Annotated in this window: 35 protein-coding genes and 2 pseudogenes; 20 read left to right on the top strand and 17 right to left on the bottom strand. The window is 53.3% G+C overall.

What is annotated here, in order from left to right; all coding sequences use genetic code 11:
- On the top strand, nucleotides 1-280 hold a 280-nt coding region (locus AC2FJE_RS22660; protein ID WP_496761502.1), incomplete at its 5' end, for a DDE-type integrase/transposase/recombinase.
- A gap of 98 nt (nucleotides 281-378) precedes the next feature.
- On the opposite strand, the gene AC2FJE_RS22655 is transcribed toward AC2FJE_RS22660, so the two are convergent.
- Genes AC2FJE_RS22655 through AC2FJE_RS22645 form a run of 3 tightly spaced genes read right to left on the bottom strand, consistent with a single transcriptional unit; the run spans nucleotide 379 to nucleotide 2,421 of the window.
- On the bottom strand, nucleotides 379-1,437 hold the full coding sequence (locus AC2FJE_RS22655; RefSeq protein ID WP_496754868.1) for an adenylate/guanylate cyclase domain-containing protein: 1,059 nt from the start codon (nucleotides 1,435-1,437) through the stop codon (nucleotides 379-381).
- Complete coding sequence (locus tag AC2FJE_RS22650) at nucleotides 1,434-1,823, bottom strand: DUF1987 domain-containing protein (RefSeq protein ID WP_282151851.1); 390 nt, start codon at nucleotides 1,821-1,823, stop codon at nucleotides 1,434-1,436. Before AC2FJE_RS22650 ends, AC2FJE_RS22655 begins: the two co-directional genes overlap by 4 nt.
- Before the next feature lie 10 nt (nucleotides 1,824-1,833).
- A complete protein-coding gene (locus AC2FJE_RS22645; protein WP_496761501.1) occupies nucleotides 1,834-2,421 on the bottom strand; it encodes a SiaB family protein kinase in 588 nt (195 codons plus the stop codon).
- An 87-nt stretch (nucleotides 2,422-2,508) separates the two neighbouring features.
- On the opposite strand from AC2FJE_RS22645, the gene AC2FJE_RS22640 reads away from it, so the two are divergent.
- The 3 genes from AC2FJE_RS22640 to AC2FJE_RS22630 all read left to right on the top strand — a co-directional run bounded on the left by AC2FJE_RS22640 (nucleotide 2,509) and on the right by AC2FJE_RS22630 (nucleotide 5,205).
- Nucleotides 2,509-2,886, top strand: a complete 378-nt coding sequence (locus tag AC2FJE_RS22640; protein WP_496699989.1) for a hypothetical protein — start codon at nucleotides 2,509-2,511, stop codon at nucleotides 2,884-2,886.
- Between the two features lie 25 nt (nucleotides 2,887-2,911).
- A complete protein-coding gene (locus AC2FJE_RS22635; protein WP_496754864.1) occupies nucleotides 2,912-4,366 on the top strand; it encodes a SpoIIE family protein phosphatase in 1,455 nt (484 codons plus the stop codon).
- 131 nt (nucleotides 4,367-4,497) lie between these two features.
- Complete coding sequence (locus AC2FJE_RS22630; protein ID WP_496754862.1) at nucleotides 4,498-5,205, top strand: IS6 family transposase; 708 nt, start codon at nucleotides 4,498-4,500, stop codon at nucleotides 5,203-5,205.
- Nucleotides 5,206-5,796: 591 nt separating this feature from the next.
- Here AC2FJE_RS22630 and AC2FJE_RS22625 read toward each other — a convergent pair.
- The gene (locus tag AC2FJE_RS22625; protein WP_496754859.1) at nucleotides 5,797-7,743 is read right to left on the bottom strand and encodes a DUF3604 domain-containing protein; all 1,947 of its coding nucleotides are present in this window, start codon (nucleotides 7,741-7,743) and stop codon (nucleotides 5,797-5,799) included.
- Between the two features lie 198 nt (nucleotides 7,744-7,941).
- On the opposite strand from AC2FJE_RS22625, the gene AC2FJE_RS22620 reads away from it, so the two are divergent.
- Nucleotides 7,942-9,432: an arylsulfatase gene (locus tag AC2FJE_RS22620; protein WP_496754857.1), complete on the top strand. Its 1,491-nt coding sequence runs from the start codon at nucleotides 7,942-7,944 to the stop codon at nucleotides 9,430-9,432.
- Nucleotides 9,433-9,790: 358 nt separating this feature from the next.
- On the opposite strand, the gene AC2FJE_RS22615 is transcribed toward AC2FJE_RS22620, so the two are convergent.
- Both AC2FJE_RS22615 and AC2FJE_RS22610 read right to left on the bottom strand, forming a co-directional pair.
- Nucleotides 9,791-10,198: a universal stress protein gene (locus tag AC2FJE_RS22615; protein ID WP_282121552.1), complete on the bottom strand. Its 408-nt coding sequence runs from the start codon at nucleotides 10,196-10,198 to the stop codon at nucleotides 9,791-9,793.
- Nucleotides 10,199-10,255: 57 nt separating this feature from the next.
- Complete coding sequence (locus tag AC2FJE_RS22610; protein WP_496754855.1) at nucleotides 10,256-10,705, bottom strand: phasin family protein; 450 nt, start codon at nucleotides 10,703-10,705, stop codon at nucleotides 10,256-10,258.
- 201 nt (nucleotides 10,706-10,906) lie between these two features.
- Between AC2FJE_RS22610 and AC2FJE_RS22605 the strand changes: the two genes are divergently transcribed.
- A complete protein-coding gene (locus AC2FJE_RS22605) occupies nucleotides 10,907-12,079 on the top strand; it encodes a cation:proton antiporter (RefSeq protein ID WP_282168730.1) in 1,173 nt (390 codons plus the stop codon).
- Here AC2FJE_RS22605 and AC2FJE_RS22600 read toward each other — a convergent pair whose 3' ends face one another.
- Nucleotides 12,080-12,487, bottom strand: coding sequence for a c-type cytochrome (locus AC2FJE_RS22600; protein WP_282168729.1), 408 nt, complete (start codon nucleotides 12,485-12,487; stop codon nucleotides 12,080-12,082).
- A gap of 746 nt (nucleotides 12,488-13,233) precedes the next feature.
- On the opposite strand from AC2FJE_RS22600, the gene AC2FJE_RS22595 reads away from it, so the two are divergent.
- Both AC2FJE_RS22595 and AC2FJE_RS22590 read left to right on the top strand, forming a co-directional pair.
- Nucleotides 13,234-14,454: an APC family permease gene (locus AC2FJE_RS22595; RefSeq protein ID WP_496754849.1), complete on the top strand. Its 1,221-nt coding sequence runs from the start codon at nucleotides 13,234-13,236 to the stop codon at nucleotides 14,452-14,454.
- Nucleotides 14,455-14,497: 43 nt separating this feature from the next.
- A complete protein-coding gene (locus AC2FJE_RS22590) occupies nucleotides 14,498-16,114 on the top strand; it encodes an MFS transporter (protein WP_058274667.1) in 1,617 nt (538 codons plus the stop codon).
- Here the strand turns inward: AC2FJE_RS22590 and AC2FJE_RS22585 are convergent, their stop codons facing one another.
- Nucleotides 16,115-17,707 carry a trypsin-like peptidase domain-containing protein gene (locus AC2FJE_RS22585; RefSeq protein ID WP_496761500.1) on the bottom strand — a complete coding sequence of 531 codons (1,593 nt, stop codon included), beginning with the start codon at nucleotides 17,705-17,707 and terminating at the stop codon, nucleotides 16,115-16,117.
- A 220-nt stretch (nucleotides 17,708-17,927) separates the two neighbouring features.
- A complete protein-coding gene (locus AC2FJE_RS22580) occupies nucleotides 17,928-18,347 on the bottom strand; it encodes an Hsp20/alpha crystallin family protein (RefSeq protein WP_282121560.1) in 420 nt (139 codons plus the stop codon).
- Between the two features lie 363 nt (nucleotides 18,348-18,710).
- On the opposite strand from AC2FJE_RS22580, the gene AC2FJE_RS22575 reads away from it, so the two are divergent.
- Nucleotides 18,711-20,015: a ferredoxin reductase family protein gene (locus AC2FJE_RS22575; RefSeq protein ID WP_496754842.1), complete on the top strand. Its 1,305-nt coding sequence runs from the start codon at nucleotides 18,711-18,713 to the stop codon at nucleotides 20,013-20,015.
- A 336-nt stretch (nucleotides 20,016-20,351) separates the two neighbouring features.
- Nucleotides 20,352-20,915: a flavodoxin domain-containing protein gene (locus tag AC2FJE_RS22570; RefSeq protein WP_282121558.1), complete on the top strand. Its 564-nt coding sequence runs from the start codon at nucleotides 20,352-20,354 to the stop codon at nucleotides 20,913-20,915.
- 76 nt (nucleotides 20,916-20,991) lie between these two features.
- Here the strand turns inward: AC2FJE_RS22570 and AC2FJE_RS22565 are convergent, their stop codons facing one another.
- The 3 genes and pseudogenes from AC2FJE_RS22565 to AC2FJE_RS22555 all read right to left on the bottom strand — a co-directional run.
- Nucleotides 20,992-21,837 carry a universal stress protein gene (locus AC2FJE_RS22565; RefSeq protein WP_496754839.1) on the bottom strand — a complete coding sequence of 282 codons (846 nt, stop codon included), beginning with the start codon at nucleotides 21,835-21,837 and terminating at the stop codon, nucleotides 20,992-20,994.
- A gap of 88 nt (nucleotides 21,838-21,925) precedes the next feature.
- Nucleotides 21,926-22,303: a nuclear transport factor 2 family protein gene (locus AC2FJE_RS22560; RefSeq protein WP_282121556.1), complete on the bottom strand. Its 378-nt coding sequence runs from the start codon at nucleotides 22,301-22,303 to the stop codon at nucleotides 21,926-21,928.
- 111 nt (nucleotides 22,304-22,414) lie between these two features.
- A pseudogene (locus tag AC2FJE_RS22555) lies at nucleotides 22,415-22,613 on the bottom strand (hypothetical protein); the annotation flags it as partial.
- Nucleotides 22,614-23,010: 397 nt separating this feature from the next.
- Here AC2FJE_RS22555 and AC2FJE_RS22550 point away from each other — a divergent pair.
- From AC2FJE_RS22550 to AC2FJE_RS22540, 3 genes are all read left to right on the top strand, one after another.
- Complete coding sequence (locus AC2FJE_RS22550; RefSeq protein WP_142638587.1) at nucleotides 23,011-23,982, top strand: ABC transporter substrate-binding protein; 972 nt, start codon at nucleotides 23,011-23,013, stop codon at nucleotides 23,980-23,982.
- A 67-nt stretch (nucleotides 23,983-24,049) separates the two neighbouring features.
- On the top strand, nucleotides 24,050-25,078 hold the full coding sequence (locus AC2FJE_RS22545; protein ID WP_058274114.1) for an ABC transporter permease: 1,029 nt from the start codon (nucleotides 24,050-24,052) through the stop codon (nucleotides 25,076-25,078).
- A 12-nt stretch (nucleotides 25,079-25,090) separates the two neighbouring features.
- Nucleotides 25,091-26,149, top strand: a complete 1,059-nt coding sequence (locus AC2FJE_RS22540) for a quaternary amine ABC transporter ATP-binding protein (protein ID WP_058274115.1) — start codon at nucleotides 25,091-25,093, stop codon at nucleotides 26,147-26,149.
- A 33-nt stretch (nucleotides 26,150-26,182) separates the two neighbouring features.
- Here the strand turns inward: AC2FJE_RS22540 and AC2FJE_RS22535 are convergent, their stop codons facing one another.
- A complete protein-coding gene (locus tag AC2FJE_RS22535) occupies nucleotides 26,183-27,106 on the bottom strand; it encodes a LysR substrate-binding domain-containing protein (protein ID WP_496761499.1) in 924 nt (307 codons plus the stop codon).
- Nucleotides 27,107-27,343: 237 nt separating this feature from the next.
- On the opposite strand from AC2FJE_RS22535, the gene AC2FJE_RS22530 reads away from it, so the two are divergent.
- The 6 genes from AC2FJE_RS22530 to AC2FJE_RS22505 all read left to right on the top strand — a co-directional run bounded on the left by AC2FJE_RS22530 (nucleotide 27,344) and on the right by AC2FJE_RS22505 (nucleotide 35,464).
- Entirely contained in the window at nucleotides 27,344-28,948 is a 1,605-nt protein-coding gene (locus AC2FJE_RS22530) for a fatty acid--CoA ligase (protein ID WP_142638589.1), read from the top strand.
- Nucleotides 28,945-29,631 carry a dimethylsulfonioproprionate lyase family protein gene (locus tag AC2FJE_RS22525; RefSeq protein WP_058277181.1) on the top strand — a complete coding sequence of 229 codons (687 nt, stop codon included), beginning with the start codon at nucleotides 28,945-28,947 and terminating at the stop codon, nucleotides 29,629-29,631. The genes AC2FJE_RS22530 and AC2FJE_RS22525 overlap by 4 nt, the downstream gene beginning before the upstream one ends.
- A gap of 11 nt (nucleotides 29,632-29,642) precedes the next feature.
- Nucleotides 29,643-31,763, top strand: a complete 2,121-nt coding sequence (locus AC2FJE_RS22520; protein WP_142638592.1) for a 3-hydroxyacyl-CoA dehydrogenase NAD-binding domain-containing protein — start codon at nucleotides 29,643-29,645, stop codon at nucleotides 31,761-31,763.
- Entirely contained in the window at nucleotides 31,760-32,944 is a 1,185-nt protein-coding gene (locus AC2FJE_RS22515; RefSeq protein WP_142638594.1) for an acetyl-CoA C-acyltransferase, read from the top strand. The genes AC2FJE_RS22520 and AC2FJE_RS22515 overlap by 4 nt, the downstream gene beginning before the upstream one ends.
- A 128-nt stretch (nucleotides 32,945-33,072) precedes the next feature.
- Nucleotides 33,073-34,164 carry an AraC family transcriptional regulator gene (locus AC2FJE_RS22510; RefSeq protein WP_246097261.1) on the top strand — a complete coding sequence of 364 codons (1,092 nt, stop codon included), beginning with the start codon at nucleotides 33,073-33,075 and terminating at the stop codon, nucleotides 34,162-34,164.
- A gap of 121 nt (nucleotides 34,165-34,285) precedes the next feature.
- Nucleotides 34,286-35,464, top strand: coding sequence for an acyl-CoA dehydrogenase family protein (locus AC2FJE_RS22505; protein ID WP_142638596.1), 1,179 nt, complete (start codon nucleotides 34,286-34,288; stop codon nucleotides 35,462-35,464).
- A 385-nt stretch (nucleotides 35,465-35,849) separates the two neighbouring features.
- Here AC2FJE_RS22505 and AC2FJE_RS22500 read toward each other — a convergent pair whose 3' ends face one another.
- From AC2FJE_RS22500 to AC2FJE_RS22485, 4 genes and pseudogenes are all read right to left on the bottom strand, one after another.
- Entirely contained in the window at nucleotides 35,850-37,265 is a 1,416-nt protein-coding gene (locus tag AC2FJE_RS22500) for an FAD-binding oxidoreductase (protein WP_496758594.1), read from the bottom strand.
- Between the two features lie 119 nt (nucleotides 37,266-37,384).
- Nucleotides 37,385-37,642 carry a DUF4242 domain-containing protein gene (locus AC2FJE_RS22495; protein ID WP_058274660.1) on the bottom strand — a complete coding sequence of 86 codons (258 nt, stop codon included), beginning with the start codon at nucleotides 37,640-37,642 and terminating at the stop codon, nucleotides 37,385-37,387.
- A 27-nt stretch (nucleotides 37,643-37,669) separates the two neighbouring features.
- Nucleotides 37,670-40,999 (bottom strand): ATP-binding protein, encoded by a 3,330-nt coding sequence (locus tag AC2FJE_RS22490; protein ID WP_496761503.1) that lies wholly within the window; start codon nucleotides 40,997-40,999, stop codon nucleotides 37,670-37,672.
- A 105-nt stretch (nucleotides 41,000-41,104) separates the two neighbouring features.
- Nucleotides 41,105-41,269, bottom strand: a pseudogene (locus AC2FJE_RS22485) (SAM domain-containing protein); the annotation flags it as partial.
- Nucleotides 41,270-41,778: 509 nt separating this feature from the next.
- Between AC2FJE_RS22485 and AC2FJE_RS22480 the strand changes: the two are divergent.
- Complete coding sequence (locus AC2FJE_RS22480; protein ID WP_282168721.1) at nucleotides 41,779-43,467, top strand: adenylate/guanylate cyclase domain-containing protein; 1,689 nt, start codon at nucleotides 41,779-41,781, stop codon at nucleotides 43,465-43,467.
- Nucleotides 43,468-43,709: the final 242 nt, after the last annotated feature.

Here is a 43,709-nt window from a genome sequence, read left to right as displayed (position 1 = left end):
CGCCTCATACAGAGCCGCGCTCCACGACCTGGGTGCACTCGAAAAACAAAGGACGGGCAGGTGGCTCAACAACCGCGTCGAGAACTCGCACCTGCCTTTCCGACGAAGAGAACGCGCGATGCAGCGTTTCAGGCGCATGCGAAGTTTACAGAAATTCGCCTCCGTCCATTCCTCTGTCTACAACCACTTCAACCAGGAAAGATCGCTCACCAGCCGGGACACCTTCAAGCTGACCCGCGCCGCCGCTCTTAGCGAGTGGCGTCAACTCTGTTCCGGATAGGTTCGCAGTTTCCGCGGCAAACTGAGATTGGTTAGAATTCGTCTGACAGCACCTTCCAGAGATGTTGCCAAAACACTTCAAACACTGGCTGCCCGACTTCAGTGTTCGTTTTTGCGGAGTGTAGCAAGCGCCAACTTGAGTATTTCTAAGCTCGCGGCGCGTTCTTCTGATGTCATTGAGCTCGGGTCTAACACCATTCGAAAATTCGGGTTTTCGTATACAACTTTTTCTACGCGCGGTCTCGAATTCTTTTGACCTAAGACACGGTAGGTCATGACAGGTTGAGCCACACCCTTTACCTGGATGGCGCCGACTTTTTCTGTTTCTACTTCGTGGTTTACGTGCGCCCAAGTTTCGTACGAGATATAAATCGCACCCTCGTCGGCTTGATGCTCCAACCTAGAAGCTACGTTCACAGCCCCACCAATAATGGTGTAGTCCATACGGTCGTCACTCCCAAAGTTTCCGACAGTACAAAAGCCGGTATTGATACCAATACGGCATTGTAACTGTTGTCTAATTCCTTGACGCCTCCATTTTGCCTGCAACTCTGCCAACTTGTCTCGCATTGCAATTGCCATTCTCACGCATGCCAAAGCATCTTCCCGCACACCTTTAGTCTCCGGGTCTCCAAAGAAGACAAGGATTGCGTCGCCGATAAACTTATCTATCGTCGCACCGTGTTTCAGAGCGACTTCCGCCATTTCAGTCAGGTAGCTGTTCAGGAGTTCTGTTAAATCTTCCGACTCCATCTGATCCGTAAGCTCTGTGAAGCCGGCGACGTCCGAGAAAAACACTGTCAGCTTTTTTCGCTTACTCGCGAGTTTAACTTCTTGGCGACCGGAAAAGATCGAGTTGTAGACTTGAGGCGATAAGTATTTGGCAAGCTTTCCTGACAATGCCTCAAGCTCTTGGTTTTTCTGGGTAACCTCTTCGGCGGCGATGCGCTGTTTTTCGGCTAATGCATTCAATTCCCGCTCGTTGCGATCACTCAATCGCATCATGCGCCGCGTGGTTCTGAGCAGCTTTCTGTATTCTCCGACAAGGTTTTCAATTGACTTGCGCGTTTCATCATTCGGAAATTGTCCACTGTTTAAAGCTGCTTCCGCGACTTCCAAAGCCTCATTCTCGCGAACAAAGAGATCGTCGATAGTCATCGATCCAACAACTTTTCCAGTGTGAATTTGGCATGTTTCAGGTCCTCCCCAAACTCCTCCCCAAGTTCTTCCATGGTCTCGTCTTCGGGGTCGTGAAACCAATAGACGTCAACGCTTTTTCCCGCCTCAGCAGCGGAATCCAAAAGCTCCATGATCATCATGATGGCCTTGGCGCTGGACGAATTGAAATAGATGAGTTCAAATTCAAATCGACATTTGGATATTGAGCCATCCGACAACCAACTTTTCAAAGCATCAAACAACGGGTTGTAGAAGGTCGTAACATCCTCAGGGTAGGACTCCCCAATCAGTTTGAGGTGGCCAACGTCAAAATCGAACGCGACGGCCGGAGTGCGGTTTGTTGCCGGGATATCAATATTTTGCATCCGTACCCTCTTAAACCGTCGCTTTGAGTGCGAAGAATGCGTGCTGATCGTCAATCCGCATAAAATCAAATTCGATTGGCTTTGACGCTCGACGCGCAATTTCAATTAACCCGATACCTGCACTATTGCCGACAGCGTCAGTTTCTGACCGGAGTTGGTCTTTGTATGCGGCCCTAAGTTCCTCACGATTCATGGCGCGTAGTTCTGAAAGCCGTCTTCGCATGTTGTCTACGTCACTTAAAAGGATCAGATTGCCCGCATGAACGACATACCCGCCGGCCTCGTTTCCGATGGTCACAATGCCGTAACTTATGTCCAGCACCTCAGTCTCACCGTCGGTCGGTAGTCGTTCAACAGAATATCTGATGATGTTCTGCATTTGCTCGACAAAAACAGCGAAAACACTTCGGAGAGTTTTGGTGTCAGCGTCTTCAGACACTAATTTCTGCTTTAACGCATCGCCAACACCGCTGAGGATACCTTCAGTTACATAACCACTGTATGCAAAGACAACGCCTTGTCGGCGCAGGTTCGCGCGCAGTTCGTAGACTTCGCTTGCAAGCATTTGTTCCCCTTGGTCATGCTTGGGTGGAACCAAGTTCAATTCAGGCCTTAATATCATAAGATACACATTTATGCATTTTTAGTGTATCAATTGTGCAGTGTTATTAGTGGGGAGGTTAGCATGATTAGGCTATTGTGTATGGTCGCCGTAGTAATATCGTCCAACCCGGCAGCAGCGGCCGACATTCCAACTGAAGTCAAGGCAAAGCTCCAATCCGCCATGATTTCACATGTTGATGGAGTGATGGTCGACGGTTCTTACACTTATCTGGACACGACCACCAACGCGTTTGAAACCGTTTATCCTGCAAATGTTCATCCAATGGTTATTCTTGCGGGAAGTGACTATTTCGTCTGCTCTGAAATGATAACCGAAGGTGGCGACACCGTGACCGCAGACTTTCTAGTTCGGGAAGTTTCCGGGGACTACAAAGTTGTACAGATGATCGTCAATAATCGTGACGCTCTTCAGGCCGCGATGAAGAACATCGGGAACTAAATGCCGGACACTATAGAGGCATTTAGTGCGTAAACTCTGGACATTCTTGAAGCGCCGAATATTCCTGAAGCATATTCTGGCGACCCTCCTGCTCGGAGGTGTGCTAAACGCCATTGTGCTTCTCTTTTACTATGAATTCAAAAGGCAAGCTCAAACAGATCAGGTTGCCGCGGAAGTTGCAACGATTTCCAATCGTATCGCGCGCCCGTTGGCTGAATTGGTTGAAGCAGGAAATCTTGCGCAAGCAACGAGCCTGCTGGCGGTCTATTCGGGTTTTCCTTACGTTATCTGCGCTGAACAGAGTTTAGAACAAAGCTCAGAAACTCTGGTTTCCTGGCCTGCTATAGGATGCGACAAAATAAAAAAACCTGGCTTAGACATCGTCGTTACTGTTCCCACGGCAGCAGGGCCGACCACGATGTTGGCCCGAATTGATCAGGAGATCTTGAACAATGAGCTAAGGACAGAAGTAGGGGTTGTGGTCCTTCTTGGAATTCTCGGCGGATTTGCACTGATCTTAGCAGGCGCTGCTGCATTTTTATGGCTCATCAACAGACCTCTCGGCCAAATGTTGAAAGCCATCGAAAGATTTGAGCGATACGATGACCCTCAGATTGTCCCATACGAGTCGGAAGATGAGATTGGCAAAGTAGTTCAAAGCTATAATTCAATGCTGGATCGAGAGGTTGAACGAGTCAACGAAATCCGAGAGGCGCACCATCAGATCGTCGCAAGCGTAAATTATGCCACGCGAATTCAACAGGGTTTGTTACCCACGACAAGTCAGTGTGATGCCGCATTTGCCGATTTTGCTGTTAAATGGGAACCTCGCGATTTGGTTGGAGGAGATATCTACTGGATTAAGTCGGATGGCCCAATTTCGACGCTCGCCGTAATTGATTGTACAGGTCATGGCGTTCCTGGGGGTTTCATGACTATGTTAGCAATCGCTTCTCTTGAGCGGCTCTACTTCGAAAATGAAATGCTTAGCCCGTCGCTGGCACTGTCCAAGTTGAGCGATTTGACGCGTGCACTTCTAAAACAGGATACTGCAGACGGGGCTTCCAACGACGGCATGGACGCTGCGATATGCCAGATCGATTCAGCAAAAGGGATAGCGACGTTTGCAGGTGCGCATATGTCTCTTTTGGTCAAATCCAATACCGGCATTGACCGAATCCGAGGTGACAAGCTGAGCATTGGGTATGTGGATACTCCAATTGGCCCAAAATTTTTCGAACACGAAGTTCAATTGGATCAAATCACAGATTTTTTTGTTTCAACTGACGGCTTGATTGACCAATTAGGTGGAGAAAAACGTTTAGCTTTTGGTTTTCAGAGAGTGGTATCTGTATTTGAACAGGAAGAGTGGTCGTGTTCGGAAGAGCTATTGTCGGCTATTCACAGCGCTTTTCAAGACTATAGTACGAAGGAAGAACGTTTGGATGACTTGACAATGATTGCTTTTCGCACTGCCTGAAATGCAGATTGAGGTGTGTTTAAGAGGTGCGACGCACTCTGCTAATCCCAAAACGTTGAAATCTACTCCAGTACGGTCTTGTCAGAAGAACTTTGCTTGAGAGCGGTAGGGCGGTTGCGTAGCTTTTGTTCATGACCAGACCTGCCTCATTCAAATACTTCAAAACCAGCCCTGAGATTATCCGCCTTGCGGTGATGCTGTATATTCGGTTTGCACTCTCGCTTCGGAATGTCGAAGATTTACTGCACGAGCGAGGCATCGACGTGAGCCACGAAACTGTCCGATACTGGTGGAATAGGTTCGGCCCGATGTTTGCTGCTGAGATCAGGCGGAAGCGGGTGCAGCAGCTGTGCGCGTTCTCGAAATGGAAGTGGCACGTGGACGAAGTCTTTGTGAAGGTGAATGGCAAACACCGCTATCTCTGGCGTGCAGTTGATCACGAGGGCGAGGTGCTGGAAGCCGTTGTCACCAAACGCCGAAACAAAGCTGCAGCACTGAAATTCCTTAAGAAATTGATGAAACGGCGCGGTTGCGCCGAGGAGGTCGTGACCGAACGTTTTGCATCCTACAAAGCAGCGCTCAGAGATTTGGGTGCTCTCGAAAAACAACAGACGGGCAGGTGGCTCAACAAACGCGTTGAGAATTCGCACCTGCCTTTCCGACGAAGAGAGCGCGCTATGCAACGTTTCAGGCGCATGCGAAGTTTGCAGAAATTCGCCTCCGTCCATTCCTCTGTCTACAACCACTTCAACCAGGAAAGATCGCTAGCCAGTCGAGACACCTTCAAGCTGACCCGCGCCGCCGCTCTTAGCGAGTGGCGTCAACTTGGTGCAGGATAAAGGACAGCGTCACTGGCCTAGCTGAGACTGGTTCGAATTAGTCTGACAGCACCGCCACTCATACCTGTCTCACTTCAGTTGTGTTTTCTGACCCGGAATTGTACCGCAATTCCCGCGAGTTGGCGCATGCGCTTTCAATCAGAGACAGAGCAGACCGTACACTCAGGGCGCAATTCCGGCCCTAGTCTCAGTGGCGCATTTTGGCGGGGTCGCTTTAGGCGGGATTTCCCTGATAACCGGAAATTTACAGGGAATTTCTGCAAAACAAGTTTGGAACTCGAGATTCCTTTCGAAAGGGTGGTTCAATCTGGACGTAATATGGGCGCTGAGCCTGATCCTTGTGGGGTCGATTTCGCTGCTGTTTGTTCATTCTGCTGGCTAACAGCAATGCCAGGCCGAAAAGGCCGCGGAGCCGTAGTTTGGCTTAAACAGCAGCGAACGGTTGCTTTGTCCCGCGATGCGGTCCTTCACGAAATTTCGACGAACGTCTGCTTAGAGCCCTAAGCGGACATTCGCATGAACGCATTAACCCAGTGTTGCTGCGACAGGAACTGCCGGGCTTTTCCGCTACGACATTGGATTAGGTATATTTCAGTTCTCGGGCGTATACCAAATTGGCGAAGTGTACGCGCGTTCCTGCGTTGAAGTCGGAACCTCCGCGGGAAGTTCGTCTCCGAACCGAACGGAGTCGTAGATAGTCCACCTCGGCGTGGGAATTTCCAAGACACGGGCATAGTAGAAAGCCCGCGCTGAAGGATCGAACTCAGGGTCTGTCCAAACGGTGATCAGCTCTGGAGACCCTATGGAGTTGGTAAATGTGCCTGTAGCGACATCCACGGTATTCCCCACCGATGGTAGAATTCCATCCGCATCAGGTTCTCGGTCTCCTGACCAAGCCACGTCATAAACCCGCTCTTCAGTTTCACCGCTGGCATTTAACCAACCTTTCACAATCTGGATACGATCGAGATTGCCGGAAAATGGGTCTTTCAGGGCAGCGATGAGGAAAGTTGGGGCGTCTGCGCTCTCAGGTGCTTGTGAGAGGTCTCCACCCATCGGAACGCCTTTTTCATATCCTATTTCGGCGGGCAAACGGGATCTTGCATCTTCTTCCGTAAAGTCCCAGGCGCCAAAGAAACGGAGCGCAATGCGACTTCCGGTTGTCCCGTAAACTTCTTTCCGTTCCATGGCGTCGAATATGGCTTCGCGTGTGTTGTCTTCAGCCCAAACTGCTGCGTAGCCAGAGGCTGCCATTTCCCACCCGAGAATCCTCAAGGCATCGAACTCGCCAACGACATGTTGCCAACGGCCGGGTTCTGGTTCGACGCCAGAGTGTTTGCCAAAGAAATTGTCTTCTTCCGCTGTTGCCAAAGCCGTATGGCTGTCGGTAGAGCCCACCACGCCAAATTTATACGGATTAGTACCCAGCTGATCCTCTAGTTTAAGACCGTTCTTCAAGGCCTCACGGGCATACTCGTATTGGAGCATCCAGTCTTCCTTGGGCGTTGGGCCGAGGTTGGATTTATCCCAAGTTTCATAGTCTGCGAATTCATCGTTTGGGCTTAAAAACGGGTGCGTTTCTCCGTCACCTTTGATTTGGGTGATCTCATACATCGGCTCCCACTTGGCACGCCGCTCTGCGTAATCCGCCGTCAACGGTTCACCCGTTTCAGGGTTTGTCTCAACCGGAAACATCAGGCCGTTGGAAACGTTGCCGTTGTGGGCAAGGGCCAGTACACGACCGCCAGTCTCTTGCTCATATGTTTCCATCCAGTCCCATAGCCGTTCTGGATTGAAGGTTTCCGCGGTTGTGAAGGGCAGCATTTGCCGAGCGCGAATGGCATCATCCCGGTAGATCACGTTACGATGGAGGTTGTTTCCAGCTTCGGTGGACGTCCACTCGTATCCGATGAACGCAGTGAATGTGCCGGGCGCGTTGTGATGATCCGCAGTTTGCGTGAACTCGTCCCACACGGATTGTACAAACCTGCGATCTGAAACAGCCTCGGGAAGAGCATCCCCGGTGATGCCAGCAAAGGTTTCGATGACTTCCATTGTTGCGCCAAGCGCAACGTCTCCACCGGCGTTGAGACGTTCGTTCCAGTCTCGAAGCGTTGGGTCTCGCATCAGCGTGGAGTTCCCTGCCACGATTTCATTCATGGCCCCCATGGCATCTGAATGATCGGATACGACAAGCCAGTCGAGCGGACGCGACAACTGCACGCGTAGGCCGTGTGATGTGGTGACTTCCTCACCACGTGCAAACCTATAGGCATCGTCGGGGCTCAGAATGACGCCAAATCCGCGAGCATCGAGTGAATTTGACGTGTGCAGGTGAGTGTCACCCCAAAGTGGGCGTGTAGGAAAGTCTCGACCTGCATAAGGTGAGAAATCTGCAGGCGCGGGTTCACGCATATCATCGACCGATATGGTCATCTCTCCAACTTGCCCACCTTGTGCTGCCTCTTGAGCATTTGATGGGCTTGCTATGAATGCTGCGGAAACTATTGCCGTCGACGTCGTCAAAAAAAACTTCATTTGAACCTCCCAGCCGAACTGAATGCCAGTCCATGGCAACATCTGATCCGGCTGTTCGTCAAGAAAAACAACGATTTTTCTGAGTTGAGTACAAGAAGTCCTGGAGGAGGTGCTACCAATCCCCGACCGCAGTTTCGCACGCTCCTTTGACTTCAGCCACTGAGAAAAAGTACCCCAACGAGTGAACGTTCTTGACGAATGGTGACGTGTTTCTTCAGTCTTGAGCTCGTGATCTTGATTAGAGGCGATGTCATGAAGTGGTTATTGCGAACATTCCTACTGTCCTTATCTGTTCTATTTGCCACGGGCGCTTCAGCTCAAGACAAACCCAACATCGTATTCATATTTCTAGATAATTTTGGTTGGGGCGAACCTGGGTTCAATGGAGGCGGCATAATCCGAGGTACAGCGACCCCCGAGATGGACGCCCTCGCTGCGGAGGGGCTACGACTCACAAACTTCAACGTGGAAAGCCAGTGCACGCCGTCCCGAGCAGCGACCATGACAGGACGATACGGTATCCGAAGCGGCAACCACACGGTCCCACTGGGAGGTGGCGTTTACGGTCTGACCCAATGGGAAATCACGATGGCCGAGATGCTGAAGGAGGTAGGATACAACACGGCCATGTACGGTAAGTGGCACCTTGGATGGACCGAAGGGCGCTATCCAACGAATCAAGGCTTCGATGAGTTTTACGGCGTTGAGACCACTGACGTTACAGTCTGGCGCACGCTTCCGGGTTTTGCCGATGCCAACATGGAAGAGCCGGTTGTGATGCAGGGTGTTGCAGGCGAGCCAGCAACCATCGCTCAAGACTACGATCTGGACTATCGCGGCAAAATAGATGGCGACCTGACAAAGAAGGCCATCGAGTTTATCGAAGCGAAGAGTGCCGAAGACGCGCCGTTTTTCATCTATCTTGCTTATACTCAGACTCACTATCCAAACATCGCGTCCGAGGAGTTCGAAGGCGCCACTGGAAACGGCGTCTGGGCCGACATTCTGCTTCAAACAGATAGCTATATCGGACGTATTGTTGATGCGATTGAGGCGGCAGGCGTTTCCGACGACACCGTGGTGATATTTACTGCTGACAACGGCCCCGAAGCTCTTCCGGTTGGGAACGCCAACGTCTCGCCAGTTCCTGCGGTACATGGTACGGCCGGGCCTTGGCGCGGTACTCTGTTCACCAGCCTCGAAGGAAGTATGCGTGTACCCTTTGCAATCAAGTGGCCGGGAAAGATCCCTACCGGTTCTGAAAGCAACGATGTTGTCCACTCAATGGATCTCTATCCGACACTTGCGGCTTTCGCAGGGGGCAAGGTGCCTGATGACAGGGCCTTTGATGGTGTCGACCAGTCAAAGTTCTTTCTTGGTGACCAACCAAACTCAAACCGAGAAGGCGTGATCGTCTACATGGGCGAGCAGATATTCGGCGTAAAATGGAAGGATTGGAAAGTTCTTTTCAAAGAGAATACGACGGCTTTTGGTGCAACGGAGTCTTTCGACACACCAAGGGTCTACAACCTTCTTAATGATCCACACGAGCGTGAAAGCGTACTCTTTCCACACACTTGGGCGGTCGAAAAGGCGTTGCCTCAATTGCAGGAACACACTGCAACGTTCGAGGAATACCCTCCAATCCCACCGGGAACGCCTGATCCCTACGAACCACCTAAAAACTGAACGGTGGTTTTGTCCGTAAATTCGTCGTTCGTTCAAACGAAACGTGCCGCGCAGCAGCGAACGGCGGCTTAGCCCGCAACTCGGACGTTGGCTGCAACTTGCTGAAACGTCTACGTTGCGGACGAAGTGTGGATTCGCGGTACTTGCACCAATTGCAGTTTGATGTGCTTTGCTGACGTCAGAATGAGCGTGAAACGGATGTACAACATCACCGCAAGGCGGATGATTTCGAGACTGGTTTTAAAGTACTTGAAAGAGGCAGGTCTGCTAATGGCAAAAGACACGCAACCGCCCTGCAGCGCTCTACCCAAGTTCTTCTGACAAGACCCCATAGAGATCTCGCATCGCTAGCTTTGGATCACCGAATTACGTGAACCGAACACTTGGCATGATGCACGACTCTGTTCGCAGTGGAACCTAGAAATATGTCCTCGAATCCGGGCTTATGCGAAGCTAAGACGATGCAATCGGCGTCGCTCTGGTTTGCGAAGTCGACAATTGCCCTACCCGCATGTCCGGAGATGAGCTGTACCTTCGCGTCTGAAATTTCAGAGGCAGTCTTTTGTAGGTTCTCCAATATCTCATGCCGCGTATGTGCAAGCACTTCACTTGGAATCTGAGAACCCACATATGCCGGAATAGGTTCTTGGACGTGCACAACGGTGAAAACAGCGTCGGCATCAGCCAATTGGCGCGCAGCCTTAAACGACGCTTGAGTGTCATGTTCTTTGTCCAGAGCAACCGGGATCAGGATATTCTTGTACATTTGACCTCCTATCTACTGCGCAGATGATTTCAGTTTGGTATTTCGGCAGCAGGAAACCTACACAGGCTCAGACTTTGAAGATTTCCCCGCGCTCTTTGTAGCGGCTGCAACATCACCAACTGTTTTCTCAACAGCTTCAGCTTCTGTTTCTGCGACATAAGATGCACAACGGGACACAGTTTCGAACCATTCCTGCGCGTCAGCAACCAACCGCTCAGCTGAATGGCGCTGCCATTCCGCCATGCTCTGAAAGGCTTTCGATGGATCGGACGGGTTCGCGGACGACACATTGCGTGCAGCTTGTAGAGCCGTCCGGACCGCCTCATGACGCCGTTCGAACCAATGCTGTGCAAAGGCCTCTGTTTCTTCGAGCATTTTTCCTTGTGCGTCCCAAAATTGTTCGATCTGGGCACCGAAGGCTGGATTGCCAGACATGGGCGGCTGCATTTGCTTGAAAACATCCACAAGTGAGGTCGGGCTATTTGTGCTAGATTTCTTTGTCGGCATCGAAAGTTCCTCCTCATTTCCTGAATGAGCTATTGTGCCACCTGCGGCGCGCTTTCGCCTTAATACAAATCAATATCCCCCATTTTTTAGGATCTTCGGCTTAGGCTGCGACGGGACATTGGCATTCTCTCCGACATCGGTTCCAAGATTGCAGGGTTGGAGTTAAAGTAGTTTAGACAAGAACTTAACGCTTGGATCTCTATGCACATTGCCGGCTTTCTGATTACCCTAGGTGTCCTCTTCCTTGCCGGATTGGCGGCCGACCAACTTGGCCGGGTCACGCATCTTCCTCGTGTTACAACCTTGCTTTTCCTCGGTTTGATCGCCGGGAACGCCGGAATGGGTTTGATCCCACTCGACGTTGCAATGCGGTTCGACGAGATTTCCATTGTGGCTTTAACGATGGTCGCGTTTCTTCTTGGAGGTTCTTTAACCCGCGAGAACTTGGTTCGGCATGGCAGAGCCATTCTGACGATTTCGATTTCAATCGTGGTTGCAACCCTTGTTATTGTGTCTGCTGGATTGACCGCAATTGGCGTACCCTTCGGGTTGGCGTTGGTGCTGGCGGCAATTTCTACGGCTACTGCTCCGGCCGCCATGACAGACGTGATCAAACAATCTGGGGTGTCCAACAGCTTCACCGAGACATTAAAGGGCATAGTCGCAATTGATGACGCTTGGGGTCTGATCGCTTTCAGCGTCGCATTGGTTCTGGCCGGTCATTCGGACGGTTGGGCCACCATCACGACCACAGCGATGTGGGATTTCGGAGGGGCTATTTTGTTGGGTTCCGCGCTAGGCGTGCCATCCGCTTACCTCACCGGTCGCTTGAAGCCGGGAGAGCCAATGCAGGCAGAAGCAATGGGTATCGTCTTTCTGACAGCGGGCCTCGCGCTTTGGCTGGAGGTTTCATTCTTGGTAGCAGGCATGGTTGCGGGCGCAGTTATTGGGAATCTTGCCCGCCATCACGACCGTGCTTTTCATGAGATCGAGCACATTCAGTGGCCGTTCATGATTTTGTTCTTCCTACTGGCTGGCGCCACGCTGGATATTGAAGCCTTCGGCTTGATGGGCTGGGCTGGTGCTCTTTTCCTATTCTTGCGCGCCGTGGCCCGCCTTGTCGGAGGTTACTGCGGAGCGAGACTTGGCGGCCTGCCTCGCCGTCAGACCGGTTGGTTCGGCCCCGCTTTGTTACCACAGGCCGGTGTTGCGGTCGGAATGGCTCTTGTCGCCGGAGAGCAATTTCCGGATTGGGCCGCGTCGATCATGGCCTTTACCCTAGCCAGTACAGTTGCCTTCGAGGTGTTGGGGCCGCCGCTGACTCTCATGTCAATCAGACGAACGGCTGACACGGATGAACCAATTGGTCCATGACTATTCAGACTGGATCGATTCAAGAAAGGCGAGCAAATTCGCCAACGGCAAACCTACCATTATTCGTTGCCCATTGGGCAAAGCCACCGCGATTTGTTGGTCTGTCTCAAACACTGCGCCAAAGATTGGCATTTCGCCACCATGGGCGAGCAATTGTGAACGACCATCAATCTGTTCAGCTATGCGATCTATTGGATACACACCGTCGTTTTGGCCCACCAACTTGGTGAGGTCGGGCGTTCGAATAGCCAGCATTTCCGCCATTGGCCCGTCTCCGGTCGCTTCGAAACCGTGACATTGCCAGCAATACGTCCGGTACAAATTACGCCCCTCATCGACGCTGACGTCCTGCGCCAGAACGGGTCCCGTGACGAACAGTGCCAGTAAAATTCCGCGAACAATCTGCATATGCTTCTCCAATTTACTGCCCCGGATGCAGATCTATTTAAACCGCATCCTTAAGAAACTTCTTTGACCTCGCTCATGTTGAACGCTTCAGCACGAAGATTGGTTTTTCGGTCGAATGGCGCTTGAGCACGCGCCAAGTTCAATCCAGGCGGCCTCCAACTACGCCACTTCGTCATTGACCTCACTCCCCCTTGCGCCCTGGCGGCACTCCTTCCAAAGCGTTCAAATGCCAACGAATTCGCCAGAGGTGATGCGACACGCGATGCAACCAGTCGAGCCCAAGGTTGGTAACAGGTTCCAGAGCATCAAGAATAGCTTTCTACCCTAAATCTCAAACCGCCTCACATGTTTGCTTTGCCTTTAAGTCCGAAGGCAAACGACAGTTGGTTGGGATTCAGCCTCGCAGACCGCCGACCGCGAGTTGATTGACATGGATCAAAGCACCAACAAGAATCACATAGTGAAATACGAATGTTTTAGCCTGTTCTACGTTCACCGGTCTGTCCCCAAGCAAACACAAAGGTGAACGGAATTCTTAAGGAGTGGAAGTTCCACCCAAGGGGGCTCGGCAGGAGTGGTGGCGAGCCCCCGTGTTACTTGATTGGCGCCCAATGCGCCCAGGCGTTGAGACACAAGGCATTCGATGCAGCTTTGACCATCGGATTAAGCCGCTGTGCCAATCGCGGACAAAAACGAGACGGACGCCTCTGACGACGTTCTGAATGGGCAGTTTGTGGAAATCGGTTATGAACTCTGTTGATCCAAACGAACAGAAACTCAGACGGGCCCTTACGACCCCGTTGCTCACGCTTTATGGCCTTGGAGTAACGGTCGGAGCGGGCATTTACGTTTTAGTCGGCGCAACAGCAGACATTGCCGGACCGTTTGCGGCGTTGTCGTTCGTTGTAGCCGCGCTCGTCGTATCACTCACCGCGCTTTCGTATGCAGAACTCACAACTCGATTTCCTGTCAGCGCAGGTGAAGCAGCCTATGTTGAGGCGGGATTTCGGAAAAACTGGATGGCGGTTTTCGTTGGGCTTGCGGTGGCAGCCTCGGGCGTTATCTCCGCTTCTGCCGTTGCAATTGGCGCAGCATCATACCTTCACGCTTTGACCGGTTTTGCGATCCCTATTTTGACTATCAGTGTTGTTTTGATCATGGGTCTAATCGCGCTTTGGGGGATCACTGAGTCTGTCTTTATTGCGGCTGTCATCACGATCATTGAGATCGCAGGTCTTCTCTTTGTGATTGGCTGGGGCATGTCGATCCAGGATCCGCAGGGATACGGGATCAGTTCGATGCTTCCGCCGCTGGAACTCGACGCGTGGAGAGGCATTTTCGCAGCATCACTTCTCGCTTTCTTTGCATTTGTTGGCTTCGAGGACATGGCTAATGTCGCGGAAGAGGTTAAAGACCCCGTGCGCACCATCCCAAAAGCGATTTTGCTAACGCTCGTTCTGGCGGCCGTGTTGTATCTAGGAACCTCAATGACGGTTCTACTTGTTGTGCCGATCGATGTTCTTTCGACGTCCGCAGCACCCCTCGCGCTCGTGTTTTCAAACGCGCCCGAGGTCATCAAACAGGGCTTTTCCGCAGTCGCGATTGTGGCGACAGTCAATGGAGTACTGATTCAGATGATTATGGCCTCGCGGGTGATCTACGGACTAGCTGACCGTGACCATTTGCCGAAGGTTCTGGCGATAGTCCCTAAATCAACGCAGACACCAGTAGTTGCTACTTTGCTGGTCGTCGCAATCATCGTTCTGCTGACCCAAACTATACCGATTGGTACCCTGGCAGAGCGCACGTCTCAGATCGTTCTGGGCGTCTTTGTGCTCGTCAACATTTCGCTGATCCAGCTGAAGATGCAGCCGGACGAGGCCGCCAAGCATTTCCGAGTTCCTATTGTGGTACCGATCCTTGGGGTGATCACCAGTGCATTGCTTTTCGGATCTGGATTTCTCTAACTAGACAAAACGACCCAAAGGCCTCAACGAACTGCCACGGCATATGACGACTGACCAAACTTCCATAGGATCAAAACTTTCAGCCTGGTGGCATAGAACGTTTGTGGATCTGGTTCAGCAGCTGCAATGGTCCTATCTGCCGCCATTGATGGTCTATTTTGCGGCCGGCGTGTCCGGCCTGACCTCGGTCGTCGGTGCTTTTTTCCTAAAAGACTACCTCGATTTATCCGCCTCTTTCGTTGCAGGGCTAGCATTTTGGGCTGGTATCCCGTGGATACTCAAAATGCCGCTTGGTCATGTCGTGGACCTGTTTTGGCGCTGGAAGTCCCTGCTGATCTTGTTCGGCGCGTCCTTGATCACGTTGTCTTTGCTCACCATGTACGGGCTCGTGACCGCACCTGCGCTGATGTCCAGTTTCATGCCGCTGGAAGATTGGTATGTTGTTGCCTTGCTCTTGGCGCCTTCGGGCTATGCAATTCAGGACGTTGTTGCCGACGCCATGACGGTTGAGGCGGTGCCAAAGGTTGACCAGAGCGGCGCACCATTTTTGCCGGAAGAAACTCGTGCACAGCACACAACGATGCAGACCTTGGGCAGAGTTTCGATCATTTCCGGGTTTGCGGCGGTTGCGGCTGTAAACATCTGGATATTCTCTGGAACCGAAGAACTGCAAGAATCCGAACGCCTTGCGCTTTATGGCCAAGTATATCTGATAGCTCTGACCATCCCGGTGTTGTCCGTTAGTGGAGTCGTTCTTCACAGCTTTATCCAGCGTCAGCTTATTAAGTGCGGCCACCCGCCACATACGCCGGATGAAGCCACCGAAGTCAAATGGTCCATATTGCTCGGCGGCCTTGCATTCGTTGTGCTCAGCATCGTGCTGGGAACCGCAGATTTCGAATTCGCGCAAGAGACCGTTTTTGCGGTTTCCCTGACGGTGATCCTTTACCTCATGTCGCGTCTGCTGAAGGAGTTGGAACCAGCCCAAGCCAAAGCCTTGATCGGGACAGCGACAGTCATTTTTGTATTTCGTGCCGTTCCTCTGCCGGGACCAGGCCTGACTTGGTTTGAAATCGATGAACTGGGGTTCGATGAGCAATTCCTGGCAATTCTGGCTTTGTTAACTTCGATGCTGGCCCTGCTCGGGTTAATCGTCCTTCGACCATTTATGGCCACCCGCTCGATTGCGCATGTGGTGGTGTTGCTAACGATTGCGGCGGGCGTTCTCGCTCTGCCTAACCTTGCCCTCTACTACGGTGTGCACGAATGGACGGCGGCGCATACCGGCGGAGTTGTCGACGCAAGGTTCATTGCCATTCTTGATACTGCTGTTGAGTCGCCGCTTGGACAGATCGCCATGGTCCCGATGTTGGCTTGGATCGCACGCAATGCCCCTGTTCAGTTGAAAGCGACCTTCTTCGCGGTGATGGCATCGTTCACAAACATGGCTTTGTCGGCCAGCAGCCTTAGCACCAAATACCTCAACCAAACATACGTCGTCACTCGCGCCGTCACAAATCCAGAGACCGGTGAAGTCACGTCTACCGCAGACTACAGCCAACTTGGGTACTTGCTGATCTCCGTGGCCGTGATCTCGATGATTGTTCCACTGGCCACAGTGTTCTTTGTTCAAAACTCGCGCTTCCGAACGAGCGAATGATCACTGGCTTTCGACCTCTCCTAGCAGAGCTCTGAGATGTGAGACCGGGACGCCGATGTTTGAACCGCCAAACTCGGGCAGGATCGCAGCATTTACGGCAACGACCTCGCCCCGCCGATTCAATGCTGGCCCTCCACTCCCACCGGCCGTGGTCTCGGCGTCATAAACTATAGCGCTCCCGCTTGTCCGCGCAACTATCCCCCGGCTTGCTAGCGGGTGTATCTTGCTTTGTGCTGAAAGCCGGGACGCTATCGACCAAAAATTCAACGTCCCTTCTGCTTCCAGTTCCTCTAAAAAGCCCGGACCAGCCTGCGCGATCAATGCCCTCAAACCCGTTGGATACCCTAACAGATAGAGCTCTTCACCTACGCGCGACGTGGCATCCGCCAACGGAATGCCGAGGTCGTGAACGCGGCTAGGCTCTACTGCCAAAATCGCCAAGTCTGCCGCTTCGCTGAACCGGACCAAACGCGCCTCTATTGGTTCCGTCTGATCAGGCAAATAAGCCAGCAGCCTCAACATTTCAGGCTTGAGACCAGTGTCGTTCAGCGCTTTTTCTCGACTCCCCGAGGTCCAGGGCAAAGCGACATGGCGGTTGGTGGCCATCAACGGCACCCCAGCAATCAAAAACGCGGTTCCGGTGAACTGAAATTCTGCAGGTTCGCCGGTCCCGTCCGGTTCGATCCAAGGCTGGCCAAACGGGGTTTTCAGGTTTTCTCCGTTCGGTCCCAAAACGTGCCGTAATATCTTCCCGCTTTCCACGTGGCGCAATCCATAAGCTCCCTGAAGGAAAGCTACAGATCGAGTGGAGGCAGCTATCACCCGCGTTGGTGCCCCCGCCCGTTGCTCCAAGGTTCCAAGACGCTGCTCAGTCGACAAAACCTGGTTCTCAAAAGCGTCACGCAACGAAGCCAAGTCATCAGGCGTAAGTGCATCTTCTCGCGTCTGAGCGAGCATAACCGCGACCGCTTCGATCTTGCGGGACTCCTGTCCGATACTATCCGCCAAGCGCCGGTCGTTTTGGTAAAGTAGGTAACCAAACCCCGCGATCACAAGAAGCGTTGCAAGTACTGTGATCCTGAAAAGTATCGTGGTCTGAGACGCAAGCCGCCGCCCACTATCGCGCAGGGCACCAGACATCTTTTTGGCGAAGGGTCGACGGCTCGTTCGGGTGTAAGCATATGCGTCACTGAGAATATCTTCGACTGTGTGGTGTGCGGGAAATGAGTGATCGCACAACCTGTATCGAGACATAGGGCCCTTTTCGCCGAACTCGATCATGTCGCCGTGCCTCAAAGACACTGATGAAGCATTTTGCCCGTTTACCCATACATTGCGCCCTGCTGACGCGGTTACCGTGTAACCTTCGTCAGCCCATTGTAGGGTGGCAATATCGTTATCATGGGGAGGCAGGTCATCCCTAGGACGAAGGCTTAGCACCCTTTCATCGTCAACTGAAACAGTTAGGGTTTTATCGACAAGCCAGTTCACGTTTCCGCGCGATGGACCTGTCAGGCTCTCCAGAAATGCCCGCACCTCACCTTCACCACCATTCCCGGAGGATGTAATGCTACTCGCTTCTGGATTTCGCATTATGACCCCCTTTCCAAACACGTGAGGGCATTCTACCACGCTACAACACCAAACCCATGGCTTGGTGCGAATGTACATAAAACGCATTTATACAAACACTTGCGATGTCCGCCCGGATTCAATCAAAAAACATCTATCAGGCCGCAGCTCAAAGAAGGCCGATCCATGATCGGCCCTCTGCTTTGGCATTTTCAAGCCCCGTATCGAGCCAACAGACCGTCTATTTCGACGATACCTTGATCTTACGGCTTGGATCCTGAGGCTCAGTCTTCGGCATTTCGATATGCAGAACGCCTTTGTCGAATGTTGCGGAAATCTTGTCGATTTCCACAGTGTCTGGCAGCGACATGGCTCTGGAAAAACTGCCATAGCTTCTTTCGCTGACACGTAGATCGCCCGTTTCATCATGCGCAATCTTCTTCTGACCGCGCAGGATTAGCCTACGATCCTTGATTTCAATTTCCACATCATCCTCTTCGAGCCCTGGCAATTCAGCCGTCAAGGCAATCGCAGAATCCGTTTCTTGGACATCGATTGCGGGTGAAATCGCACCTGTCATGTCAAGAGACGGAAAACCTGTGCGTTGCGCAGCCGTTTCCATTGGTAGGAAAGGTGGTCCTCCCCCGAAAAAACGCGACATCAGAGTTTCCATTTCACGCCGAAAGTTGTCGGAGAGCGGATGCGTTCCAGTGAAAAGTTGCGGGGACTTTTTGTCTTCTAGCATTTTTGAGCCTCCTCCTTTGGTCTGATTTCACGCGCGCAACATTATGACAGGAAAAGCGGTCAAGGACCTTGATCTTGCGCAAGCATGCAACCTCAGCATCAGCCAGACCGAACGGAGCGGCTGAACGAACAGAAACGGGAACCGTTGTCCAACAAACTTGCCACGTCGTGCTGGAGTTACCACCAACCTTAGTAGTCTTGATCGGAACCCCAGGTCAGCTTAGCGTTTATTCTAAATGAGCCCGAATTGCCCACCTTTAACACAGCGGAGCAAAACCGTATGAAATGGCCTTATCTGGCGTTGATTTACGTTTTGCTGATCTTGGCTCCCTTGGGTTTTTCTTGGTCTTTGGGATGGCCACCGCGATCATTTCATCAAGAGCTCGCGTCTGGACTTGGGATGCTTGCGTTTTCAATAATCTTAGTCGAGTTCCTGCTGTCTGGGCGGTTCAGGTTCATCTCTTCCGGCTTAGGTATGGATGTGACCATGCGGGTGCATCAGTTGATGGCGCGTACAGCACTCGGCTTAACGCTGATACACCCGCTTCTGTATCAGAGTACGCCTTCTGGCGGACGCCGCCCGTGGGATGAAACAAACCAACTTACGATTTCAACTGACATTTCTGCGCTGTTATCGGGTATCGGCGCATATTTTTTACTGTTCATTCTGGTCGTCTCGGCAATTGCCCGCAAATCCCTTGATTACAAATACGAAACATGGCGCCTCTTACACGGGCTAGGAGCCTTGGTGATCGCATGCCTGCTTTTGCATCACACGGTCTATGCTGGGCGCTACGGTGGGCATCCGCTACTAACCTATCTCTGGCTTGCCCTAACCAGTATTGCAGTTGGAACTTTGCTGTATGTCTATCTCGTTCGCCCTTTACGTCAGAGGAAAAGACCGTGGCGCGTCACGTCTGTGTCTCGACTAACACCGAAGCAATGGGAGTTGCGCGTCGTGCCAGATGGTCACAACGGAATAAACTTCGAAGCAGGGCAATTTGCTTGGCTAAACGTCGGCAACAGTGTTTTTTCGCTGCATGAGAACCCATTCTCGATTAGTTCGGCACCAGCCGAAGGCCCCGAAGTTTCATTCGTGATAAAGGAACTTGGGGATTTCACATGCGGCCTCGGACAGATCGCTCCGCAAACCACGGCCTATCTGGATGCCCCGCACGGAAATCTGTCGATCAGCCACCGAACTGAGAAAGGCATTGTTCTGATCGCAGGTGGTGTCGGGATCGCGCCCATGTTGAGCATTGTGCGTCAGGTACGGTTGAGTGGAACACAGTACGATCTCAAGCTTATCTATGGCAACCGGGTGGAGGAGCAGATTGCTTTTCGCCAGGAGTTGTCCAAAGAAGAAACAGTATTTGTTCTATCCGAGCCGCCAGAGGATTGGTCCGGAGAGACAGGCTTGATCGACGGTCATCTGTTGGACCGCAATTTGTCTTCTGATCAATTTGAAAGCTGGCTTTTTGTTCTCTGCGGCCCCCCTGCCATGATGGACACCGTCGAAGATCATCTGATTGAGCGGGGCACCGCGTCACACCGGATTTTGTCTGAAAGGTTTGACTATGATTAGACTGCTCAGAAACCTGCCCGCACGCCAACAAGTGAAACTCGCAGTGTGGTTGATCAGTATTTCAATCTTCGTCGCTGTCTTGGCCTTTTGCTTAAGGTAGAAAGCTAGACCGCCAGGGGTTGGCTAGCTTCAAGGCTGCCGGCCGAAAAGGCAGGTTTTCTTGGAGATGGATGCCGTCACGAACTTCCTTAAAAACATGCTCCGCGTGGACAGCATGAGCATACCGCAACGATCCAGATATGCCCCTATGAAACGCCTTTGATAGAGATCAAGGGCAACGCACGTCACTTATTCATAATAAGCAATCTATTCAGACCGATTTTTGGGAGGATCGGAATGACCTTACTCATCGCCTTCACCACGGTCGAAGGCCAAACAGCAAAGATTGCGCGCTTCATCACCGATCTCGCGAAGAATGCCGGTTTCGACGCAAAGCTGATCAATACCGATGAAATGCACAGCCACGTTTCACTTGACGATGTGGTCAAGGTTATTCTCCTGGCCCCTGTCCACGAGCGTAAGCACCCCAAGTCATTCGAAGCATTTGTCGCTTCAAATAGAGATGCCTTAATGAAGCGAAAGTCCCTCGTGCTTTCCGTCGGTCTAAAAGCTGCTTTCGCGTCAGGTCGAGAAGAAGCACGCGACTATCTTGACGAAATGCTTCTTCGAACAGGTTTTGAACCAAATGCGACGGCTTTGATCGCAGGCGCGGTGAGGCCCGAAAACTACGGGTATTTTGAGAGGGAGATTCTTCAGCACGTCGTCTTGCTCGGTCGAAAAATCGATCCACGAGAAGGGGCAAGGGAGTTTACTGACTGGGATGAACTCACGTTAATTGTGATAGAGTTCCTTGGCGAAAACGGGCAGGCAAACACGCTTCAACCTCAAGCAAACTCTTAAAAAAGTCTCTCAATTATTTACCGATGAACTTTGATTGCTATGACTCCCAGAAAGTCACAGTTATCGGCTCACTTCATCAGTGTCCGAAAAGCACTGGTAAACTTGTCTGCTCCAACATTGCTTGCGTCGTGCCCCCAAAAACTGACTCTCGCAAATGGGAATGCCCATAAGCGCCCATAACAATGAGATCGGCCCCCGCTTCTCTTGCTCGTTCTTGAATGCAATGTGCAACTGAATTTCCCCCGCACTGGAACTGCGACACGGTCACGTTGCAACCGTGATGGCCGAGCCATTCAGCTAGGTCAGTTCCATGCACACTACCTTCTACGTCCTCAGGCGACGGCAAATCAAAACATCCAATTACAACTTCCTTGGCCGCCAGAAGAATGGGTAAAGCTAAATGCGTCGCCCTGGACGCAGGCAAGCTGTCATTCCATGCCAAAAAAACGCAGTCGCGTTGGGCAAACGGATCTCCATTTATCATCAGAGCAACCGGCGAATGAAACAATACTCCGCGCGTGATCTTGTGAAATAAATCGGGGTCTTTTCGCAAATCAGCGTCTAGAAAAGCGATATCAGAGCATTTGGCTTGTTCTGCTACAAGTTTCTGTAACTCTGCTCCAAGTCCCATGAAGCCAGTTACATTTGCAGATACGCCCTGCCCAGCAAGAAGCGTTTCAACTTCAATGGCGCGAGACTTCAGGGCGGCATTTTTCGCGTGAAGAACGTCCAACCAGTTTGAGGGCAGACCCGCCTCAACGAACCTGTTTGATCCATACTTCAGGTAAGGCAGGTTAGGTAGGGCCGCGATCAATACGCAATTCAAGTGGTCGTTCTGGATATGGGCAGTTTCAGCGCATTCCAAAATCGACGCGTCGTCAGCATCAACTCCTACATAATATGCCACTGTTCTGTGTTGCATTCCCGACCTCCGCCCGGAATTTCACTTCGCCCGAAAGCCGTGCGCATTGATTGAACCAGCAAATAGCCGATGTTGTTATTCGCTCTTCTTACTTCGGCAGCATGAAAAACTCTTCCAGCACAATCTTGCCTTCCGCCACCGAATACACCGCGATCTCGCGCAGGGTCATACGCTCACCCGTGGCCTTCTGAACGACTTCGGCTCTGAAGCGGACTCCAAAGCGGTTGGGTGGGTGGACGTAGGGGCCATCCACTTCTAGTTCTTGGATTTCATGCGATGCCAACCAATCCTCTCTTTTTCCCTTGATGGCTTCTCGCCCCTTTGAAACGCGGAATTGTCGAACCGGAGGCACGACTGCCTCTATCGACTGTGCGTTTTCGGCGTACATTTCATCAACACTTGCAAGGCCCCTGCGCTCACGCATGGCCTGGACGAATGATCTTCCGATTTCAATCAACTCTTCCATGAGCCCCCCCTGAATTACCATTGACAGTACCACTTCTTGCCCGCGCCAATCTTGACAAGGATCAATAAGCATATCGATGGATACTGTGAGGCCGGTTCGAACAAGTCTCAGCTAGGCCAACAGAGATGTCGCTTGTAACGCGCCAAGTTCGCGCCACTCGGCAAGAGCGGCGGTGCCGTGACAACTTGAAGGTGTCTCGGCTGGGAAGGGATCGCCCCTGGTTGAAGTGATTGGAGACGGAGGAGTGAACGGCGACGAGCTTCTGCAAACTTCGCATCCGCCTTAACCGCTGCATCGTATGTCGCGAACGGCTGTTTTGTCCGCAAAGCAGACATTCACTGAATTCTACCGAATGGCCGCATCGAGCCTCAATCTACCGATGCTGCAGCTAGTTCGAATGGGCGTGATGAGCACAGAACGGACGTCCCCGGGTTTGATCACTCCTCCTGCCGACTCCTGAGAAGAGGCAATAATACACACGCATAAGCCACCTATGGATTTACATCTAAGAAGCTTTCGTTGGAACGGAGGTCACTAAATTCGAGCCTGGCTTCAACTCTCCACCTGTAAACAATTGTACATGATCCAAAATTCTTTTCAGTTTTTTGCCATTAGGCCTGTCGGTACAAATCATCACTACAAACAAGGCGAATTTTGGCTTGGAGCGTTTCTCTGCCCCTGTTTCGCCGATGACAAGGAGGAAAGAAATGTTCAAGATTTCAGCGGGTCTCGGGTGCGTATTTGCTGCGGCAATCACCGCTTCGGCGGCCCAGGCAAACGAATGCGGTGAAGTATCACTGATGCAGGCCGATTGGGGGTCAGCGCAAATTGTGACCGCGGTCTCGAAGTTTCTGATGGAGCAAGGCTATGGTTGCGAAGTGACCACGGTTCCGCTCTCGAGCAACCCTGCGCTGGCATCCGTATCCGAGACCGGAGAGCCCGATATTCTGACTGAAATCTGGACAAACGGCGCGCCGGCTTACCAAGGGCTGGTTGCTTCAGGTGCGATCATTCCTGTGACCGAAGTTTTGTCAGATGGCGGTGTCGAAGGGTTCTTTGTTCCGAACTACCTTGTGGAAGAGCATCCGGAACTGGCAACAATTGAAGGCATCGCAGCCAACCCCGAACTCGTCGGAAATCGCTTTCACAACTGCCCCGAGGGATGGACCTGTCTAAATGTCAGCACCAACCTGATGAAGGCAGGCGGGCTGATTGATGCAGGCATTGAAAACTTCGTGCATGGATCAGGCGAAACCCTTGCGGCTTCGATCGCTGCCGCCTACGAAAACAAAGAGCCATGGTTCGGCTTTTATTGGGCACCAACATCGGTACTGGGCAAATACCCGATGACCCTGGTCGATATGGGCCCCCATGACCCTGAAAAGCACGCCTGCAACATCACAGCGGAATGCGCGACGCCAGAAATGAGCGCCTTCCCCCGCAGTGAAGTCGTTACAGTTCTGTCGAAAGAATTCATGGCCGAAAACGCAGCAGTGTCTGACCTGATGACAAATCTATCCTTCACCAACGCTCAGATGGGCGAAACGCTGGCATGGGTTGAAGACAACAATGCCTCCTACGATGAAGGCGCGGTGCATTTCCTAACAACCTACAAGGATGTCTGGGGGGCGTGGCTTAACGATGCTGCGCGCGACAAACTTTCCGCCTTGCTGCAGTAAACTGCATGGACAGGGGCATCCTCAGCGATGCCCCTAACGCACTGAAGTAGATCGGAAAGTGGGAAAAATGGCCTTCTATGACAAGTTATTCAGCGCATTGGGTTTGAGCGAATGGTGTGGCACGTCCGATGACAAAGCGCCTCTTTCGCTGGCTGATCTTGCGGCGCAAGCAGGAGGAGAAGAGGCCTCTGAGCCGCTCATTCCAATTCCCTCGTTTGATAATCTGCACGAAAGCTGCAACCGCATATGGCAGTCGCGCGATGTAACCAACGGGATCGAAGAAGGGTTTCTGGCAGCCAAACCGGTCCTGAAAACCGTTCTGGACCCGATCACGCAGCCATTGAGCTGGATATTGGATGGCGCACTTTGGCTGTTTGAAGCGACGCCATGGTTCATCATGGTACCGCTTCTGGTGGCGATTTCCTGGTACGCGTCACGTTCGCGCCCTGTGACGATCTTCGTGGCCGCCTCGATTATGATGCTGGCCCTCGTAGACCACTACGATGTGGCGATGCAAACCCTGTCGATCGTCTTTGTGTGTACGACGATTTCGGTGCTGTTCGGTGTGCCCATTGGAATTGCCATGTCGAAATCCGACCGATTGCAAAAAGGCGTCGTTCCGTTGCTCGACCTGCTGCAGACCCTGCCGACATTCGTGTACCTGATCCCTCTGATTTTCTTGTTCTCGGTCACGGAATCCAAACTGTACGGGATTGCGATCATCCTTTACGCGATTGTGCCGGTGATCCGTTTGACCGACCTTGGCATCCGGCTTGTCGACAGGGATGTGATCGAGGCGGCCAATGCCTTTGGCATGAAGGACCGCCAGAAACTGATGCGGGTGCAACTCCCTTTAGCGCTGCCCAATATCATGGCCGGAATCAACCAGACCATCATGATGAGCCTTGCCATGGTCGTGATCGCCTCTCTTGTTTCGGCCCCTGGCCTTGGCGTGAACGTGTTGCGCGGTATCCGAAACCTTGAACTGGGTGTGGGCATCGTCGCGGGCATCGGCATTGTTCTGCTGGCCGTGATCCTTGACCGCGTATCCAAGGCAGCTCTCACACGGGTCGATAAGACCCAAGTCAAACATTAAGGAGCCGGTTCAATGACACAACCAATGGTCCGCCTGTCCGGGCTCTATAAAATCTTTGGCGCCCGCGACAAGGACGTGTTGCAGCATGCCAAAGGAGGCATGGGCAAGGAAGAATTGCTGGCGCAGCACGGGCACGTGTTGGGGCTCAACAACATCAACGTCGATATGCAGGCGGGGGAAATCACAGTGGTCATGGGCCTGTCCGGCTCTGGGAAATCTACTCTGATCCGCCACCTGAACCGGTTGATCGAACCCACTGCGGGCGAGATCATCGTGCAGGGTGAGGACGTGATGCAACTGTCCGAGGACGGGTTGCGCCATGCTCGACAGGAAAAGATGTCGATGGTGTTCCAGAAGTTCGCGCTTTTGCCGCACAAAACCGTGCTGAAGAACGCAGGCATGCCGCTCTCGGTGCGCGGCGAGGACGAGGCGACTTGCGACCGTGAAGCCGCCAAGTGGCTGGATCGCGTGGGTCTGAGCGGGTTCGAGAACCATTATCCAGCGCAATTGTCCGGTGGGATGCAACAGCGTGTGGGCATTGCCCGGGCGCTGACCGCGAACACACCGATCATGCTGATGGACGAGGCTTTCTCGGCTCTTGACCCACTGATCCGAACAGACATGCAAGACCTGCTGCTCGAGCTGCAAAAAGAGCTGCACAAGACCATCATCTTCATCACTCACGATCTAGATGAGGCGTTGAAGCTGGCCGATCACCTTGTGATCCTTAAAGACGGCTTTGTCGTGCAGCAGGGCGAGCCGCAGCATATTCTGTTGAACCCCAACGATCCTTACATCGAAGACTTCGTGAGCGACATCAACCGAGCACGGGTTCTGCGGGTCCGCTCGATCATGACCCCGCTGGACGGTGGCCAAGTGCCAGAAGATGCCCATGGCGAAGTGGACGTGAACGACACGCTCGAAAGCATGATCGCGCGGTCCGGCGGGGATACGTCACACGCCTATGTTGTCAAGGATGGGGAGAAGACAGTCGGCTCACTGGATATGACTGAACTGGTTCGCGCACTCGTCCCTCGCGTCGCATCCGAAGCAGGCGCACGTCAGTCCTGACGCGCGCTGACGACAAAGCTGGAATTCATCAGATCAGGCCCGAAATAGCCGCATGTTTGGGTCGGCTTCGATCTGTTCGAACAGCCAGTCAACAAACGTATCGAGCTTTGGGTTGGGTGCACGTTCTTTTTGCGTCGCCAGATACCAGCTGCCTGGCTCGGGCACCGAAATATCAAACGGTTTGACCAGGCGCTCCCTTTCAAGGTCACGCGTGCAAAACGGTGCTCTTGCGACGCTGATACCGTGATTTTTTAGAACAGCTTCACGGACCAGCGGGTAATTGTCGAAAACAGAGCCAAATTTCATCGTTTCGCGATCTAAGCCCGCCGCATCCAACCAGCAGTCCCAGTCATCCGGCTCATTCCATGTGTTTGGGACACTCAGCAACAGGAAATTTCTTAGCTCTTCCAGCGGCATTCCACCGCTTGCGGTTTTCAAGGCCTCCGGAGCACATACCGGGTAGATATCCGTTTCGAACAAGGGGCTATAGTCAAACCGTTTGTCAAATGGTGGCGCGTTGAACACGCCCACATCGAACCGGTGCATGTCATAATCACCGTCTTCAAAAGTAGAGACGATGCGCACGCGTGTGTCCGGATTATCCTGAAGAAAGTCTGCCAATCTGGGCTGTAACCACATTGTATTGAAACTTGCGTAGGACTGAACGAGCAACACGTCCGGTTCCTCAGGTGTCTGGATGCGCCGAGTGGCTTTGATGATTCCCTGAATGTGTTCGCGTATTGGCGGGTAATATTGCTCGCCAGCCGGTGTTAGCTCGACCGAACGGCTTGTGCGTTCCAGTAGTTTAACACCGATTGTTGTTTCTAATGCTTTGACCTGGTGGCTGACTGCCGCATGCGTCACACAAATCTCGTCAGCGGCCTTTCGGAAACTCTTGTGACGCGCCACCGCCTCAAAAGCGCGCAGTGAAACCAGCGTGGGCATGTGAGTGGTCATTGCTGCATCTCCTCGATGAAATCAATTCTGCTTACCCTCAAGCAGAGTTATCCGACGACGGGCGCGAACATAGCAGGGTATTGATACTCTTTTTCATAACCTGTCAGGGGGTAGCACGCAATTCGCGGTGCGATGTGATCGGTTAGAATTTCTTGATGAAAGGAAATTTCTTTCAATTCTTCCACGGGGTGAGAAATGCCAGATTAGCAGATAGAGATGTTATGGGATTCCACCTTCATGCCACCACTTTCACCCTCGCCAAATGCATATGGCTATCCGTTGCTGATTAAACACTTGCTGGCCGGATCCCAGCTCGCGTCAGCCAGCCAAGAGATCGTCAGCGGCACCGAAATGCGGTTGAGCTATGCGGACTTGGGCAAACGCGTGCGCCAACTTGCCAATTCTTTAAAGGCGAGCGGGATACATGAGGGTATGCGCGTTGGTGTCATGGATTGGGATACGCACCGTTATCTTGAGTGTTTTTTCGCGATCCCGATGATGGGCGGGTCCCTTTTCACGATCAACGTGCGTCTGTCTCCTGCTCAGGTTCTTTATACGATCAACCATGGACAACCGGATCTGATCATCGTGCACCGCGATTTCATGCCGCTCATTGAGGGTATCAAATCGGGCTTTGATCGGGACATCACCATCGTGCCGATTGGAGACGGAGAAGGATATGAAGAGTGGATAGGCAAAGCCCCAGGCAGCTTTGACTTCCCGGACTTCGATGAAAACCAAACGGCAACCTTGTTTTATACAACCGGGACCACCGGCAATCCCAAGGGGGTGAGCTATTCACATCGGCAGTTGGTCCTTCACACATTGAGCTTGATCGCAGGTTTCGGCGCATGGCCCGGGAATGCCGGATTTCATCGCGGCGACGTCTACATGCCGCTGACGCCCTTGTTTCACGTCCACGGCTGGGGATTTCCATATGCCGCAACGATGCTGGGGCTGCGTCAGGTCTATCCCGGTCGATATGACCCTGACACAATCTTGCGATTGATTGCAGACGAAAACGTCACCTTTTCACACTGCGTGCCCACGGTTCTGTCAATGGTGCTCGACCATCCGGGCTGCCCACAAATTGACCTGGACAGATGGAAAGTGATCATTGGCGGGGCCGCTTTGCCGCGAGGCCTGCAGGACCGCGCCGCGGCGGCAGGCATATCCTTACATGCGGCCTATGGGATGTCCGAAACCTGTCCGTTTCTGACGGTGGCCGATTTGTCCAGCAATGACCCCGAGATGCAGGCGCAAACCGGCTTTCCCGGCCCTCTTGTCGACCTTCGTGTTGTGACACCGGATATGCAGGACGTCCCACATGACGGCGAAACAACCGGCGAAGTTGTTGCTCGGGCTCCCTGGTTGACACAAGGCTATCTGGATAATGCGCAAGCCTCGGATGAGCTTTGGGACGGTGGGTATCTGCATACCGGGGATGTTGGGTATATCCGCGAGAATGGATCGTTGCAGATTACTGACCGCCTCAAGGATGTGATTAAGACCGGCGGCGAATGGATATCCTCACTGGCACTGGAAAACATAGCATCGTCTTGCAGCGGCGTTGAGGACGTCGCAGCAATCGGGCTGCCGCACGCGAAATGGGGCGAAAGGCCAGTGTTGGTCGCTCAAGCCGCAAAGGATGCCGACCCGGATCTTGTGCGCTTGAGAGTCATGGAAGAAATCCAGTCGTGGGTTGACGCAGGCGAGATCTCAAAATGGGCAGTTCCAGACGAATTAATCTTTGTCGACCGCCTACCTAAAACCAGCGTCGGCAAGCTCGACAAGAAACTCGTGCGGCAAGATATTTCAACGCGCTCGGACCTAAAATCATGACAGACAAACAACGTCGTATTCAGGCGCTTATTCAATCGATTGTCACCTATCTGCAGGCTCACAGAGCTGCCACGCGCGGCGTTGATCTGACGTTGGACAAGCTGGCAGCCATGGATCTGTCCGATGAGAAGCTCATTGACTTACCTCCCCAAGGAACCCGGCATGATGAGGTTCTGAAGAACGCTGTCGCCGGGATTGCAGCCCCGGAATTGCAGGAAATCGCAGGCTGTCTGAAAGCGGCCAAGGATGATCTGATCTGGCGCGAAGACAACGCCCAATTCTATCCCCCCGGTGCCGATTTGGGAGAGGGATACACAAGGTGCAACCTGCATACTCTGCTGATCGGGCCGGATGCATGTGGATATCACCATCTCGATTTCAACCTTGGCATTTTCATGCTGGGACCAAGGACGCTGTATCGCGACCACAACCACGACGCGCCAGAACTGTACCTGAACCTTTCCGAGAAATCTGGTTGGCGGTTTGGCACCCGTGACTGGCAGGATTATCCGGCTGGATCACTTATCTGGAACGCGGCGGGCGATCCCCACGCCACCCGGGTCTATGACCAGCCATTCATCTCCGTCTTTGTCTGGCTCGAGAACGTGAATTCACCCTGCAATGTAATCCACTTCGACGATTGGGCAGAGATCGAACAAGATCTTGCCAAACAGTCCAATTGAGGTTTCCAAACATGATTTCCATTAAACATACCGAGGGTGTCGCTTTCATTGAGCTGAATGCCCCGCCAGTGAACGCTCTTGGTCTCAAGATGCGACTGGCGCTTTCCTCGGCCATCCACGAGTTGGACGCCGATGAACAGGTCAAAGCCATCGTTCTATGTTCGGCTCTGCCGCTCTTTTGCGGCGGCGCTGACATCGTCGAGTTCCGTACCGGGGCAGTTTGGGACAAGCCGGACTTGCCAGACCTGTGTGAAACGATTGAAACCAGCAAGAAACCCATTATCGTCGCGATAGCAGGTCCCGCGATGGGTGGTGCGCTGGAGATCGCGCTTGCCTGTGATTACCGTGTCGCCACGCCGGATGCCGTGATGGGCCTACCTGAGATCAAACTGGGGCTGCTGCCTGGTGCCGGAGGCACCCAGCGACTACCCCGGATTGCCGGGCTGGAAGCGGCAACGCAAATGATCCTCTCGGGTGATCCCGTGAAAGGCGAATATGCCCTGTCTTGTGGGCTGGTCGACGCACTATTTGAGAACGACCAGGATTTTCGCGCGCATGTTTTGGGTTTCGCCACCCGTGTCAGCCATGAGGGCGATCCGAAACGCGGTTGCATGGATATGACCGTCACACACCCTGATCCGAAGGGATATCTGACGGGTTTCCGAGACCAGATAGCGCACACGTCCAAAAACCTTGTCGCCCCTGAACGCTGCTTGGTATCCATCGAGGCCGCGTGCGAATTGCCGCTGGCCGAGGGGTTGGCACAAGAGAAGGCAGGTTTCGCTGAACTGCTCGACACACCTCAATCGCGCGCGGGGCGGCATCTGTTCTTCGCAGAGCGTGAATGCACCAAGGTTCCCGGCGTTACCCGTGCTGACCAACCACGTAGCATTTCATCGGTCGCCGTGATCGGTGCCGGAACGATGGGGCGCGGCATTGCCATCGCCTTTCTGCAGGCGGGATATCCGGTCACGCTTCTGGAAACCACACAAACTGCGCTGGAACAGGGGCTGGAAAAGGTCCGGGAGCATTTCCAGCGTGCGGCTCAAAAAGGGCGGCTCAGTGCCGATCGGGCAGAGGCAATCGCCGCCAACGCCACCGGGACGCTCAGCTATGCAGACCTTGCGAAGGCTGACCTGATCATTGAAGCGGCGTTTGAAAGCATGAATGTCAAACACCAAATTTTCGCGAGCCTAGACCAGCACGCCAAACCTGGCGCGATACTGGCCTCAAACACATCGACATTGGATCTTGATGAAATCGCCGCGGTCACGTCCCGCCCGGAGGATGTGATTGGTCTCCATTTCTTCAGCCCGGCCAATGTCATGCGCTTGCTGGAGGTGGTGCGCGGCGCCAAGACCGCTCCCGATGTCATTGCAACGGCAATCACGGTCGCAAAGAAGATCCGGAAGCTCCCTGTCACGGTTGGCGTGTGCTACGGCTTTGTTGGAAACCGGATGCTGGAACCATACTTCCGCGAAGGATCTCGTCTGCTTCTTGAGGGGGTGACGCCGAAACAGGTGGATGACGTCCTTGAAGGCTTCGGCATGGCCATGGGCATTCATGCGATGGCAGATCTGGCCGGAGTCGATGTGGGCGCACGCGTGCGTCAGGAACGGCGTAGTGAAATCGCGCATGACCCGACATACCAGGCTGTGCAGGACAGGTTGTTTGAACTGGGCCGACTGGGTCAGAAAACCGGGCGTGGAAGCTATGTCTACGAGGGACGGACACGGGTCGAAGACCCTGAGATAGTTCAAATCAGTTCCGATCTGGCGGACCTGCATGGTGTGAAGCGCAGGGACATCGACGATCAGGAAATCCTTGAACGGTGTCTGTTTCCCCTGATCAACGAGGGCTTCTTGATCCTTGAAGAGGGCATTGCAACGCGCCCGGGTGATTGCGACCTGATCTGGACCAACGGCTATGGCTTTCCGAACTGGCGCGGCGGCCCAATGCACTATGCCGACGAGTTTGGATTAAGCCAGATTCTGGAACGCATGAACCACTATCGGCAGTCGCTTGGTGCCTATGGTGAGATGTGGTTCACGCCTGCGCCTTTGCTGGAAGAACTCGCAACCTCGTGCGTAACACTTGCCGCGCATTTTGATGCCAAAAAGGAAAAATCATGAGAGCAGCCGTTGTCGTCTCAACCGCACGAACCCCTATTGGGGCTGCCTTCAAAGGTGCGCTGAACAACATCAAATCCCCTACCATGATGGGGCACGCCATTCAACACGCTGTTGAACGTGCAGGCGTGGACCCCGGTTCGATCGAAGATGTCGTCATCGGATCGGTCCTTACGGCGGGAACCGCAGGCATGAATGTCGCGCGTTTGTCGGCGCTGGCGGCGGGCCTTCCCAATACGGTGGCAGGACAGACGATCGACAGGCAATGTTCATCGGGATTGATGGCCATTGCGACGGCCGCAAAGCAGGTCATTGTGGATGGTCAGAATGTCTCGGTGGCAGGCGGGCAGGAAAATATTTCCATCCTGCAGAATGCCTATCTGAAATGGGCGGGCGATGAGAAAGATCCAAACGTTATCGCCCAATCTGAACATGCCTATATGCCGATGCTGATGACGGCGGAAAATGTGGCGCAGGTATATGGGATCAGTCGTGACGCCCAGGATGAATACGCTGCACTTTCCCAAGGTCGGACGGCCCGGGCTCAGGCCGCTGGCGCCTTTGATGACGAGATCGTTCCGATCACTGCGATAAAGCGGGTCAAGAACCGCGAAACCGGAGAGGAAACCCTGGACGAGGTGACCTTGTCAAAAGACGAAGGCAACCGGCCGGGCACGACGGCCGAAACTCTCGGGGCATTGAACCCAGTTGTCGAAGGAGGCGTGATTACTGCCGGAAACGCAAGCCAACTCTCTGACGGGGCCTCGGCTTGTGTGCTCATGGAAGGCAAAGTGGCTGAGCAGCAGGGCCTCACACCGCTAGGTATCTATCGCGGCATGGCTGTTGCAGGAAACGCACCGGAAGAGATGGGGGTCGGCCCGATCTTTGCAATTCCAAAGCTGCTGAAGAATGCAGGTCTTCGCATCGAAGACATCGGCCTTTGGGAGCTTAACGAAGCCTTTGCCTGCCAGGTTCTGTATTGCCGTGACCATCTTGGGATCGATCCCGAAATCTACAACGTGAACGGCGGTGCAATATCGATTGGCCACCCCTACGGCATGACAGGTGCGAGACAAGTCGGGCATGCTCTGATTGAGGGGAGGCGTCGTGGCGTGAAATACGTGGTGACCTCCATGTGTGTCGGCGGAGGCATGGGCGCCGCAGCACTGTTCGAAGTCGCCTGACCCCACTGAAATTAGTTCAAGCAGAGCGTTATCTGGTTGAGACATTGACATTCTGTCATCTGCGAGGGTCGCCATCTGCAAGCCTGCGTTTCATGTCGACCGGAATTGGTGATACCTCCTGAGGCGTTATGACCAATGTCGCGCCAACGATCCTTTCCACGGTTTCCAGCCAGTTTGTCGATGACTGGCTGGCGGCGCTGCGTGCCCTGTGCCCAGAGGCGCAGATGGCTTCGCTGCTGAGCCGGTCCGGTCTGAACGCGGATACGCGCTCGCCGAATGGTCGCGTCACGCTGGATCAGATCGTTTGCCTCTATCAACTTGCTGCAGTTGAGACCGGCGATGAGATGATGGGGCTTTGGAGCAGGCCCGTGCGACCGCGTGCCCTGCAACACCTTCTGACGACAGTGCGCGAAGCCACATCCTTGCCATCTGCACTTTACCGGTTTTCGACCTTCTGGAATTTGCTGCTGGATGACTATCAGTTTGATCTGGATGACACTGACAGCGCCCTCACACTGAGCCTGAACCCGCAAACAGATGCGCCTGTGCAACGGTTTGGCCACATGCTGATCCTCAAACTTGCCCACGGGCTCATGTCTTGGCTGGCAGGGCATGAGGTTCCGGTTAAAGCCGTTGATTTCGCGTTTGATCGCCCGGACTTTGATCAGGATTACGCGATCATCTTTCCTGCATCGCTGCGGTTTGGCCAGCCCGCCACCGCAATCTCGTTCGATCCGAATGCACTGGGTCCCGTGCAGACGCGCAGCACCGCTGACCTTGACCGGTTTTTGCAAAACGCGCCGCGGGACTGGATTTTCACCTCGTCGCGTGAACACACCCAATCGCTGCGCGTGCGCACCTATCTGGGCCAAGCGGGATGGGACGCGGCCACCCTGACCCAGACAGCATCCGCAATGCACATGACCCCGCGCACCCTGATCCGCAGGTTGCAGGCGGATGGCACGTCGTTTCAGGCCATAAAAGACGCCCTGCGCCGCGACACCGCGATCCGCGACCTGCAGGCGGGGCGCAAAAGCGTTGAGGCAATTGCGCAGGATGTGGGCTTTTCCTCGGCTGCCAACTTTCATCGGGCCTTTCAGCGTTGGACCGGCAGCAGGCCAAGCTCCTACCGCAGGAAAAAACGTAAGGCGCCGTTTTTGTCACTTTTGGACAATGATCTGTCAGCGCAAGAGATAGAGCTTAGCAAGCCCGATCGCTAAATCTTGTTGCAACAAAGCATTCTTATCTAAATTTTCGCCTTTACAGCCCATCAATCCGGCCATCCGTGGCTGCGGGGTTATGGCGTCATATGAGAATGATCGCCCCTGAAAGGACCGACCAATGTCAGACAAACTCGCCACCATACTCCAAGCCGCACGCGACCACGCCGAGCAGGTCATCCTGCCCAATGTGGACGCCTGGAACGCCGCAAAGAAGTGGCCCCGTGATGCGTCTGACAAGGCCGGGGCCGCTGGCCTGACGGGGCTCTACGCCCCCGAGGAGTTTGGTGGTCAGGGCTTGCCACTGGCAGAGGGCATTCAGGTCTATGAACAACTGGGGTTGGGCGATGGTGCCTATGCCTTTGCCCTGTCGATGCATAACATCTGCACCTTCGCGGGCTGCGGTTATGGCACGGATGCGTTCAAGGAAAAATGGGCGCGGGATCTGACTTCGGGGCGCAAACTGGCGAACTTTGCACTGACTGAACCGCAATCCGGCTCGGATGCCACAAACATGTATTCGCGCGCCCAGATCAATGATGACGGCACTTGGACGATCAGCGGTGCGAAGGCATGGGTCAGCTTGGCCGGTGAGGCTGATGTCTATTTCACCGTGGTCAAAACCAGTGACGCACCCGGCCACAAGGATATGGCGATGATCGCCATTCCCGCCGACGCGCCGGGCCTCAGCTTTGGACCGCTCTATGATACCCCGTCCTACAGCTTCTTGCCTCTGGCCGAGATGTACATGGACAAGGTGGTGGTGAGCGAAGACAACATCATCCTGCCGATCGGTCAGGGCTTGCAAGGCTCGCTCATGGCGATCGATATCGCCCGTGTGTCGATTGCGTCAGGATGCTGTGGATTGATGCAAGCCGCATTGGATACGGCTCTGTCCTATTCCAAGAACCGCAAGATGTTTGGCGGCAAGAACCTCGATCTGGACGGAATCCAGTGGATGCTGGGTGAGGTTGCGACCGATCTTGAAGCCTCCAAGCTGCTTTATCGAAAGGCGGCAGAATCCCTTGGCACACCCGAAGGCCCTCTGATGGCCGCTCATGCCAAACGGTTTGTGCCAGATGCCGCAGTGAAGGTTGCGAACACCTGTACGCAAGTGTTGGGCGGTATGGGTCTGCTGCAGCCTTATGGTCTGGATCGTTTGTCCCGCCTCGCACAAATGCTGCGGATTGTGGACGGGACAACCGAAATCAGCCGTGTAGTTATCGGGCGGGCCCTGCAAAAACGAGCGGCAACCTTGCCTGATTTGCCAGTACCGAAAGGATTTGGTGAAACCGGCTGAACGTTCCACCCCCCGGTGAAGCGGAACCAACCTGAAAATCTCCTCACAGATCGGTAAAATCGAAAGATCGGCCGCACACGTGCGGCCGGTTACTCGAGATTGCAGACCTTGGTGCAAACGCAGCGAATTCACACTTTGTCCGCAATGCGGTCTCTCGGGAAAATTTAGCAAACGACCGCATTGAGCCCAAAGCGGTCAATTGTTCAGCAAAGCCCTTGCCGCCGCAGCGGAACACGGCATTCGCCTGACAGTAGCAATGACAGTATCGGCATTTTTGACATGAAAAATATCGGGTGGTCTGAATGCACAACCAAATATTTGTTGTCAAATTTCAAGCATAAACTCTATGCGCCCATACAGATCAGTCTTTCTAAATCGGATGGCCCTACTCAGGCACTATGTTGTGATTGATCCTGAACAGATTTTTTGGATCATAGTTGCCCTTTATTTTCGAAAGCTTCCCGCTGTTTAGGCCGTATGCACCAGCCATATATTCCGCTTCGTCTTCGGGCATAAAGTTTACATACGCGCTACCGGTCGCATGAGGCCGCATCTGATCATAAAGTCCTTGCGCCCACGCAATACACTCACCATCCTTGTTTGGGTCTTCCCATCGTGTGTGAACATTCATTATGAAGTGTGCTGATCGTTGCGGATAAGCTGTTGAGTCTGGTTCAATGCGTGCCATTGCGCCACCTACATGCGCTATAAATACTTCGCAAGCAGGGTCGGGAAGGCTGGAAACCGCCTCGAGAAGTCCTGTGATTGCTTCCGAGGAAAGCGCGTCGAAATCATGGCTTTTCCAATAGTTCCGAGCGCCCGGTGTAAGCAAAGGGTCGAATGCTGCTTGCCAGTCTACAAACTTGTGAGGTGAGATAACGTCGGCTATAGGTTCTCCAAGCGCGCGCAAAGCCGACATTGCTATTTCACCCTCGTTCATAGGGCCGCTGTAGCAAGCCGCGAAGATTAGCACCTCTCTACCATGCCACTCTTCTGGTAGGAACGGGAGAGGAGGAGCTTTTCGCATCACGCTCCAGACGGTCAGCTCATCGGGTGAATCATCTGCAATGGCTGCGAATTCTGCAAGCAGCTCTGGCGCCTTTTCGATCGGGTGAACGATCAGGCCGGACAGAACATCGGGCCCAAGATCATGCAACTGGAACTCGAATGAGGTCACGACGCCGAAATTGCCGCCTCCACCGCGGATGGCCCAGAAAAGCTCCGGATGGCTTGTGGGCGAGGCGGTGACAATCGTCCCATCTGCCGTCACAACTTCTGCCGACAGAAGATTGTCGATCGTCATTCCGAATTTCCGCGTCGTCCACCCAAAGCCGCCACCAAGAGTCAGGCCAGCGATTCCAGTTGTCGAATTGATGCCGACAGGGACAGCAAGCCCATGAGCCTGAGTTTCGCGATCTACATCGCCAAGCAATGCACCCGGTGCAACCCTAGCAGTCTTGTTGACAGGGTCTACGTGTACCGATTGCATCTGGGACAGATCGAGTAATACCGTCTCGTCTGCAACAGCGTGACCTGCAATTTGATGCCCACCTGATCGGATTGACATTATGAGGCTGGCGTCTCGAACAAAGTTTACAGCTTTCTGTACGTCGCTCGCCCCCATCGCGCGGATCACGAACCCAGGGTGACGTTCGAACATGCTGTTCCATGTTGTTCTTGCGCCTTCATATTCCGGAGTGCCCTGTAAGTAGACGCCGCCGCGAAGCGAGGAATTAAGCGCATCCAAAGCGTCTTGACTCACAGTTGCCGTGATTCCGTCGAGTGTTTTTATGTCGTACATGCATAGGCCTCCCTGTTTTCAGGTCAGGCTTCTTGCGCGGCTGCCTCATGTAGTTGTGACTTCCGATGCGTTGTCCCGCAGATAAATCGCCTCGGATTAGGTTTTTGAACTGCGAATATTCAGGCGAAAATTCCGGGATCTATCTGATCCACGGGTGTAATGACATCGGCTGGGATGTTAAGGCGCTCGGCCGCCTTTCTAAGACTTTCCTCGTCGGGGGCCTCATACAGGCAGTATGTTTTGCGCTTGTCTGCGCTGAGGAACGAGAAAATCCACTCGACCCCGACTTCGTCATTGATCTCTTTGATGTGAATTTTGTCGTCGTCGCTGACGTTCAGCTGCTCGGCAAAATTTCTCTCAATTATGTACCTTGGCATAATGCTCCCCCAAGCATGTAAATGACTTTAAACAGCTACTCCCTCGAGCTTTGACCTAAGGAAAACCATACTCAATTGCTGTGAAATTGCCAACGCTTCCCCTTCTAGTTGAAACGCTAGTTTCAAATCATTCGTGCGGCCCCGTTGCCTTAGCGCGGATGCATACGCTGCCTTGCTGTGCGCAATCCACGGAGGACACTTCATACGCGTGTCTATTTCGATCGCCTTATGGAACATCCTCTCAGCGGCGTCCCAGTTTTTCAGCAACGCTGCCAGATTGCCCAGACGTCTTGCAGCCGCCCCGGCGCAAACTGTTGTGGCCCCAGCGGTGATCGTTAGCTCTTCGTATGGGGTCAGCATTTCATAGAGGGTCTCAGCATGTCCCAGATGCTCGACTGCGACACAAATGTCAGCGAGATAAGACAAAGTAGTTGAAAACATAGCATCAAGGGGAAGATCGAAGCCATTCTCTGCCATTTCATTCAGTATGCGTTCAGCTGGTTCCTTGTATCCCAACTCGGCGGCAATAAGGCCAAATCCTGGTTTCCAGGAAATGTCTTCCGGGCTATCCGTCATCAGCTTCTTGATCACCGGTGCAACTTCGTGCAACCGGTTTTGTTCGCGGCGGATGGTAAACATCTGAACACCGAAGACGCCCTCAACATGTTCTCCATGTGTCTGTCGACCGATTTTCACCGCTTCGTTGGCATGCATCTCCGCCTGCTCAAAATTGCCATCCATAATTGCAACCATGGCGCGTGCGTGTTTCTGTACCCAGTAGAGTTGCAGATGGTTGTCCTTTTCCGAAATCTCCGTCAGCAATTCGAGTGAATGATCCATCAAGTCGCGGTCGGCCATTTCGGCCCCGACAAAAAGACTAAGTGTTCGGTCCCGGCCCTGATCAATACTCCCCAGGTTTTCGGCCGCTCGATGCATCGCATCAAGATTTTCACGCCAATGACGTACCTCTCTTCCTTTGCGTGCGACGAATGGTGCCCCAAAATGCATCATCATCACTGAGAATTGGGATTTATAGTCCCCCAGTTTCGCGGCCAGTTCCATTGATTGCTGACCAAAGCGTGCGCCTTCAGAAAACTGGCCGACAAACATATGTGCCCGTGCAAGTTGGCTCATCAATCTGCACTGCCGAACTTCGTCATCGTCGGGAAGGTCGTTCAGAGCTCTAACACAAAGCTCAATGGCCTCGCCGTGTCTCTTACTCGACATCATACACGAGTCCGCAAAATGGTTCGCAGCATCAGCGGCGAGCGCCACATCGTTTATTCCACGGGCGGCGTCCGAGGCCTCTTTCAAAGCCGCTATCCCCTCTGGCAACTGACCCAGGCTGTCATGGCTGCGACCAATCAGGATTTTGGCTTTGATCGTTTCGACGCCGTTGTCAGATCCAAGATTTTCAGCCGCTTTGAGTGTTTCCCTAGCGTTGACCATCGCCTCTTGGCTGGCGGATCGCGCCAATGCCATTTCGGTTGCCGTCTGCCATTTGTCGAACGCAGCACGCCATTCTTCGGCCTCTGAAAGATGGCGGGCAACCAACTCGGGCCGGCGTTCAATCTCTGCTGACCGCAACTGCATCAAAGCACGGGCCACGTTTGCGTGTTGTTGCCTGCGGGTTGAGCCCAACATGGATTGATAGGCGGTATCCCGAATAAGGGCATGACGGAAAACGAAATACCCTCGATTGTACCCGCTTTCAAAGATCAAACCCGTTCGAGACAGCTCTTCTATACGAGATTGAATTTCCGCACTGGCAAGACCTATTGCGGAAGCCAGCAAGCTAGGCTCGAACTCCCGTCCAATGACGGCTCCTGTTAACGCTACTTGTTTGGCCTCTGGTGAGACTGCGTCAAGACGTGCCATCAGCGTGCCTTTCAAAGACGAAGGTATGTGGACCTGCCCGTGCTCACCCGCCTCAACAATCGCCCGGGCCAACTCCTCGACGAACAATGGCACGCCGTCCGTCTTTTCAATGATTGTGGCGATTAGCGCATCGTCCGGTGCTTTTCCGGTAACATTGAGAACTAGGTTCGAGACATGGGTCGTATCAAACCGACGCAGCTGGAGCGTATGTACGTGCGCTTCGCCGTCATCATGGGCAAGTTCCCAGCCGGGCCTGTGGGTGATCAAAATCATCAAAGGCAGATCTGCGCAAATTGCTTTGAAGCGATCCAAAAGAGCTTGGGTGGAAGGATCAATCCAATGCGCGTCCTCAACACAAAGAATAACAGGACGCGTGCTTGCGCGTACCTGAACCGTGTGGATTAACGTCTGAATCGTGAGGTCACGTTGCTCCTGCGGTGACATATCGAGAACGCTTCGGGCAAGAGCACTGTGAGGCGCAACCAGCGCGGCAAAGACGGGCAGAACCTTTTCCCATTCCAAGCCCTCCCGGCTTTCCAACATTTTTTTGACAAGATCGAGAATTTGATCGTCATCAAAATCTGTCCCCACACCAGCATCCTGAGAAATCCTCTGGGCGACGGGGTGGAACGGGCTACTGGAAAGGTAAGGAGAGCAGTTCAGCCTGATAATATCAGCTTCGCTAGCCGCTACGGCATTAGCGAGAAACTCTTCCGCCAATCGCGATTTACCGATTCCAGCTTCACCGGCAAGCAGAACAACCTCTCCCTGACTGTTCTGCGCACGCAGCCATGATTGTAAAAGGATACCTTTTTCGTAGTCGCGACCAATCATGACGCTGCCACTTTCGTCCCTATAAGACGCTCGAAACCGGCTTTCCGCGCTGTGTTCTGATACGACAGTCAAAAGGGTCCGTGGTTCTTTGAAACCTTTCAGCTCGGTTTGTCCAAGAGACGTAAACTCAAATAGCCGATGCAAAGTTTCTTCGGTCTCCTCAGCAGATAAAACAACTGAGTTCGGTTCTGCGTGTTCCTGAAGCCGCGCTGCCAGATTGACAATTGGCCCCGTCATGGCCCCTTCTTCGTAGGTGTTTTCACCGATCGTATCGCCAACTACCACGTCGCCACTCGCGATACCTAACCTGGCTGACAAACGCTCACCGTCAGGTGTTTTAAGCTCTCTGACCCGCCGAACGGCCTCAAGACCAGCCTTTACAGCCCGAACTGCATGATCTTCATATGCTGTCGGCCAGCCAAAAAACACCAGGAGACCGTCGCCCAAATACTTCGAGACGTAGCCGCCATACCTGCTAACAGCACCTGCAACCGCATCCTGGTAGCTCTGCAGCAGTTCGCGCATGTCTTCGGGATCAAACCGGTTAGTCAACTCAGTCGAGGCGACGAGATCAGCAAACAAAACTGTTAAGTGACGCCTCTCTGCGAGCGCTAATGAAGCAGGCTTCCTTGCGGATAAGGTCACGCCTTGCGATTCATCCGAAATGGGGACCCGGCCGACTTCGCCTGCATCCGCGTCTACGGCTTGTGGCGGTTGAGACCAGTGCTTTTGGCCAGTCAATTCCTGAACCGCTGCCAGGATGATTTTTCGGTGGCCCAGACTAACCCCAAGCTCTTTAAGGTCGTCGTTTGACAGCAATGGTAGTACACGCGCGTCGATATCATGCCGTGCAAAAGCGTCTGAGTATTGTCCCAGTTCGAGATCGTCCAGCCATTTGTCGATTTCAATCGCCATAACGGGATCATGCTGAGATACGAGGCGCTAATCAAGAAATCGCTGTAAACACGGGCTGTTTTTTGGCGGCCAAACGTCTGTATTGCCTTTGACAGAAATGACACCTGCTGATCCAACTCTTTTCAGAATGCAGTGGTTTATTGCAGGTAGATCTCCCTTAGCGTGCATTTGCTGCGCTGCCGCGAAAGGCAACTTTGGGTCCGCAGAGTGGTCGTTCGTACCAACTGCCGCGAATGACCGCTACGAGCCCAAAGCGGAATTGTTTTGCCACGAACATTGGCAGCTAAAGAAACGCAAGTAACTAACTCCGCGGATATGAAGGTGACCGTTTGCTGAATGCGCGACAGGTATTTGAGCATTACCTTTTTAGTTGTGCGTGTATGCCTGTACCTGTGCTTTCTATTCATTAAGGCTTTTCAAAATCTGACGAATGGGCTGACAGAAGCAACCCACCGAGCTAACTTCATTGCAAAGAGGAGGGGTGAATGGGAAGACGTCTCACGACGGTATTGGCCGCCGACATTGTGGGCTATTCCGCGCTGATGGATCAGGACCGTACTGGCACAGTCGCTGCATTAAAGACCTTCCGCGAGGACACGTTTCTCCCGATCGTGGAAGATACCAATGGTTCACTGATCAAAAGCATGGGCGACGGCTGGATCGTCGAGTTTCAATCACCATCTGAAGCAGCAGCTTGCGCGATTGCAGTTCAGTCCGCCCACAAACCTGACCACATCAAACTGCGCATCGGGGTTCACACAGGGGAAGTTGTAACCGATGGCGATGACATTTTCGGCGACGGCATCAATGTTGCGGCGCGTCTGGAGGCTCTCGCGAAGCCGGGACAAGTGCTCTTTTCAGATATGTCACATAACAGCCTTGACCGTAACGATGCGGGATTATTCGACGGCGGAGAGCAAACCGAACTGAAAAACATCACGCGGCATGTTGGAATCTGGTGTTGGCCAAAGGGTACGAAAGCCAATCTCGCGATCAAGGCGGATGTGAGGCCGGGAATCGCAGTGCTCCCATTCGACAATATGTCGGGTGATCCGGAGCAGGAGTTCTTTGCCGATGGCATAACGGAAGACATCATAACTGAGCTATCTCGGTTTCGTTGGTTGATGGTCGTCGCACGAAACTCTTCTTTTTCTTATAAGGGGAAAAGCACGGACATCCGCGACGTGGGCCGCGACTTAGGGGTTCGGTATGTACTGGAAGGCTCCGTTCGGCGTTCCGGGCAGCGCGTCCGCATCACGGGACAGCTCATAGATACCGAAAATGGGAGCCATTTGTGGGCGGACCGCTTTGACGGTGTGCTCGACGACATCTTTGATCTTCAAGATCAAGTCACCGAAGACGTAGTTACAGCTATTGAACCATCGGTGCGGCACGCTGAAACAAATCGTGCGCGAGCAAAACCCACCAAGGACTTACAGGCATACGAGCTCTACCTCCGAGCTTTATCACATTTCCACTTGCTGACTGACCAAGACAACATAGAGGCAATACGACTGACAAAACTGGCTTTGGATCGAGATCCGGAATACGCCTCCGCAGCGGGCTTGCTAGCATGGCTTCATATCCAACGTCTTGTGCAAGGTTTGGAACCTGTAGATCAGGGGCCCAAGTCAGCTGTCGCGGCCGCAGAGCAGGTGCTGCGGAGCGATCGCGCGGACGGCATTGCAAAGGCTTATGCCGCGCATTCGATCTCTATGCTGGCACAAGACCTGTCCCGCGCGCGGACAGCCTTTAAGGAAGCATTGTCGGAAAATCCCAACGCGGCGACGGTCCACATGCTCGCCGCTGCAAATCTTTATTTGCTGAATCGCCCTGACAAGGCGCTGGAACATGCAGTCCGGTCTGTCGAACTCAGCCCGGGTGATCCATTGCGGCACGCCGCTTTCATGGGACAGGGTGCCGCCTTGTTTCACTTGGGACGTTATGAGGAAGCCGCGCAGGCCTGTCGCGAAGCCTTGGCTGTGCGTGCAACCTTCCTGATGAGCCACCTGATGCTGATTGCCTCGCTCGCTGAGCTCGATGACATAGATGCGGCAAAAACAGCGGCTGTCAAATTGAACGAAATCGCTCCGAATGCGGCTTCGATAACCGAGACAACACGTTTACCATTATTCTCTATTCCAACCTGCGCTGATCGCTGGCGCAGCGGGTGGAAAAAAGCAGGGTTGCAAGTGTGAAGGCAAACGGCACCCCCCCCGGTTCCGACAACCATGCATTCGGTAAAGGATATTTCGCCTTTGTCTTGAAAATCAGTCGCTGACCAAAACTCTGCCTGGCTGGCCCTCCTCATGGACACGGAACACCAAAATGGTCTTGTCAGAAGAACTTTGCTTGAGCGGGGTAGGGCAGTTGCGTAGCTTTTGCCCATGACCAGACCTGCCTCATTCAAATACTTTAAAACCAGTCCCGAGATCATCCG

It is taken from the genome of Ruegeria sp. CDSC002, assembly GCF_059610905.1.
This window is presented reverse-complemented; position numbering and strand designations above follow the sequence as displayed.

What these genes read in the sequence shown, in the direction of transcription:
- AC2FJE_RS22655 (WP_496754868.1), bottom strand. Translation starts at nt 1,437, where the DNA reads ATGACTATCGACGATCTCTTTGTTCGCGAGAATGAGGCTTTGGAAGTC.
- AC2FJE_RS22650 (WP_282151851.1), bottom strand. Translation starts at nt 1,823, where the DNA reads ATGCAAAATATTGATATCCCGGCAACAAACCGCACTCCGGCCGTCGCG.
- AC2FJE_RS22640 (WP_496699989.1), top strand. Translation starts at nt 2,509, where the DNA reads ATGATTAGGCTATTGTGTATGGTCGCCGTAGTAATATCGTCCAACCCG.
- AC2FJE_RS22630 (WP_496754862.1), top strand. Translation starts at nt 4,498, where the DNA reads ATGACCAGACCTGCCTCATTCAAATACTTCAAAACCAGCCCTGAGATT.
- AC2FJE_RS22625 (WP_496754859.1), bottom strand. Translation starts at nt 7,743, where the DNA reads ATGAAGTTTTTTTTGACGACGTCGACGGCAATAGTTTCCGCAGCATTC.
- AC2FJE_RS22620 (WP_496754857.1), top strand. Translation starts at nt 7,942, where the DNA reads ATGGTGACGTGTTTCTTCAGTCTTGAGCTCGTGATCTTGATTAGAGGC.
- AC2FJE_RS22615 (WP_282121552.1), bottom strand. Translation starts at nt 10,198, where the DNA reads ATGTACAAGAATATCCTGATCCCGGTTGCTCTGGACAAAGAACATGAC.
- AC2FJE_RS22610 (WP_496754855.1), bottom strand. Translation starts at nt 10,705, where the DNA reads ATGCCGACAAAGAAATCTAGCACAAATAGCCCGACCTCACTTGTGGAT.
- AC2FJE_RS22605 (WP_282168730.1), top strand. Translation starts at nt 10,907, where the DNA reads ATGCACATTGCCGGCTTTCTGATTACCCTAGGTGTCCTCTTCCTTGCC.
- AC2FJE_RS22600 (WP_282168729.1), bottom strand. Translation starts at nt 12,487, where the DNA reads ATGCAGATTGTTCGCGGAATTTTACTGGCACTGTTCGTCACGGGACCC.
- AC2FJE_RS22595 (WP_496754849.1), top strand. Translation starts at nt 13,234, where the DNA reads ATGAACTCTGTTGATCCAAACGAACAGAAACTCAGACGGGCCCTTACG.
- AC2FJE_RS22590 (WP_058274667.1), top strand. Translation starts at nt 14,498, where the DNA reads ATGACGACTGACCAAACTTCCATAGGATCAAAACTTTCAGCCTGGTGG.
- AC2FJE_RS22585 (WP_496761500.1), bottom strand. Translation starts at nt 17,707, where the DNA reads ATGCGAAATCCAGAAGCGAGTAGCATTACATCCTCCGGGAATGGTGGT.
- AC2FJE_RS22580 (WP_282121560.1), bottom strand. Translation starts at nt 18,347, where the DNA reads ATGTCGCGTTTTTTCGGGGGAGGACCACCTTTCCTACCAATGGAAACG.
- AC2FJE_RS22575 (WP_496754842.1), top strand. Translation starts at nt 18,711, where the DNA reads ATGAAATGGCCTTATCTGGCGTTGATTTACGTTTTGCTGATCTTGGCT.
- AC2FJE_RS22570 (WP_282121558.1), top strand. Translation starts at nt 20,352, where the DNA reads ATGACCTTACTCATCGCCTTCACCACGGTCGAAGGCCAAACAGCAAAG.
- AC2FJE_RS22565 (WP_496754839.1), bottom strand. Translation starts at nt 21,837, where the DNA reads ATGCAACACAGAACAGTGGCATATTATGTAGGAGTTGATGCTGACGAC.
- AC2FJE_RS22560 (WP_282121556.1), bottom strand. Translation starts at nt 22,303, where the DNA reads ATGGAAGAGTTGATTGAAATCGGAAGATCATTCGTCCAGGCCATGCGT.
- AC2FJE_RS22550 (WP_142638587.1), top strand. Translation starts at nt 23,011, where the DNA reads ATGTTCAAGATTTCAGCGGGTCTCGGGTGCGTATTTGCTGCGGCAATC.
- AC2FJE_RS22545 (WP_058274114.1), top strand. Translation starts at nt 24,050, where the DNA reads ATGGCCTTCTATGACAAGTTATTCAGCGCATTGGGTTTGAGCGAATGG.
- AC2FJE_RS22540 (WP_058274115.1), top strand. Translation starts at nt 25,091, where the DNA reads ATGACACAACCAATGGTCCGCCTGTCCGGGCTCTATAAAATCTTTGGC.
- AC2FJE_RS22535 (WP_496761499.1), bottom strand. Translation starts at nt 27,106, where the DNA reads ATGACCACTCACATGCCCACGCTGGTTTCACTGCGCGCTTTTGAGGCG.
- AC2FJE_RS22530 (WP_142638589.1), top strand. Translation starts at nt 27,344, where the DNA reads ATGCCACCACTTTCACCCTCGCCAAATGCATATGGCTATCCGTTGCTG.
- AC2FJE_RS22525 (WP_058277181.1), top strand. Translation starts at nt 28,945, where the DNA reads ATGACAGACAAACAACGTCGTATTCAGGCGCTTATTCAATCGATTGTC.
- AC2FJE_RS22520 (WP_142638592.1), top strand. Translation starts at nt 29,643, where the DNA reads ATGATTTCCATTAAACATACCGAGGGTGTCGCTTTCATTGAGCTGAAT.
- AC2FJE_RS22515 (WP_142638594.1), top strand. Translation starts at nt 31,760, where the DNA reads ATGAGAGCAGCCGTTGTCGTCTCAACCGCACGAACCCCTATTGGGGCT.
- AC2FJE_RS22510 (WP_246097261.1), top strand. Translation starts at nt 33,073, where the DNA reads ATGACCAATGTCGCGCCAACGATCCTTTCCACGGTTTCCAGCCAGTTT.
- AC2FJE_RS22505 (WP_142638596.1), top strand. Translation starts at nt 34,286, where the DNA reads ATGTCAGACAAACTCGCCACCATACTCCAAGCCGCACGCGACCACGCC.
- AC2FJE_RS22500 (WP_496758594.1), bottom strand. Translation starts at nt 37,265, where the DNA reads ATGTACGACATAAAAACACTCGACGGAATCACGGCAACTGTGAGTCAA.
- AC2FJE_RS22495 (WP_058274660.1), bottom strand. Translation starts at nt 37,642, where the DNA reads ATGCCAAGGTACATAATTGAGAGAAATTTTGCCGAGCAGCTGAACGTC.